This is a genomic window from Sphingopyxis soli (genome assembly GCF_018682675.1).
Taxonomy (GTDB): domain Bacteria; phylum Pseudomonadota; class Alphaproteobacteria; order Sphingomonadales; family Sphingomonadaceae; genus Sphingopyxis; species Sphingopyxis soli.
In genome coordinates this window covers 1-51,841 of the sequence record NZ_JAFMTR010000016.1, presented here as the reverse complement: position 1 = coordinate 51,841, position 51,841 = coordinate 1, and the positions used below count along the sequence as shown (strand labels likewise).

Here is a 51,841-nt window from a genome sequence, read left to right as displayed (position 1 = left end):
TTGCCCCTCCGTCAGCGCTTCGCGCTGCCACCTCCCCATGGCTACGCCACAGGGAGGAATTCCATGTCCGCAACCGGTCGCTCCCGGTCGCTCGCAACCCTTGCGCGCGGACGCACCCGAGTTTGGAAGATCGCGGGGTTACAATCGACGCCGGTGACGCTAGGGGATTGGGAAACGGGCGCGTGTCTGAATCGAACCAAGGGGATTATTATGGACAGCGGCAGCAAGGTGCAGTTTTCGGATCGCGAGGCCCTGCTCTACCACTCATATGGCCGGCCCGGTAAGATCGAGATCGTCGCCTCGAAGCCGATGGCGACGCAGCGCGACCTTTCGCTCGCCTATTCGCCCGGCGTCGCGGTGCCCGTGCTCGCAATCGCCGAGGATCCGGCGAGCGCCTATGATTATACGGTCAAGGGGAACCTCGTCGCCGTCATCTCGAACGGCACCGCGATCCTCGGCCTCGGCAATCTGGGCGCGCTCGCCTCGAAGCCGGTGATGGAGGGCAAGGCCGTCCTGTTCAAGCGTTTCGCCGACGTCGATTCGATCGACCTCGAAGTCGCCACCGAAGATCCGCAGCGCTTCATCGAGGCGGTCGAACTGCTCGAGCCGAGCTTCGGCGGCATCAACCTCGAGGATATCGCGGCGCCGAACTGCTTCATCATCGAAGCGGCGCTGAAGGAGAAGATGAACATCCCGGTGTTCCATGACGACCAGCATGGCACCGCGATCATCACCGCCGCCGGCCTGATCAACGCCTGCCACCTGACCGGGCGCGACCTGTCGACGGTGAAGGTCGTCGTCAACGGCGCCGGCGCGGCGGCGATCGCCTGCACCGCGCTGATCAAGGCGCTGGGCGTGCGGCACGAAAATGTGATCATGTGCGACCGCAAGGGCACCATCTATCAGGGCCGCACCGAAGGCATGGACCAGTGGAAGTCGGCGCACGCAGTGCCGACCGAAGCGCGCGACCTGACCGAGGCGCTGAAGGGCGCCGACGTCTTCCTCGGCCTGTCGGCCGCCGGGGCGCTGAAGCCCGAGATGGTCAAGGATATGGCGCCCGCGCCGATCATCTTCGCGATGGCGAATCCCGACCCCGAAATCTCGCCGCCCGATGCGCGCGCGGCGCGCCCCGACGCGATCATCGCGACGGGCCGTTCGGATTTCCCGAACCAGGTCAACAACGTCCTCTGCTTCCCCTTCATCTTCCGCGGCGCACTCGACGTGCGGGCAACCGCGATCAACGAGGAGATGAAGATCGCCGCCGCCTATGCCATCGCCGACCTTGCGCGCCAGCAGGTGCCGGAAGAAGTGGCCGCCGCCTATGGCGGGCGGGCATCGAGCTTCGGCCCCGAATATATCATCCCCTCGCCCTTCGACCCGCGCCTGATGGAAATCGTCCCCGCCGCGGTCGCCAAGGCGGCGATGGACACCGGCGTCGCGCAGCGGCCGATCGCCGACATGGACGAATATCGCACCGAACTGCGCGCGCGGCTCAACCCGACGACCTCGGTGCTGACGCTCGCCTATGAGGCGGCGCGCGCCAATCCGAAGCGCATCGTTTTTGCCGAGGGCGAAGAGGAAGTGGTGCTGCGCGCGGCGATCCAGTTCCGCGATGGCGGCTATGGCATTCCGGTGCTCGTCGGGCGCGAAGGGCTGCACGACAAGCTGCGCGCGATGGGTGTCCCCGACGCCGAGAGTTTCGAGGTCCACAACAGCGTCAATTCGCCGCACGTCCCGCAGATGGTCGACATGCTCTACGAACGGTTGCAGCGCCGCGGATACCTCCGCCGCGACGTGGAGCGCATGGTCAACCGCGACCGCAACATCTTCGGCTCGCTTCTGCTCCAGCTCGGGCTCGCCGATGCGATGATCACCGGCACGACGCGCACCTACTCGCAGTCGATGCGCGAGGTGCGGCGCGTGATCGACCATGCCGAGGGCAAGACGCCGTTCGGCATCCATGTCCTCGTCGACCAGCATCACACCATCTTCATGGCCGACACGACGGTCAACGAGCGCCCCAGCGCCGAGATGCTGGCCGACATCGCCGAGCGCACCGCGCAGGTCGCGCGGCGGATGGGACATGAGCCGCGCGTCGCCTTTCTCTCCTATTCGACCTTCGGCAACCCCCCCGGGTCGTGGCTCGACAATATCCGCGAGGCCGTGTGCATCCTCGACGAACGCAATCCGGGCTTCGAATATGAAGGCGAAATGGCGCCCGACGTCGCGCTCAACCTGCGCGCGATGAAGAACTATCCTTTCTGCCGCCTGTCGGGGCCGGCGAACGTTCTCGTCATGCCGGGGCTGCAGTCGGCAAACCTGTCGGCGAAGCTGCTGCGCGAGCTGGGCGGCGGCGCGGTGATCGGCCCGATGCTGATCGGCATGGAAAAGCCGGTGCAGGTCGCGACGATGTCGTCGACCGCGTCGGACCTCGTCACCCTCGCCGTCCTGGCGGCGGGCGGTATCGCGCAATAAAAGAAAGGCGGCGGTCGTCGGGAAGACGCCGCCGCTGTTGCAACCCGCCCGGCAAAGGCCGCCGGCTTACTGCCCCGGCGAACCTCCGCCGGTCGTTCCCGGCGCGCCGACCGCACCGATATTGCCGAAGATATCCTCGAAGAAGCTGCGCTGGCGGCCGAGCGTCGGCGTCTTGTCGCCTTCGGGGCTGATCTTGCTCACCAGATCAAGCCCGGTCTTGTCGACCGCGACGACATTGCCCGCCGGATCGAAACGCACGCGCAGCACCTGCTGCGCGACGGGGCGCGGCCTGGCGAACGCCAGCTGGCGCGTCTCGCGCGAGACATAATAATATTCATTGTCGCTGAACTGACCGACGAAGGTCGGACGGCCGAGCGTCTTTTCGACCGATTCGCGGTTGTCGACGCCGGGGGCGATCGCATCGGTCAGCACCGGATCGACGAAATAGCCCTGCCGGCCCTTGACCTGCGCGCAGCCGCTGGCGGTCAATGCGAGCGCCACGCCCGCAACGATCAGGCGGGCGGGACGGGCGAAAGACTTGGGGTCGGCAATCGGCATCAACTCGTCTCCTTGCGCCGCTTTTCCCCGCATCGGGCGCCGGCGCTGGCAATCGCGCCTCTTAACCGCAAGCGGACGGCGCGCACAAGCGGCTTATGCCGCCCCAATGCTTGCGCCAAGCTGACCGACAGGCCTTTTCCGTTCAGTGGATTCGGCCTAAGCATTTGCGATGTTTTCAACGCTCCGCAAACTCTTCAGGTCCGATCCCGATCCCCGCGAAGCGCGGCGTCCACTGTGGAACGCCGTCGTCGCCACCGCGCGGCAACCGCACTGGTATAGCGAGGGCGGCGTCCCCGACACGCTCGACGGGCGCTTCGACATGGTCAGCCTGATCCTCGCGCTTGTCCTGCACCGGATCGACCAGGATCCCGAACAGGCGCGCGCGGGCGTCGAACTCACCGAATTGTTCGTCGACGACATGGACGGGCAGATGCGCCAGATCGGGTTCGGCGACATGGTCGTCGGCAAGCAGATCGGGCGGATGGTCGGCGCGCTCGGCGGCCGCCTCGGCGCATATCGGGCTGCCGACGGATCGGACGAACTCAGGGCGGCGCTGGTGCGCAACCTGTGGCGCGGCAAGGAGCCGCCCGCCGCGGGGCTGGCGCATGTCATGGCGCGGGTGGCGGCGCAGCGCGCGGCGCTGGCGGCGACTCCGGTCGATACGCTCGTCGTCGCGGAGCGGCTGCCCGAATGAGCGCGCCCGAATTTTCGCACATCGTCACGCTTGCCGACGCGGCGCAGGGTCGCACGGTGCGCATCGAAGCCGGCGACGCCGTCCGCGCGGCGATCGCGAAGCGGCTCGACCTCGCCGCGCTCGACCGGTTCGTCGTCACCGCCGAGGTGCGCGCGGTGGCGGGCGGAATCGCCGCGAGAGGTGCGATCGAAGCCGCGGTCGTACAGAGCTGCGCCGCGACCGCCCTGCCCGTGCCCGCAAAGCTCGCCGAGCCTTTCGATCTTCGCTTCCTGAAGGGCGCCGAGCCCGTCGTCGATCCCGACGAGGAGATCGAGATCAGCGACGGTGACTGCGATATCCTGCCGCTCGAGGACGACCGCATCGATATAGGCGAGGCGGCGGTGCAGACATTGTCGCTCGCGCTCGATCCCTTTCCGCGTCATCCGGACGCCGACCGCATCCTTGCCGAGAAGGGCGTGCTCAGCGAGGACCAGGCGGGGCCCTTCGCGGCGCTCGCGAAGCTGCGCGGCAAGCCGGGCGCCTAATCGCTCTCGGGCGCCTCTTTCGGCGCGTCCTTGACGAGGTCCGCGACCGCGGCGTCGAGATCCTGTTCGTCCTTCGCGGGCGCCTCCTTGCCCGCGCCCTCCGTCCCGTCCTTCGCGACCGGCAGCGAACCGCCAAGCGCCCTGGCGAGCCCGACGAGTTGTTCGCCGAGGACGCGATCGACCCCCGGCGCGACGTCGGCGACCTTGAAGCGCATATAGCCGCCGACCGTATAGTCGAAGCGGATCGCGCTGCCGGTCGGCGTCGGCTTGATCTGGATCGTCAGCGTGCCGGCCACCGCCTCGCCCTGTAGCGGGCCGAAAGCGCCCGACAGGCGCATCAGTTCGTCGGGTTTGGCGAACAGGATGCGCGCGTGCTGGACGCTGCCCGGCGCGCCGCCCGGCTTGGCGGGAGGCAGTTTCTCGCAAAAGCAGCCGCCGGCCTGCGAATCGAGCCAGAAGTTCGCGGCGTCGCCCGACCAGCTATGATCCTTCGACCACCATTTGTCGGGGGTGCGAAGCATCTTCCAGACATCTTCGGGCGAGGCGGCGACCTGCGCGCTGTGGGCAATGGTGAAGCCGATGTCGCTCTGGTCGATGACCTTCGCCTGCGCGGGCATGGCCAGCACGGCAGCCGAGAGTATCCCAGCAGCAAGACAGGATTTAGATTTCATACAATCCCCCTCCTCCCCGAGCTCCGTCATGGCGAGCGAAGCGAAGCAATCCAGGGCAGCCTTACGCCGCTCTGGATTGCCACGGGTCCGCGACCAAGTCACGGCTTATCCTGAGCGTCCGGCCCGTCGGCAGGCCGAAGGGACCCTCGCAATGACGTTTACGACAGGTGCGGCTCAGCTGCCGAGAATGGCCTCGATGGCGTCGTTGACATGATCGATGTCGGCCATGCCGTCGACCTTGCTGACGATCCCGCGCGCCTCGTAGATCGGCAGGATCGGCGCTGTCTTGGCACGATATTCGGCCATGCGCGTGCGCACCGTTTCCTCATTGTCGTCGGGGCGGCGCTTGAATTCGTGGCTACCGCAGACATCGCAGGTGCCTTCGACTTTGGGCAGCTTGTAGCGGTCGTGATAGCCAGCGCCGCATTTGGCGCACGAAAAGCGGCCGGTGATGCGGTCGACCAGTGCGTCCTCTTCGACCACCAGCTCGATCACATGGTCGAGCTTGCGGCCGCGATCCGCGAGGATGGTGTCGAGGGCATCGGCCTGCGCAGCGGTGCGCGGATAGCCGTCGAAGATCACCGAGGTGTCGCCGCCGAGCGCGTCGAGCCGCTCGCCGATCAGGCCGGAGACGATCTCGTCCGAAACCAGCTCGCCTGCGTCCATGACCGCTTTCGCCTGGAGGCCGATCGGGGTGCCCGCCTTGACCGCGGCACGAAGCATGTCGCCGGTCGAGAGCTGAACCATGCCATGCTCGCTTTCGAGCCGCGATGCCTGCGTTCCCTTGCCCGCGCCCGGCGGTCCAAGCAAAATGATGTTCAGCGTCATGGAAGCCCCTGTTACCTCTACCCTGTCGGGATTCGCGTAGCGGCGGCGTCAGCGACGCGCAATGCCGCCTTTCAATTTGGCCTTCTTGATGAGGTCGCCATATTGATGCGCGAGCATGTGGCTCTGAATCTGGCTGATCGTGTCGATCGTGACGTTCACGATGATCAACAGGCTGGTGCCGCCGAGCTGGAACGGCAGGCCCGACCCCGCGATGAAATATTCGGGGACGAGGCAGATGATCGCCAGATAGGCCGCGCCGATCACGGTGATGCGCGTCAGCACGAAGTCGAGATAGGCGGCGGTGTTCTTGCCCGGACGGATGCCGGGAATGAAGCCGTTCTGGCGCTTCAGATTGTCGGCGGTTTCCTCGGGATTGAAGACCACGGCGACGTAGAAGAAGCAAAAGAAGATGATCCCCGCGGCATAGAGCGCCATGTAGAGCGGCTGGCCGTGCGCGAGATACTGGTTGAGCGAGACGAGGAATTCGCCCCACGCCGTATCCTGCTGGACATTGTTGCCGAGCATCTGGGTCACCGTCAGCGGCATCAGCAGCAGCGACGAGGCGAAGATCGGCGGAATCACGCCCGCGGTGTTGACCTTGAGCGGCAGGTGGCTGCGGTCGGCCTGCATCACGCCGCGCTGCGTCGCGCGCTTCGGATACTGGACGAGGACGCGGCGCTGCGCACGCTCCATGAAGCTGATGAAGGCGATCACGACGACCGCCCCGACGACAACGGCGACGATCGTGCCGCCACCCATCGAGCCTTCGCGAACCTGCGTGAACATCTGCGCGAAGCTGCGCGGCAGCTGGGCAAGAATGCCCGCCATGATGATCAGCGAGACGCCGTTGCCGATGCCGCGGCTGGTGATCTGCTCGCCGAGCCACATCAGGAACAACGTACCGCCGACGATCGAGATGACGGCGCCGATGCGGAACATCATGCCGGGGTCGACGACCGCGGCGATGCCCTGACTCTGGCCGAGCGTTTCGAGGCCGACGGCGATGAAATACCCCTGGATCGCGGTCAGGAAGACCGTGCCGTAGCGCGTGTACTGGTTGAGCTTCTTGCGCCCGCTCTCGCCCTCCTTCTTGAGCGCGGCGAGGCTCGGCGCGAGCGCCGAGGCGAGCTGCACGACGATCGACGCCGTAATATAGGGCATGACGCCGAGCGCGATGATGCTCATGCGCTCGAGGCTGCCGCCCGAGAAGGTGTTGAAGATGTCGAGGACGCCGCCCGACGCGGTTTGGCTGTAGAGGCGCGACAGCGCGACGGGATCGACCCCCGGCAGCGGCACGAACGACAGGAAGCGGAAGACGATCAGCGCGCCGATCGTGAACCAGATGCGGTTCTTGAGCTCGGTCGCCTGGCCGAACTTCGAAAAATTGAGGTTGGATGCAAGCTGGTCGGCGCGAGAGGCCATGGGTGTCTTCCTCAGGAATATCCGGACCGCGCCCCCCGCGACCCGGCGCCTATGTGCGTTCGGAGGTCACGAAGCGCAAGGGGAAAGGCCCATTTTGCGATGCAGCTCGTCGATACCGGCTGCATCATCCGTTCGCATGGAACGGACAATCAATCTCGTGATGTGACGAGGGGCGGTCCTTCCGAACCGCCCCTTCGCAAATTCTTACTCGGCCTTGGCCTTGGCGCGGCGCTGGGCCTTCTTGCCTTCGGCTGCCGCTTCCTTGACTTCGGGAAGCTCGACCTTGCCGCCGGCCTTTTCGACCGCCTCGATCGCGCCCTTCGACGCACCGGCGACCGCGAAGGTCAGCTTGGCAGTAAGTTCGCCCTTGGCGAGGAGACGAACGCCGTCCTTGCCGCCGCGCGCAACGCCAGCCGCCTTCAGCGCGGCGTGATCGATCACAGCCTTCGCATCGAGCTTCTTGGCGTCGACCAGCTTCTGCACCAGGCCAAGGTTCACGATCGCGAAATCCTTGCCGAAGATGTTGTTGAAGCCGCGCTTCGGGATGCGCATGTGGAGCGGCATCTGGCCGCCCTCGAAGCCGTTGATCGCGACGCCGCTGCGGCTCTTCTGGCCCTTCTGGCCGCGGCCCGCGGTCTTGCCCTTGCCCGAACCGATGCCGCGTCCGACGCGCATCCGGCCCTTGCGGGCGCCTTTGTTGTCGCTGAGTTCGTTAAGCTTGATCGTCATGTCTGTGCACTCGCTTTCGCTGTGGTCGCGCTGTGGACCGAAAGATTTCAGTCCGGTTCGATTTCACTCGACGGCTGAAAACCGGGATAAGGCCCGGCTTTCTCCATCACGATGGCCTGGGCGACATAGCCGCGGCCACCGACTTCGGTAATCGAGGGGCTGCCGTGAAGCTGCCATCCCCGGTTGAGCAGTCCCTCGACCCGCGCGCAAAAGGCGCTGTCGTCGGGACCGGTCAACAGGCGGTAGAGCTTCACCTGCGGTTAGCCCTCGACGATTTCCACCATGTGCGGAAGCTTGCGGATCATGCCGCGCACTTCCGGGGTGTCGACCAGTTCGACCTCGCGGTGCATCTTGCCCAGGCCAAGGCCGGTCAGGATCTTGCGCTGGTCCTTCGGACGACGGATCGGCGAGCCGATCTGGCGGATCTTGATTTTCTTGTCGGCCATCGTCTTACTCCGTCACCGCCGCGGCTTCGGCCTCGGCTGCGCGGTCGGACGAGCCGCCACGCTTGATCAGGTCCGAGACCTTCTTGCCGCGACGCTGTGCGACCGACTTGGGGCTCGTCTGTTCGCCGAGCGCCTCGAAGGTCGCGCGGATCATGTTGTAGGGGTTCGAGGTACCGACCGACTTGGTCACCACATCGGCGACGCCCAGCGATTCGAACACGGCGCGCATCGGACCGCCGGCGATGATGCCGGTGCCCGCGGGCGCCGAGCGCAGCGTGACGTTGCCCGCGCCGAAATGGCCGCGGCCATCATGGTGCAGCGTGCGGCCGTCGCGCAGCGGAACGCGAATCATCGCCTTCTTCGCGGCAGCGGTCGCCTTCGAAATGGCTTCGGGCACTTCGCGCGCCTTGCCATGACCGAAACCGGCGCGCCCCTTGCCGTCGCCGACAACGACGAGCGCGGCGAAACCGAAGCGCTTGCCGCCCTTCACGGTCTTCGAAACGCGGTTGATGTGGACGAGCTTTTCGATCAGCTCCTCGCCGCCCTCTTCGTCGCGCGGGCGGCGGTCGTCGCGGCGGCCGCGGCCACCGTCACGCCCACCACGGCCACCATCGCGGCCACCCCGGCCACGGCGCGGAGCGCCGGTGTTTTCGGTCGCTTCGGGCGCCGCTTCGGCGTTCTGAATTTCGTCAGCCATATTAGAACTCCAATCCGCCTTCGCGAGCCGCGTCGGCCAGCGCCTTGATGCGCCCGTGGAACAGGAAGCCGCCGCGATCGAACACGACCTGCGTCACGCCCGCCTTCTTGGCGGCAGCCGCGAGGCGGGTGCCGACATCGGCCGCAGCCGAAGCGGTCGCGCCGGTCTTGCCACGGACATCCTTGTCGAGCGTCGAGGCAGCGGCCAGCGTCTTGCCGGCGGCGTCATCGATGAGCTGCGCATAGATGTGACGGCCCGAGCGATGCACCGACAGGCGCGGGCGTCCACCGGCGCGCTGGCGGAGGGCGGTACGCACGCGTTGGCGGCGTTTTTCGAAAGTGGTAAGATGTGCCATGGCTTACTTCTTCTTGCCTTCTTTGCGGAAGATGTACTCGCCGCGATACTTGATGCCCTTGCCCTTATAGGGCTCCGGCTTGCGCCAGCGGCGGATTTCCGCTGCAACCTGACCGACCTTCTGCTTGTCGATACCGCTGATCTCGATCGTCGTGTTGTCCGGCGTCTTGATCTCGATGCCTTCGGGCACCGCGAAATCGACATCGTGGCTGTAGCCGAGCTGCAGCTTCAAGGTCTTGCCCTGCGAGTTGGCGCGATAGCCGACACCGGTGATTTCGAGCACCTTGGTGAAGCCCTCGGTCACGCCCGTGATCAGGTTCTGCACCAGCGTGCGCTGCATACCCCAGAAGGCGCGCGCCTCGCGCGTGTCGTTCGCGGGCTGCACCGAGATGCTGCCTTCACCGACCTCATATTTGATGTTGTCGGAGAGCGTCATCGCGAGGGTGCCCTTCGGGCCCTTCACCGACAGCTGGCCGCCGTCGATCGCCGCGGTCACGCCGCTGGGGATCGCCACTGCCTTTTTACCAATGCGAGACATCAGAACACCTCCGCCAGCACTTCGCCGCCGACATTATGTTCGCGAGCCTCGGCGTCCGAAAGAACGCCGCGCGGGGTCGACACGATGGTGATGCCCAGGCCGTTGCGCACGATCGGAAGGTCCTTCGACCCCGAATAGACGCGGCGGCCCGGCTTCGAGACGCGGGCCACGTGGCGGATCGCCGGCTGGCCTTCGAAATATTTAAGCTCGATGCGAATGCCCTTGTGCTGACCCTTCGCGCCCAGCGATTCTTCGCTGTAACCGCGGATATAGCCTTCGCGCTGGAGAACATCGAGAACGCGGACGCGCAGGGTCGAGGCGGGCGTCAGGACGCTGTCCTTCTTCGCCTGCTGGCCGTTGCGGATGCGGGTGAGCATATCACCCAGGGGATCGGTCATTGCCATCTTCTAGTCCCTTACCAGCTCGACTTCACAACACCGGGAATCAGGCCCTTGTTGGCCAGATCGCGGAGCTGCACGCGGCACAGCCGGAATTTACGGTAATAGGCACGCGGACGGCCCGTCAGCTCGCACCGGTTGCGGATGCGGGTCGGGTTGCCGTTGCGCGGAATTTCCGCCATCTTGAGGCGCGCGATCAAACGCTCGCCATCGTCGAGCGAGGTGTCGGCCGCAATCGCCTTCAGCTTCGCATAACGGCCGGCGTATTTCTTCACCAGCTTCTTGCGACGCTCATTCTTGTTCACCGAACTCAGTTTCGCCATGACTTAAGTTCTCTTTCCTTCTTGAAAGAGCCTGCCTGGTCCCTTGCGGGACTCAGGCGGCTTCCTTTTCCTGCGCTTCGATCGGGAAGGGGAAGCCGAACAGCCTGAGCAGTTCGCGGGCCTCTTCGTCGGTGCGAGCGGTGGTGGTGACGATCACGTCCATGCCGCGCACCGTGTCGATGCGGTCATAGTTGATCTCGGGGAAGATGATCTGCTCTTTCAGGCCCATGGCATAGTTGCCACGACCGTCGAAGCTCTTGGCCGACACGCCGCGGAAGTCGCGGATGCGCGGCATGGCGATCGTGATCAGGCGATCGAGGAATTCGTACATGCGTTCGCGGCGCAGGGTGACCTTGCAACCGATCGGCATGCCTTCGCGCAGCTTGAACTGGGCGATCGACTTCTTCGCGCGGGTCACGACGGGCTTCTGGCCGGCGATGAGTTCCATCTCGGCAGCGGCCGCTTCGACCTTCTTCTTGTCCTGCGTGGCTTCGCCGACGCCCATGTTGAGCGTGATCTTCTCGATCTTCGGCACTTCCATCGCATTCTTGTAACCGAACTTCTCGGTCATCGCCTTGACGATCTTGTCGTCATAGAGCTTGCGCATACGCGGGGTGTAAGCATCAGCCATTGATCGTCTCCCCGGACTTCACGGCCACGCGGACCTTCTTGCCGTCCTTGGTTTCAAAGCGGACGCGCGTCGGCTTGCCGGTCTTCGGATCGGCCAGCGCGACCTTGCTCGCGAAGAGCGGCGCTTCCTTGCGCTCGAGACCGCCCTGCGGGTTCTGCTGGGTCGGCTTGCGGTGGCGGGTGATGACGTTCACGCCCGCGACGACGACCTTGCCATCCTTCGGCAGCGCCTGCGTCACTTCGCCGGTCTTGCCCTTGTCCTTGCCGGACAGGACGACGACGGTGTCACCCTTCTTGATCTTGTTCGCCATGGTCTAGAGCACCTCCGGCGCCAGGCTGATGATCTTCATATAGCCACGGCCGCGCAGTTCGCGGACGACGGGGCCGAAGATGCGCGTGCCGATGGGCTCCTCGTTCTTGTTGACGAGCACGGCGGCGTTGCTGTCGAAACGGATCACCGACCCATCGGCGCGGCGAACGTCCTTCGCGGTGCGGACGATGACGGCGCGATGGACGTCACCCTTCTTCACCTTGCCGCGCGGCTGCGCTTCCTTGATCGAGACGACGATCACGTCGCCCACGCCGGCCGTGCGACGCTTCGAGCCGCCCAGCACCTTGATGCACTGGACGCGCTTCGCACCGCTGTTGTCGGCGACTTCCAATTGTGACTGCATCTGGATCATCGATGCATTTCCTTCTTCTCTGGCCTACCGGGCCATCCCGGCGGTTCCGTGAAACCCTTCGCGCTTATGCGTCGATCTCGTCGGCTTTCTTCGCCTTGGTAGACACCTCGACCTTGTCGAGGACCTTCCAGGTCTTCAGCTTCGAGATCGGACGCGTTTCCTCGATGCGGACGGTTTCGCCAGCCTTGAAGCTGTTGTCCTCATCGTGGGCGTGATACTTCTTCGAACGGCGGATGATCTTGCCGTAGAGCGGGTGCTTGACCTTCCGCTCCACCTTCACCACGACGGTCTTGTCGCCCTTGTCGGACACCACCGTGCCGGTCAGAATGCGCTTCGGCATGGGTTGGTCTCCTTATTTCGCAGCCGAGCGCGCGCGCCCGGTCTGCTCGGTCTTGATGCGCGCGATCGTGCGGCGCACTTCCTTGACCCGCGACGCCTTTTCCAGCTGGCCGGTGGCGGCCTGGAAACGGAGGTTGAACGCCTCGCGCTTCAGTTCGCCAAGCTGTTCGGCGAGCTGGTCGTCGGTCTTCTTGGTCAGATCTTCGGTCTTGGCCATGGCCCTCAACCCTCCAGATGCGAGGTGTCGCCGAGGCGGGCAACGACCTTCGTCTTGATCGGCAGCTTCATCGCCGCGCGTTCGAACGCCAGCGCGGCCACGGGGCCGGGAACGCCGTCGAGTTCGAACAGGATGCGGCCGGGCTTGACGCGGGCGGCCCAATATTCGGGCGAACCCTTGCCCTTACCCATACGGACTTCGGCGGGCTTCGACGACACCGGGACGTCGGGGAACACGCGGATCCAGAGGCGACCCTGACGCTTGATCGCACGGCTGATCGCGCGGCGGGCCGCTTCGATCTGGCGCGCGGTGATGCGCTCGGGTTCCATCGCCTTCAGGCCATAGGAGCCGAAGTTGAGGTCGGTACCGCCCTTGGCGAGGCCGTGGATGCGGCCCTTGAACGCCTTGCGGAACTTGGTTTTTTTCGGTTGCAGCATGTCAGCGTTCCTTAGCGGCGATCATCGCGGGCCGGACGGACACCGGTCGTCTGCGCGTCGAGCATCAGACGGTCGGTCGCCATCGGGTCGTGGCCCAGGATCTCGCCCTTGAAGATCCACACCTTGATGCCGCAGACGCCATAAGCGGTGTGCGCTTCGGCCTCGGCATAGTCGACGTTCGCGCGCAGCGTGTGCAACGGCACGCGGCCCTCGCGATACCATTCGGTGCGCGCGATTTCCGCGCCGCCCAGACGGCCGGCGCAGTTGATGCGGATGCCTTCGGCGCCCAGACGCATCGCCGACTGCACCGCGCGCTTCATGGCACGGCGGAAGGCGACACGGCGTTCGAGCTGGTCGGCAATGCCCTGTGCGACGAGCTTGGCGTCGACTTCGGGCTTGCGGATCTCGACGATGTTCAGCGACACGTCGCTGCCCGTCATCTCGCCGAGCTGCTTGCGCAGCTTTTCGATGTCGGCGCCCTTCTTGCCGATGATGACGCCCGGACGGGCGGCATAGATCGACACGCGGCACAGCTTCGCCGGACGCTCGATCACGACCTTCGAGATCGCGGCCTGCGGCAGGTGCTTGAACACGAACTTGCGGATCTTCAGATCCTCGACAAGCATGCGGCCATAGTCCTGGCCTTCGGCGAACCAGCGGCTGTCCCAGGTGCGGTTGACCTGCAGGCGCAGGCCGATCGGATTGCTCTTCTGGCCCATCTTACGCCTCTTCTTCCTGTTCGCGGACGACGATGCGGATGCGGCTGAAGGGCTTCACGATCCGGGTCGACTTGCCGCGGCCGCGAGCGTGCCAGCGCTTCATCGAGATCGACTTGCCCACGCTCGCTTCCTTGACGACCAGCGCGTCAACGTCGAGGTTGTGGTTGTTTTCCGCGTTGGCGACGGCGCTGGCGAGAACCTTGCGCACGTCGACGGCCATCGCCTTCTTGGAGAAAGCGAGGACGTTCATCGCGTCTTCGACCTTGCGACCGCGGATCAGCGCGGCAACGAGGTTCAGCTTCTGCGCCGAGCCGCGAATCTGCGTGCCGACCGAGAGAGCCTCATTGTCCGCAACGCGGCGGGGGGACTTTTCCTTGCCCATTAGCGTTTGCCCTTCTTGTCGGCCGCGTGGCCGGGGAAGAAGCGCGTCGGCGCAAATTCACCCAGCTTCATGCCGACCATGTCTTCGTTCACCGACACCGGCACGAACTTGCGGCCGTTGTAGACGTTGAAGGTCAGCCCGACGAACTGCGGCAGGATGGTGGAGCGACGCGACCAGGTCTTGATCGGGGCAGAGCTGCCGCCGTCCTGAGCCGCTTCGGCTTTCTTGAGGAGATGAAGGTCGACGAACGGACCCTTCCAGACCGAGCGAGCCATGGCTTACCTCTTCTTCTTCGCGTGACGCGACCGGATGATCATCTTGTCGGTCGACTTGTTGTGACGGGTACGAGCGCCCTTGGTCGGCTTGCCCCACGGGGTCACCGGATGACGGCCACCCGAGGTGCGGCCTTCACCACCGCCGTGCGGGTGGTCGACCGGGTTCTTCGCGACACCGCGAGTCAGCGGACGCTTGCCGAGCCAGCGGCCACGGCCGGCCTTGCCCAGGTTGGTGTTCTGGTTGTCGGGGTTCGACACCGCGCCGACCGTGCCCATGCACTCGCCGCGGATGTAGCGCTGTTCGCCCGAGCCGAGACGCACGATGACGAGACCGCGGTCACGGCCGACGACCTGGGCATAGGTGCCGGCCGAACGGGCGATCTGGCCGCCCTTGCCCGGCTTCATCTCGATATTGTGGACGATCGTGCCGACCGGCATCTGCGACAATTCCATCGCATTGCCCGGCTTCACGTCGGTCTTCTTGCCCGCGACGATCGTGTCGCCGACAGCCAGACGCTGCGGCGCGAGGATGTAGGCGAGTTCGCCGTCCTCATATTTCACGAGCGCGATGAACGCCGTGCGGTTGGGGTCATATTCCAGACGCTCGACGGTGGCCGGCATGTCCCACTTGCGACGCTTGAAGTCGATGAAGCGGTACTTCTGCTTGTGGCCGCCGGCGATGCCGCGCGAGGTCACATGGCCCTTGTTGTTGCGGCCACCGGTCTTGCGCTTGCCTTCGGTCAGCGCCTTGACGGGCTTGCCCTTCCACAGCGACGACTTGTCGACGAGGATCAGGCCGCGCTGCGCGGGGCTGGTCGGATTATAATGTTTGAGTGCCATTTTCTCTGCCTTCCCGAGCCGCTCAGACGCCCGTGGTGACGTCGATCGACTGGCCTTCGGCCAGGCGAACGATCGCCTTCTTCACGTCGCTGCGGGTGTAGGGCTTGCCCTTCCAGCGCTTGGTCTTGCCCTTGGTGACGAGCGTGTTGACGCTCAGCACCTTGACATCGAACAGCGCCTCGACGGCGGCCTTGATCGCGGGCTTGGTCGCGTCGTCCGCGACCTTGAACACCACGGCGTTGTTTTCGCCGAGCAGCGTCGACTTCTCGGTGATCACCGGAGCGAGGATCACGTCGTAGTGACGCGCGTCGATGGTCTTTGCCTTAGCCATTGCAGCGGGCCTCCAGCTTTTCGACCGCCGCGCGGGTCAGGACCAGCGTGTCGGCACGGATGATGTCATAGACGTTGGCGCCGATGGCCGGCAGCGAATCGATGCCGATCAGGTTGGCCGATGCCATTGCGAAGCTTTCGTGCACCGCATCGCCGTCGATGAAGAGCGCGCGGTTGCCGAGGTCCATCTTGCCGAGCTTGCCGGCGAGCGCCTTGGTCTTCGCGTCCTTGAGCTCGAGCGTGTCGATGACGACGAGCTTGCCGCCCTTCGCCTTGTCGCTCAAAGCCATCTTCAGGCCGAGGGTGCGGATCTTCTTGTTCAGCGAGTGGCCGAAGGTGCGGGCACGCGGGCCATGCGCCTTGCCGCCGCCGATGAAGATCGGCGCCTTGCGGTCGCCGTGACGAGCCGTACCGCCGCCCTTCTGGCGACCGAACTTCTTGCCGGTGCGGGCGACGTCGCTGCGCTCGCGGGCGGCGCGGGCGGGGCCGCGGCGCTTTTCGAGCTGCCAGGCAACGACGCGGTGCAGGATGTCTGCGCGCGCGTCGACGCCGAAGACGTCGTCGTTAAGGTCGATGTCGGCGCCAGCCTTGCCATCGAGGGTCTGAACCTTGACCTTCATGATCAGGACTCCTGTGCGCCGTCGGTGGCCGCGGTGTCGACGACGGTTTCTTCGACCGGCGTTTCGACCGGCGCGTCAGCCGGGGCTTCGTTGGTGTTGGCCGCGCTCTTGATGCCCGCCGGATAGGGGGCCTCGGGGTGACGCGGCAGCTTCACCGCATCGCGGACGAGCAGCCAGCCGCCCTTCGAGCCAGGGACCGAGCCCTTGACGAAGAGAAGGCCGCGCTCGGCGTCGGTGCGGACGATTTCGAGATTCTGCTGGGTGCGGTTGCGGGCGCCCATGTGGCCGGCCATCTTCTTGTTCTTGAAGACGCGGCCCGGATCCTGGCGGTTACCGGTCGAACCATGCGCACGGTGGCTGATCGAGACGCCGTGGGTCGCGCGCATACCGCCGAAACCCCAGCGCTTCATCGCACCCGCAAAGCCCTTGCCCTGGGTCACGCCCTGGATGTCGACGATCTGGCCGGCGACGAAATGGTCGGCCGACAGTTCGGCGCCGACGTCGAGCGTCGCGTCGTCGGCGACGCGGAATTCGACGAGCTTCGCCTTGGGCTCGACCTCGGCCTTGCCATAGGCGCCACGCTGCGGCTTGGCGACGTTCTTCGCCTTGGCCGAGCCGGCACCCAGTTGAACGGCCACATAGCCGTCGCGTTCCTTATCGCGCACGGAGACGACCTGACAGCCTTCGAGGCTCAGGACGGTGACGGGCACGTGGCGGCCGTCGTCCTGAAACAGGCGGGTCATCCCCATTTTCTTCGCGATCACGCCAGTACGCATGATCCATACTCCTAAACAGAGGCCGGGCGGACCATTCCGCACGGCTTGCGGGACCCACCGGGGCAAGCCCCGGCCGAACCCTCCCAGCCCGAAATTTCGATGCATCGCCCCGTCCGGGCTGAGGCGCCACCGCCCCGGAGGACCAGTGGCGAGACGGGGGACGCAGCCCGGATAAATCCGGCGGTATCCTCCGAAACCTTTACTGTGTTCCTGCGAAAGCAGGAACCCAGGGCGGCTTCAGCGCGGCCTGTCGGCCGCTTCTACCCTGGGCTCCGGATCAAGTCCGGAGCACGCTGGTTTTCAGGCCAGCTTGATCTCGACATTCACGCCGGCAGCCAGATCGAGCTTCATCAGCGCGTCAACCGTCTGCGGGGTGGGCTGCACGATGTCGAGCAGCCGCTTGTGGGTACGCACCTCGAACTGCTCGCGCGACTTCTTGTCGACATGCGGACCGCGGTTCACGGTGAATTTCTCGATGCGCGTCGGCAGCGGGATCGGACCGCGAATGAGAGCGCCCGTGCGACGTGCCGTGTCGGCAATGTCGGTCGTGGCCTGATCGAGCACGCGGTGATCAAAGGCCTTCAGGCGAATGCGAATATTCTGCGTTTCCATGACTGTTCCAGTCGAATCCCGTCTGACGATGCGAAAGAGCGAAATGGCCTGTTCCGACCCCCAAAGGAGGCCGGAGAGGCCATCGAAAATCTTTTAGCTACGAGCCGCGCGAATCAGTCCGAATCGCGCGGCTCGCGGCCCTATATTACTTTGTGATGGTCGCGACAACCCCTGCGCCGACCGTGCGGCCGCCTTCGCGAATCGCGAAGCGCAGACCCTGGTCCATGGCGATCGGGGCGATCAGCTTGACCGACAGCTGAACGTTGTCGCCCGGCATGACCATCTCGGTGCCCTCGGGGAGGATGACCTCGCCGGTGACGTCCGTGGTGCGGAAGTAGAACTGCGGACGATAGTTCGCGAAGAACGGCGTGTGACGGCCGCCCTCGTCCTTCGACAGGACGTACACTTCCGAGGTGAATTCGGTGTGCGGCGTGATCGAGCCGGGCTTCGCCAGAACCTGGCCACGCTCGACTTCTTCACGGCCGACGCCGCGGATCAGCGCACCGATGTTGTCGCCCGCTTCGCCCTGGTCGAGCAGCTTGCGGAACATTTCGACGCCGGTGACGGTCGTCTTCTTGGTGTCCTTGATGCCGACGATCTCGACTTCTTCACCAACCTTGACGACGCCGGTTTCGACACGGCCGGTGACGACGGTGCCGCGGCCCGAGATCGAGAAGACGTCCTCGATCGGCATCAGGAAGGGCTTGTCGAGCGGACGTTCCGGCTGCGGGATCCATTCGTCGACGGCAGCCATCAGCTTCATGATGGCGTCCTTGCCGATGTTGTCGTCGCGGCCTTCAAGCGCGGCGAGGGCCGAACCCGCGATGATCGGAATATTGTCGCCGTCGAAGTCGCGCTTCGAAAGCTCTTCGCGGATTTCGAGTTCGACGAGCTCGAGCAGCTCGGGATCGTCGAGCTGGTCGACCTTGTTCAGGAACACGACCATGGTCGGAACGCCAACCTGCTTCGCAAGCAGGATGTGCTCCTTGGTCTGCGGCATCGGGCCGTCAGCGGCCGAGACGACGAGGATCGCACCGTCCATCTGTGCGGCGCCGGTGATCATGTTCTTCACATAGTCGGCGTGGCCCGGGCAGTCGACGTGCGCATAGTGGCGGTTGTCGGTTTCATATTCGACGTGCGCGGTCGAAATGGTGATGCCGCGCTCGCGCTCTTCGGGAGCCTTGTCGATGTTCGCGAAGTCGACGGCGGCGTTGCCCGCGACGTTTTCGGCGAGCACCTTGGTGATCGCGGCGGTCAGCGAGGTCTTGCCGTGGTCGACGTGACCGATGGTGCCGATGTTGCAGTGCGGCTTCGTCCGCTCAAATTTAGCCTTAGCCATGATTTAAGAACCTTCTTCTTAGGTGTTTCCGTTGATCAGTCGTGGACGAGCCTGCTGAATCAGGCGCCGCCCTTAGAGGGTCTTGCCGCGCGGCGCAAGTCCGCGCGGCCCAGGACCCTTACTGGGACCCGTCAGGCCATTCTGGCCTTCACTTCTTCAGCCACGTTCGTCGGCACTTCCTCATAATGCGAGAATTGCATCGAGTATTGTGCGCGACCCTGGGTGAACGAGCGCAGCTGGTTCACGTAGCCGAACATATTGGCAAGCGGCACGATGGCTTCAACCACCTGCGCGTTGCCGCGGCTGTCGGTGCCCTGGATCTGGCCACGACGGCTGTTGAGGTCGCCGATGACGTCGCCCATGAACTCCTCGGGAGTCACGACCTCGACCTTCATCACCGGCTCGAGCAGCTTGATGCCGGCCTTCGCCGCCACTTCGCGCATCGCCGCACGGCCCGCGATTTCAAACGCCAGCGCCGACGAGTCGACGTCATGGTACGCACCGTCGGTCAGACGGATTTCGAAGTCGATGATCGGGAAGCCGATCATGTGGCCGTTTTCGGCGCTCTCGCGCATACCCTTCTCGACCGACGGGATATATTCGCGCGGAATGTTGCCGCCCTTGATCTCGTCGATGAAGGTGATGCCCGAGCCGCGCTCGCCGGGAGCGACGCTGACCTTGACGCGGCCGAACTGGCCCGAGCCGCCCGACTGCTTCTTGTGGGTGTAGTCGACGTCGACCGGCTTCGCGAGCGATTCGCGGTACGCCACCTGCGGCGCGCCGACGTTCGCCTCGACCTTGAACTCGCGCTTCATGCGATCGACGAGAATGTCGAGGTGAAGCTCGCCCATGCCCTTGATGATCGTCTGACCCGATTCATGGTCGGTCGACACGCGGAACGACGGATCCTCGGCAGCCAGGCGGTTGAGCGCGATGCCCATCTTTTCCTGGTCGGCCTTGGTCTTCGGTTCCACCGACAGCTCGATGACCGGCTCGGGGAATTCCATCCGCTCGAGGATGATCGGCGCGTTGTTGGCGCAGAGCGTGTCCCCGGTCGTGGTTTCCTTGAGGCCGGCGAGCGCGACGATGTCGCCCGCATAGGCTTCCTCGATGTCCTCGCGCGAGTTGGCGTGCATCAGGAGCATACGACCGATCTTTTCCTTCTTGTCCTTGACCGAGTTCAGATAGCTGCCCTTGGTCAGGGTGCCCGAATAGATACGGGCGAAGGTGAGCGAGCCCACGAACGGGTCGTTCATGATCTTGAACGCAAGCATCGACAGCGGCGCCGTGTCCGACGTCGCGCGCGAGTCGGGTTCGTTCGTGTCGGGGTTGATGCCCTGAACGTCGGGGATGTCGAGTGGCGACGGCAGATAGTCGACGACCGCGTCGAGCAGCGTCTGGACGCCCTTGTTCTTGAACGCCGAACCGCACAGGACCGGAACGAACGCCTGGTTCAGCGTGCCCTTGCGGATCAGCGCCTTCAGCGTCGCGACGTCGGGCAGCGTGCCTTCCAGATACGCCTCCATCGCATCGTCGTCCTGCTCGACGGCGAGTTCGACGAGCTTTTCGCGATATTCGGCGGCCTTGTCCTTCAGGTCGGCCGGAATTTCTTCATAGAAGAATTCGGCGCCGAGGCTCTCGTCCTTCCAGATGATCGCGCGCTCGTTGACGAGGTCGACGAGTCCCTTGAAGTCGCCTTCTGCGCCGATGGGCAGATAGAGGACCGCCGGAACCGCACCCAGACGGTCGATGATCGTCTGGACGCAATAATAGAAGTTCGCGCCGGTGCGGTCGAGCTTATTGATGAAGCACATCCGCGGAACCTTGTACTTGTCCGCCTGGCGCCACACGGTTTCCGACTGCGGCTCGACGCCGGCAACGCCGTCGAACGCGGCGACCGCGCCGTCGAGGACGCGCAAGCTGCGCTCGACCTCGATGGTGAAGTCGACGTGGCCGGGGGTGTCGATGATGTTCAGGCGATGTTCGGGGCCCTTGCCCTCATCGGCCTTCCACAGGCAGGTGGTGGCCGCCGACGTGATCGTGATGCCGCGTTCCTGTTCCTGCTCCATCCAGTCCATGGTGGCGGCGCCGTCATGGACTTCGCCGATCTTGTAGGACTTGCCGGTGTAATAGAGAATGCGCTCGGTCGTCGTGGTCTTGCCGGCGTCGATGTGCGCCATGATACCGAAATTGCGATAGCGTTCGAGCGGATGGCTGCGTGCCATGATCTTTTCCTTGGGTTTTGGGGGAGGCCTTTGGAGCCGCCCCCGATATAGGAAGTTTTGTTGCGATTGCGAGACGCCGGAGCGTCGGCGCAATTACCAGCGGAGTCTGAATCTTCCGCCGTTACCAGCGGTAGTGGCTGAACGCGCGGTTCGCTTCGGCCATGCGGTGCGTGTCTTCGCGCTTCTTGACCGCGTTGCCGCGATTGTTCGACGCGTCGAGCAGCTCGCCCGACAGGCGCGCGGCCATCGTGGTCTCGCTGCGGTTGCGCGCCGCGGTGATCAGCCAACGGATCGCGAGCGCCTGCGCACGGTCGGGGCGGACTTCGACGGGAACCTGATAGGTCGCACCGCCGACGCGGCGGCTGCGGACTTCGATGTTCGGGCGGATGTTGGCGAGCGCTTCGTGGAACACGCCGAGCGGTTCCTTCTTGGCGCGGGCTTCGACCGCTTCGAGCGCACCGTAAACGATGCTTTCGGCAACCGACTTCTTTCCGTCCAGCATGACGCTGTTCATGAATTTCGACAGCACGACATCCCCGAACCGGGGATCGGGCAGGATTTCGCGGCGTTCGGGACGACGACGACGAGCCATAGGTAATTCCTTTTACAACAGCATCCCGGCGCGGTGCGCTCGCGGGATGATCAAATAGCCGAAGGAGTGAATGGATCCCGGATGAAATCGCCTGAAGCGATCTTCCCGGATGACGTTCACCCCGTGAACGTCACTTCGGACGCTTCGCACCGTACTTCGAACGGCTCTGCTTGCGGTCCTTGACACCCTGGGTGTCCAGAACGCCGCGCAGGACGTGGTAACGGACACCGGGAAGGTCGCGTACACGGCCGCCGCGGATCAGCACGACGCTGTGTTCCTGGAGGTTGTGGCCTTCGCCGGGGATGTACGAAATGACTTCGCGGCTGTTGGTCAGACGGACCTTCGCCACCTTGCGGAGCGCCGAGTTCGGCTTCTTCGGAGTCGTCGTATAGACACGGGTGCAAACGCCGCGCTTTTGCGGGTTCGCGTCCATCGCCGGGACCTTGGACTTCGCCTTCTGCGGCGTCCGGCCCTTGCGGACGAGCTGGTTGATCGTGGGCATGAATGCTTCACCTTTATGTGTCCGCATCGCCCCATATCATTGGGGGAGCGAACGGTTACTGTACCGCGGTGGATGAAGCTCTGGCCGACGCCTGCCGAAACCGGCAAAAAACGGCCAACCTGATAACAGCAAAAGACCCCGGCGGACTCGCTCGTCCTCCGGAGGCTCCATCCGCGCCAGCAATGTTCAAGCGCTGTTGCGATCGAGTTTGGCAGAAGTCCGCCGCTTTCGACCGTGCGCGCCCCTAGCGGTGATTCCTTCCGCGGTCAAGGGGAAGGCAATATTGTTGCGCCGTGCCTGCGCCGCTATCGATCGTATATGGCCGCGCTTCGACACGCCAGCTTCGCCCCGCATGTCGCGCCCGATACGCGCCTGCTGATCCTCGGCAGCTTGCCCGGCGCCCGGTCGCTGGCCGAACGCCGCTATTACGCCCACCCGACGAACCAGTTCTGGCGCCTGCTTGGCGCGGTGATCGATCAACCGCTGGCGGAGTTGGCTTATGGCGAGCGGCTCGCCGCGCTGCGCCAAGCCAGGATCGGATTGTGGGACGTGATTCGCAGCGCCGAGCGGCGGACAAGCAACGACGCGCATATCCGCATGGCCGACCCGCACGACCTTGCCGCGCTGGTCTCGACCCTGCCCGATCTTCGCATGATCGCCTTCAACGGCGGCAAGGCGGCGGCGATCGGACGACGCCAGATCGCCCCGCCGGGGGCGATCGCCATCGTCGACTTGCCGTCGAGCAGCGCCGCGAACACCGCAAGCTTTGCAGCGAAGCGCGAAGCCTGGCTGGGCTTGCGCGACGCGCTCGACTGACGATCAGAAGCCCATCGTAAAGCGGAGCGCCGCGCCCTTGTCGTCGGGCAGCGCCGCAATATGGCCGGGGTCGCGCCGCCACCATGTGTTGGCGACCAGATCGCCGCCGAACAGCGCCAGCGCATAGCTCGCCTCGGCCACCAGTTCGCGGCCCGTCGGCGCCAGATTGTAGGTGCGGCGCTCGAATCCAGCACTCTGTGTGGCATAGTCGTACGACACGGGGAGCGTCAGATCGATGCCGCCGTGCGCGACGCGAAGCGGCTGTGCGAAGCGGAGCGCCGCATGGTCGCCGGCGCGCAGCAGGCCCGCCTTCGCGATGTCGAACGAAAAGGCGTTCGAGCGGAGCGCGCCCCCGGCGATCAGGCCGCCGCGATCGGGCCGCGTCCACATCTGGCGCCACGCGCCGGCGATGCTCCAACCGTCCCCCATATCGATACCGAGCCGCGCATCGCCGACGAGGCTGGTCGCACCGCCCGCGCCGAAGACCGGCCCGAGCCGGGCGCCGAGCAGACTGTCCGTTTCGCGGAGCCAGCTTCCGCCGAGCGCGGCCTGGAGCCGCCCGAAACCGCCGTCCCACGAGGCGCCGAAGCGTTGGTAGCGACTGTCGCGGATGCTGCGATAGCGGAGCAGCGGATCGTCCCGCCAGCGCGATCCCGACACCGTGCCATTCTCGGCGCTGAGGCTGATCGCCTGACGGGGGGCGATCCTGTGCCGGATCAAGGCGCCGAACCCCGGACTTGCCGCGAAGCCAAGGCCTTCCTGCGCGGCGTCGCCGACGAGCATCGCATGGCTCGCCTCGCCGCGCTCGCCCGCGAGCAGCCCGCCGATGCCGCGCCCCGCCGAAAGGCCGAGCCGGGTGCCGGCGTCGAGACGCGTGACCATCGACGCGGCGATCGTCCGCGCGCGCTGCGCATCATGGAAGGAAAGGCCCGCCAGCGCGTCGGTCCCGCCGACGCCCGGCGCGGTGACGAGCGAGAGTGCGGTCGAGCCCGCAGCGGCGCTCTGCTGGCGGATGAGCCCGCCGATCGCGCCCGACAGCTTGAAGTCGGGGCGGCGCGGACGGAGCGAGCCCGCAAAGTCGACGTTGAAGGCGCGGCCGAAACCGTCGGTGACAAGCCCGACGGCGCCGCCCTGTCCCCGCGCACCCGCATCGCCCATCGGTCCACCGAGTTCGCCGAGCGCGCTGCCAAGCGGCACCGCGGTCGACGTCCCCGCCAGCGTCGTCGCGCCGATCGGCTGGAAGGCGCGCGCGATGTCGAGAATCCCCTGGCCATAGACCGCATCGTCGCCCGCCGCGCCAGCGTCGCGCGCCGACTGGTAGAGCAGGTCGACGATCTGCTGCCCCGTCAGGTTCGGAAAGGCTTGCGCGAGGAGTGCAACCGCACCCGCAACCTGCGGGGCCGAAAAGCTGGTGCCGTTGAGGACGAAGACGAAATTGCCCTCGGTCTTGATCGCGCCATTCTCATAGGCGCAGCACACGCCCTCCCCGAGCGCCGTCAGATAGGAACCCGCGTAGGCGCCCGCTCGATTGCTGAAGCCCGCGATGCGCCCGTTTTCATCGACGGCGCCGGCGATGATGACGAGACTTCCGCCCGCATCGCGCAGCCCCTGCGCGAACAGTTCGGGGTTGTTCGGATCGTTACCGTTTGCCGTGGTATCGCCTTCGTTGCCCGCCGACAGGATGACGACGATCCCTGCCGCAGTCGCGCGCGCCACCGCCGCGCGCAATGACGCGCCGGGCGGGTCGCCGCCACCCAGCGAGATATTGACGACGCGCGCACCGGCGGTGACCGCGCGATCGAGCCCGGCCGCGATCGCGCTCTCGGGAAAGCGGCAGCCGCTTTCGTCGTTCGACGGATCCTCGGTCGCGCAACTTCCCGGCCGGTCGGCGCGAAGGACGAGCAGCGACGCGTTATAGGCGATGCCGAAGGTCCCGGCGTCATTCTTCGCACCGAGCAGGATCTGCGCGACATTGGTTCCGTGCGTCCCCTCGCCATTGATTCCGCGCGCGCCGGCGACATCGGCCGAGAGCGTCGAGATGCGTCCCGCGAACTCCGGGCTATCCTCGTCGATCCCGTCGTCGATCACCCCGGCCAGCACGCCGAGCCCGGTCGCGCCAGCCTGATAGGCGGTGATCGCGCCATGGAAATTGACCCCGTCGGAACGCCGCGTTTCGGCCGTGTTGAAATTGCCGCCGGGCGGAGGGGTTGGCGTGGGGGTTGGCGCCGGCGTCGGCGCCGGCGTCGGCGCCGGAGCCGCGGGCGGGGCGGGGGTTGGCGAAGGACGCGCCCCGCCGCCTCCGCCGCAGCCGCCAAGCGACAGGGCGGCGATACAGAGCATGGCTGGCAAGGGGCGCCCGGTAATCCGGCGCATGAAGCCATGTCGTTTCGCCCCGGCCATCGGTCTTCCCCCTGTCGCTGCCCGCCATCTCCTAGCGCGTCGGACGGCCCCGATGCTAGACCCGACAGCCTTGCCGGAAGGTAAAGCGACACGCCTTGCGGCCGGATCGTTGGCGCTTTATGCGCCCGGGCGTCATGACCGTGCCGATCGACCATATCGAAAGCTGGATCTTCGATCTCGACAACACGCTCTATCCGCCGTCTGCGAAGCTGTTCGACCTGATCGACGAACGCATGGGCGCCTTCATCATGCGGCTGCTGGACGTCGATGCGGTCGAAGCGCGGCGGGTGCAAAAGCAATATTTCCACGATCATGGCACGACGATGGCCGGGCTGATGCGTCACCATGGCGTCGACCCGGAGGATTTTCTGGTCGACGTCCATGACATTGCGCTGGACCGGCTGACTGTCGACGATCGGCTGCGTGCGGGGCTCGCGCGGCTGCCCGGACGCAGGCTGGTCTTCACCAACGCCGACGCCGACTATGCCGCGCGCGTTCTTGAGGCGCGCGGGATCGCCGATCTGTTCGACGGCATCTGCGATATCCGCATTACGGCCTATACCCCGAAGCCCGATCCTGCGGCTTATACCGCGATGGTCGCGCACCTGGCGGTCGATCCAGCCAGGAGCCTGTTCGTCGAGGATATGGCGCGCAACCTGACGCCCGCCAAAGCGCTGGGCATGACGACCGTCTGGCTGGACAATGGCAGCGAAAGCGGCCATCGCGACCACCTGCCGGGCCATGTCGATTTTCATGCGACCGACATCGCCGACTGGCTCGACACGTTACCGCAACCTTGGGGAATTTCATGAGCACCGACCTGCAAGCCACGATCGAAGCCGCCTGGGATGCTCGCGAGACGCTGGGGCTGACCACCACCGGCGCGGTACGCGACGCGGTCGAAACGGCGCTCGCCGGGCTTGACGACGGCAGCTATCGCGTTGCCGAACGTGATGCGTCGGGCATTTGGCAGGTCAATCAGTGGCTGAAGAAAGCCGTGCTGCTCTCCTTCCGCCTCAACGACATGGAGATCATCGAGGGCGGCGCCGGCGGCGCAACCTGGTGGGACAAGGTGCCGTCGAAATTCGCGGGATGGGGCGAGAACCGCTTTCGCGACGCGGGCTTCCGCGCCGTCCCCGGCTCGATCGTCCGCCGCGGCGCCTTCATCAGCAAGGGCGCGGTGCTGATGCCGAGCTTCGTCAATATCGGCGCCTATGTCGGCGAGGGGTCGATGGTCGACGCCTGGGCCACGGTCGGCAGCTGCGCGCAGATCGGCGCGAACGTCCACCTGTCGGGCGGCGCGGGAATCGGCGGTGTGCTCGAACCGCTGCAGGCGGGCCCGGTGGTGATCGAGGATGGCGCCTTCATCGGCGCGCGCGCCGAGGTTGCGGAGGGCGTGATCGTGCGCGAAGGCGCGGTGCTGTCGATGGGCGTCTATCTGGGCGCATCGACCAAGATCATCGACCGCGCGACGGGGGAGGTCTTCATCGGCGAAGTCCCTGCCTACTCGGTCGTGGTGCCGGGATCGCTGCCGGGCAAGCCGCTGCCCGACGGCACGCCGGGACCGTCGCTCTATTGCGCGGTAATCGTCAAGCGCGTCGATGCCCAGACGCGCGCCAAGACCGGGATCAACGAACTGCTCCGCGACTGACGCGACGCCACGCGCCTTGCCATTGCGAGAAGCGCGGCGACGAAGCGACGCTCCGCTCCGGATTTCTTTGCCGCGCCCGCAACGACGGGACGGATGGAATTACCGCTCGTCCAGATAATAGCGCTCGCGCGCCGTCAGGTCGTCGTTGAGCTCATAGACGATCGGCTGTCCGGTCGGAATTTCCAGCCCGGTGATGTCGGCGTCCGAAATACCCGAGAGATGCTTGACCAGCGCGCGCAGGCTGTTGCCGTGCGCCGAGATCAACACCGTCTTGCCCGCCGCGAGCTGCGGCGCGATCGCGCTTTCATAATAGGGCAGGACGCGCGCGATCGTATCCTTCAGGCTTTCGGTGTTGGGAATCGCGATGCCCGCGTAACGCGGATCGCCCGACAGGTCATAGGGCGATCCGGCGTCGAGCGGTGGCGGCGGGATGTCGAAGCTGCGGCGCCAGATCTTCACCTGTTCGTCGCCATGCTTCGCCGCGGTTTCGGCCTTGTCGAGCCCGGTGAGCCCGCCGTAATGGCGCTCGTTGAGGCGCCAGTCCTTCGTTACCGGCAGCCAGAGCCGGCCCATCGCCTCGAGCGCGAGATTGAGGGTCTTGATCGCGCGCGTCTGGACCGAGGTGAAGCAGCTGTCGGGCGCAATGCCCTTTTCCTTCATCAGCTCGCCCGCCGCCCACGCCTCGGCCGCGCCCTTTTCGGTGACGTCGACATCCCACCAGCCGGTGAAGCGGTTTTCGAGATTCCACTGCGACTGGCCGTGACGGATGAGGATGAGCTGCGGCATGTTCGGTCCTTCGGATGGAGGAAATTCGCCGCCCCATAGCGCGGGTTTTTGCCGAATGCCAACGCCCCCTTGAAATGGTTTCGGCGGTTACCAGATTGGCGTCATCCGGCCGCCTGAACGGGGTCGGGTGGCGATCGCGGCCAACGACCGCGGTCCCGTGACTTCGCTTTGAAAGGAAGGAATGACCAATGCGCAACAGCTTTGACTGGACCCCTTATCGCCGTTCGACCGTCGGTTTCGACCGTCTGTTCGATTTCCTCGAAACCGGTGGTTCGGGTGCCGAAAATTATCCGCCGTTCGACATCGAAAAGCTGGGCGACGACCATTTTCGCATCACCATCGCGGTGGCCGGCTTCAAGTCGAGCGAAATCGACATCACCGCGCAGCAGAACATGCTGACGGTCAGTGGCCGCAAGGCGCAGGTCGCCGAGGGTGAAGAGCGTCAGCTGCTCTATAGCGGTATCGCAACGCGCGCCTTCGAGCGCCGCTTCCAGCTCGCCGACTTCGTGCGCGTCGACACCGCCGACCTCGCCGACGGGCTGCTGACGATCGATCTGGTGCGCGAAGTGCCCGAGGCGATGAAGCCGCACAAGATCGCGATCGGCGGTACGCCGGTGATCGAGGACAAGAAGGCCGCGTAACCGCGCGTCCGCTTTGGCCGAAAATATGCGGGGTCCGGAGTCCCTTCCGGGCCCCGCTTTTGTAGTCAGAGCGTGTAGGTCATGAAGCGGCTGAACGGATCGGATTTGTAGTCGGCGAACGGCTCGCAGTCGATGAAGCCATGCGCCCGGTAAAGCGCCAGGGCAGGCTCGAACGCCGCGCCGGAGCCGGTTTCGAGGCTGAGACGTTCGAAGCTGCGGGCGCGGGCCTTGTCGATGATGTGACCCAGCATCCGCGCGGCTACCCCCTGCCGCAGGAACGCCTCTGCGGTACGCATCGACTTGATCTCGCCATGCGTGGTATCGAGCCGCTTGAGCGCGCCGCATCCGGCGAGCTCATCGCCCTTGTGGATCGACCAGAAGGTGACGTCGCCCGCGCGCAGCCCGTCGAAATCGAGGAAATGGCAGCTGCCGGCCGGCGAGTTCGCGAGCATCCCCGCAAAATGCACCTCCAGCAATGCGCGGATGGAAGCACCCGACAGATCGTCCTCGACGATCCGCCAGGCGCCATCCGCGTCCGACCTCACAGTAGCTGGTCCAGCGTCTGCAGGCAGGCATGCGCGAGCAGCTTCGACCGCTCGGGCGACCAGCCCTGGACCGGGTCGGGCAGGTCGCGATTATCCTTGAACGGCATTTCCAGCGTCATCGACACCGCGCCGAACCGTTCGGCGAGCTGGGTTGTCGACATCGACATATTCGCCTGTCCCGGCGCCGATTCGGCATAGCCGAGGTCCGTCTGGAAATCGGGGGTGTTCGCAGCAAGCGCCTTTTCAAACGCCTTATATTTCTCCATCTGGCCGGGCTTCAGCGATTTGATCCCCTCGAACCCCGCAAGGAACACCGCGGGAATCGCCTCGTCGCCATGGACGTCCATCGCCCAGTCGACCCCGCTTTCATCCATGGCGTTACGAACCGCCAGCACTTCGGGGCTGCGCTCGGCGGTCGGATTATCCCATTCGCGGTTGAGGTTCACGCCCGCATAGTTGGTGCGGAGGTGGCCGCGACGCGAGCCGTCGGGATTCATGTTCGGCACGATATGGAAGCGGCACTTCTGCCGCAGCGATCGCGCATAGGGATCGGCGGGATCGACGAGCTTTTCGAGTGCGCCTTCCATCCACCATTCCGCCATCGATTCGCCGGGGTGCTGGCGCGCATAGAGCCACACCTGCGTCCTGCCGGTGCCGAGTTCGATGCAGTCGATCGGCTGGCCCTCGAGGCTGGTGCCGAGGCAGCGATAGGTCACCGCCTCGCACTCGGCAACCGAGGCTATCAGGTCGTGGTGCCGTTCCATCGAATAGGGCGCGAAATAGGCAAGCCACAGGATCGGGCTTTCGGCGGTATGCCGGATCGCGAGCTCGCCGGCAGCCGCATCATAGCTGGTCTCGAGACGGAACCAATGTTCGCGATCGCTGCTCGCGCAGACGGCATAGCCCGGCCAGCCGTCGGGATAGGCCGACCCGGCGAGACCGCCGATGGCGAGGTCAAGTTCGTCGCCGACGTTGCACGCAACGCGGAAGTGGAACCATTGATAGAAATCGGATTCGCGATCCTTGCGGATCGACAGACGCGCCGACGTACCGTCGACCGAATCCACGACGATGTTGCCGCTGTCGAAAGCGGCGTTGATGCTGATGGTCATGGGACGCTGATAGTGCGTCCCGATTCGCCGGGGAAGTCCTTGAATAGCGCCTCCGCCAATTTCGCCGCCGCGAGACTCGGCTGCGCCGCCGGAGCCTTCACCGGCACCGCGGTGAGCGCACGACCCTCCCACAGCGCCTGCCCGGTCGCGGCATCGTCGATGCGCACCGAAAGCTGGAGGTCGGCCATCCGCTTGGGCCCGCCGCCGAGATTGAAGCCGATGCCGAGCCCGACGCCCGAACCATAGCTGCCGGTCGAACCGCCGACCCCGACGGAGACGGGCGAGCGCCGCGCGCCATCGAGTTGCAACGAGCGATCGAAGCCGACGCGGACGCGAAGCGGCGCGGTTTCATTGGCGCCCGCGGCGACGAGACCCTGTCGCTGCAACTGCTGTTCGACCGCAGCGCGATAGCTGTTCCATTCGATCGACGGCATCGCGGCCGGATCGTCGAGCGGGGCGGTCTGGATCGCGTAGCGCGTGCCAGGCGCCCAGCCGGGGATGGCATTGTGAAACCGGGTGACTTCGACCGGCGGCACGGCCGTCGCACAGCCGCCGAGCGCGAGCGCCGCTGCAGAGAGCAGGGCGACGGAAAGATGATGCATCATCGGGCGATCATGCGCCACGAATAATGGCTTGGCAATGAACGGGATGCGTAAAGCTTGACAAGGAGGCGCGGGCCGTCCCGAAAGGGCAAGGGCGGGATCGGATCCCGCCCTGGACCATCAACGATAGAAGATATGATTGTCGATCGCAGCGACGCGCGTCTTGCGCCAGCCGGGCGAGACATAGCGGGCATGGAAGAACAGCGCACCCGGCGCCTGGTTCTTCCAGCTGCCGTCGCGCGCGATCTGGGCGATTGCAACGGCGTTGTTCCACTGCGCGCCATTGCGCACCGCGGGCATCCGGCCGCCGCGCACGAAGCTGAACTGGCTCGGTTGGTGGACGACGCCACACAGGCTCTTGGGGAAACGGCCCGACTTGGCGCGATTGATCACGACATGGGCAACCGCGAGTTGGCCGGCGAGCGATTCGCCACGCGATTCGAAATAGACCGCACCGGCAAGGCAGCGCAGTTCATCGTCCAGATCGGCTGGCCGCGGGGTCGCGGCGACGAGTTCGGCAAGCGTGTCGACGTCCAGCGGAGCCGCCTTGGGCTCGACGGTGGATTCGTCCTTGATTTCGGGGGTTGGCTCGACCGGCGTCTGGGCTTCGGTCGACAGGTCCGCCGTCGGCCCGGTCGCCGTCGTTTCGGCAAGCGGCTGCGTGATGGCGGGGGGATTTGCGCTTTCAGCAAGATCGCTGGCGAAACCCGGTTCGGCCAGTGAAAGCGCGGCCACGGCAGTCATGCCGACGGCAGCCAAACCGGCCACGTTCAGAATGCGACTCATATATTCCGTCAAAAGGGCAGATGACGGACCGAAACCAAAGAACAGGCGGGCGAGCTAATCTGGCTCAGTGCCGCCTGCGGCCGTCACCCGACTGCGTGTCCGAACCGTTTTGCCGGGTGCTTCGCCGAAGCGTCGCAACCCTCGGAACGACCTACGCGTTATGGGGTGCGCGGCACCTATTGTGCGACGCAACAGAGTCAAGTTAACGCGGCCCACTCCGCGACGAGTCGTGGCGCATCTGCGATATCCAGTTCGATGATCCACAGATCGGGATCGGCCTTTCGTCGCCGCTCGCGATAGTTTTCGCGCGATTCACCATCCTTTGGGTCATCGGGGCCCACGGACTCCCAGATATAGGTGCCATCGATTGAAAAGCGCCGTTCCAGCAGCGGTCCGGGTTCACCGCGATCGCTGCACTGGACAAGAATCACGCCCGACGTGTCGTCGCCCTTGGCGAGCACGGCTGCAAAGCCGCCGGCCGCCTCGGTGCGGCGCATCAGCAGATCGACGAGAAACCGGCTCTTGAGCCGCGTCACGGGAAAATCCGGCGCGCGACGTTATGCCGCGTCACGCGTTTCGGCGTCGGCGAGCAAAGCATAAAGCGCTTCGTCGCTCTTCGCGCCGCGCAGCCGCTCGGCGAAATTGTCGTTGCGGAGCATCCGCGACACGCCCGCCAGCGCTTTCAGATGGTCGGCGCCGGCGTCGAGCGGCGAGAGCAGCACGAAGAGCAGATCGACCGGGAGCCCGTCGACCGCCTGGAAGTCGATGGGCCGCGCGAGTTGCAGGAAGAGGCCGCGGACTCCCGTCAGATCCGCCATCTTGGCGTGCGGGAGCGCAATCCCGCGCCCGAAACCCGTCGAGCCCAGCCGCTCGCGCTCGAGCAGCGCCTCGCTGACTTCGCCGGCGTCGAGGCCGAGCGAACGGCTCGCAAGGTCGCCGACGAAAGGGAAGAGCGCCTTTTTCGAGTCGAGCTGCACATGCGCACGCACGGTCGCCGGGTAGAGAAGGGAAGAAAGGTTCATCACTTTGGTCAAATCTGTAAAACGCCGGTTCGTTGCCGATCAGGACATCCTGCGGGCAAACGATCACGGATCCGTCGTGGCAGGCCCCCGCCATCCCAGCATCGGGCATCGTTGGGCGCGGCCCTTAGGCCGGATGGTGGAGAAAATCCAGTCCTTTGTCCTGCTGCGATCGTCCTAGCGGGGTTCGACCCAACCGATCGTGCCATCCTCGCGCCGGTAGACCATGTTATGCGAACCGGTCTTGCTGTTCACGAAGAGCAAGGCGTTGGTGTTGCGAAGGTCGAGCATCATGACCGCGTCGGACACGCTGCTGGTCGGAATGTCGACGCGCGTTTCGGCGATGATCGCGGGCGCGTCGCCCGCATCCTCTTCCTCGGTCCCGCCGTCGAAAACGGTGTAGCTGGCGTTGTCCTCGATCTCGTCGAGCGAGGCAGCCAAGGCGGCGCCGGCGGTGCTGTTGCGGTCCTTCAGTCGGCGCATATAGCGTCTAAGCTGCTTTTCGATGCGCTCGGCCGCACCCTCGAACGCGACATGGGCGTCCTGCGCCTGGCCGTGCCCCTTGAGCACCAGCCCCTGCATCACATGCGCGACGATGTCGCACTGAAAACTGTCGTGCGGCCCTTTTCCGAAGGTCGCGTGCGCCCCGATCGCCCGCGAGAAATATTTGTCGGCAATCGCGTTCATCCGGTCCGACACGTGCGCCTGCAGCGCTTCGCCGGTTTCGATCTGGTGGCCAGAGACGCGGATTTCCATTTTTCTTCTCCTTCCAGGGTCGCGCGAGCGGCGGGGAGGCCGCTACGGGCTATCGTGCCACAAAGGTTGGTTCAGTGCGGCGACGAACTCGGTGTGGCGCGCCAGCTCGGCGGCTGTGGCACCATGCGGCCGGGGCTCGCGGAACGCGCGGGCGGGAGCCGCCGCACGCACGGGATCGGCCGCGAGCGAACGCCCTGCGTCTGCCGATTGCGCCGCGAGGCCCAGCCCGATCTGCCGGCCGCCGGTCATTTCGATATAGAGGTGCGCGAGAAGCTCGGCGTCGAGCAGCGCGCCATGCTTGATGCGGTGGCTGCGGTCGATGCCGTAGCGCGTGCAGAGCGCGTCGAGGCTGTGCTTCGCGCCCGGATGCAGCTTGCGCGCCATCTGGACCGTGCACCGCATCCGGTTCATGTCGAGCGGGGGACGCCCCGCGAGCATCAACTCGGCGTTGATGAAGCCGAAGTCGAAGGCGGCATTGTGCGCCACCATCGGCGCATCGCCCAGAAACTCCATCAGCTCGTCGACACGAGCCGCGAACAGCGGCTTGTCCGACAGGAACTGGATCGACAGGCCGTGCACGGCTTCGGCGGCGGCGGGCATGTCGCGTTCGGGATTGAAATAGGCGTGAAAGGTGACGCCCGTTTCGCGTCGGTCGATCAATTCAACGCACCCGATTTCGACCAGCCTGTCCCCGGTTTTGGGATCGAGCCCCGTAGTTTCGGTATCGAATATTATCTCACGCATCGAAGGATCAATCTGGACCCTATCGCGCTCGGAAACAAGAGGCGATGGCGCGAATCTGGCGGTGGGTATAGCTTTTCGGACGCCCCGTTTCGATGACGAAATCGGCGCGCGCGCGCTTGACGCGGTCGGGCACCTGCAGGTGGCGAATCGCCTTCAGCTTGGCGCGCGTCATCCCGGGCCGGCGCATCACCCGTCTCGTCTGCATCCACACCGGCGCCGAGACGACGGCGATCGCCCCGACTCGGCGCCAGCCGCCCTTTTCGAAGAGCAGCGGGATGTCGAGGATGACGACATCGCGCGCGCGGTGGCGCATCAGGAATCGATGTTGCGCCTTCGCCACCGCGGGGTGGACGATCGCTTCGAGCGCGGCGAGTTCGTGGGTGTTGCCAAGGACGTGCGCACCGAGTTTTTGCCGGTCGACGCCTTGGGGGCCGGTGGTGCCGGGAAAGCGCGCCTCGATCGCGGCGACCAGAGCGCCGCCCGGACCTTGTAGGCGGTGCACCTCGGCATCCGCGTCGAACACCGGCACGCCCTCGCGCTCGAACATACTGGCAGCGGTCGACTTGCCCATCCCGATCGACCCGGTAAGCCCGAGAATAAACGGACGGCGAAGCCGCGCGCCGAGATGCTTGTGGAACCTCATGCCGTGAGCAAGGCACGCAATTCATCGTCGCGGCCTTCGGGCGGCGAGCGGCCGAAGAATAGTTCGAAGGCCAGCGCGGCCTGGCCGATCAGCATGTCGAGCCCGTCGACGGTATCGAGCCCGCGCGCCTCGGCGGCCTTGAGGAGGCTGGTCTGAAGCGGGGCATAAACGAGATCATAGACGATCGCGCCTTCGGGAAGGGGTGACAGGTCGAGATCGAGCGGCGGCTGGCCGGTCATGCCAAGGCTGCTGCCGTTCACGAGCAGCGACACCGGCGGCAGCGCGGCGTCGAGCCCGACGACCTCGCCCTTGAGCCCGAAGGTCGCGAGCAGGCCCATTGCTTTCAGCGGCGAGCGGTTGAGGATGGTCACATGGCCGGCGCCCGCCCGTGCGAGGGCAAAGAGCACCGCGCGCGCCGCACCGCCAGCACCAACGACCGCAACCGGCGCGCCTTCGAGGTCGAGTTCGGCGAGCGGAGCATAAAAGCCCGCTGCGTCGGTGTTGGTGCCGATCAGCGACCCGTCGGGCTGGCGCACGATCGTATTCATCGCGCCGATCGTGCCGCGGATATCACCGGGGTCGTCCACCATGTCCATCACCGCCACCTTGTGCGGAAGGGTCACGTTGCAGCCGCGCCAGTCGGGATCGGCTCTGCGTTCAGCGATATAGGAAACGAGATCGTCAGGCGTCACATGTGCGCGGCGATAATCACCGTCGAGGCCGAGTGCTTCGATCCAGAAGCCGTGGATCAACGGCGATTTCGAATGGGCGATCGGATCGCCGATCACCTCCGCGTAAGGCTTGATCATGACGCTGCCAGTCCGGTTGCACGGAGCCACGCCATCAGCGGCAGCATCGGCATCCCGATGATCGTCCAGGGGTCGCCCTCGACGCGGTCGAAAAGTTGCACACCGGCCCCCTCAATCTCATAGCATCCGACTGTCCAGCGAATGCTGTCCCAGTTTCGCGCGACATAGTCGGTGATGAAGGCATCGGACAAGGACCGCATCCACAGCTTCGCCTCGCCGATCGCGCGCCACACCGGTGCTCCGTCGCGCGCGGCGACCGCGGCGCTGAACAGCCGGTGGCGCGTTCCCGCCATGCGGCGCAGATGGTCGGCAGCCTCGGCGGGGCTTTCCGGCTTCGACAGCATCGACCCATCGTCGAGCGCGAGCGTCGAATCGGCGCCGATCACGGTGACGCCAGGAAGCCGCGAGGAAATCTTGACCGCCTTCGCCTCGGCAAGCGCGTCGGCGATGTTGCGCGGCGTCTGGCCGGCGCCGAGCAGCGATGCGGTGAGCGCGTCCTCGTCGACATGCGCAGCGCTGGTTTCGAATGTCAGCCCGGCGGCGCGGAACATCGCGGCGCGGCCGCTGCTTTGCGAAGCGAGAAGGAGCGTCATATGGCGCTGCGATCCTCGACGAGCTTGATCACCGCCGCCGCGGTTTCCTCGATCGAACGACGCGTCACGTCGATCACCGGCCAGCCGTTATCGGCGAACATGCGGCGCGCGTAAGCAAGCTCGGCCTTCACCCGCTCGTCATCGACATAGGAGGTTTCGGGCGCCTGATTGAGCGAAAGCAGCCGGTTGCGGCGCACCTGCACAAGGCGGTCGAGACCGGTGGTGAGTCCGACAACGAGCGGCTTCCTGAGATTGTAAAGCGCATCGGGCGGCGGCGATTCGGGAACGATCGGAATGTTCGCGGTCTTGAAACCGCGGTTCGCAAGATAGATGCTCGTCGGTGTCTTCGAAGTGCGCGACACGCCGGCGAGGACGATATCGGCCTGCTCCCAATTCTCCCATCCGATCCCGTCGTCGTGCGCCACGGTGAACTGGATGGCTTCGACCCGCGCGAAATAGGCCGCATCGAGCTGGTGCTGCCGACCCGGCCGCGCCTTGGCCTGTTGCCCCAGCATCCGCGACAGCGCATCGGTCACCGCATCGAGCGCCGGAACTGTCGGCAGGTTGAGCGCTGCCGCGCGCCGTTCGAGGCTCGCGCGCAGCTCGCCGTTCACGAGCGTGAAAAGGATCATGCCGGGACTCGCCTGCACTTCGCCGATGATCCGGTCGAGATGCGATTCCGAACGCACCATAGGCCAGAAATGGCGCACGACCTCGACGTCGTCGAACTGCGCGATCGCCGCCTTGGCGATATTTTCGAGCGTTTCGCCCGTGGAATCCGATATGAGGTGCAGATGGAGCCGTCCCATGCGGCATCCTTTCGCGGCGACGGCGCAAAAGGCAAGCAAAGCCTTTGCGCGCCAGATGGCCCGGATCTACCCCGAAAGGCTGAAACTACCCCTTGTGGATAGTTTTGGGCACAAGTGCCGGGACAAGATCGGCACGGCGGATTCGTCCCCGGCCCTGTCGATTCCGCTCCACCGCTTGTGCACAAGGGATGAATCTTATCCACAGGCTGTGAATTAGGAGGAGAGAGCCGAACGACTCCGTGACGTAACGCGCAACATGGGGAGTCAATATGTTGGCAAAAGGGGCGCTGCGGCCTAAAGCCGCGCTGTTCGCGGACCAACAAACCACCACAATCATTTTATATATTTATTGAGACGAGAAAGAGGGGCCGTGTGAAGGCGTCGTCGAAGAGCTTGCTGGCAACGCTGCGCGGGGTGCGGCAGGAAAAGCCGCCACTATGGCTGATGCGCCAGGCGGGGCGCTATCTTCCCGAATATCGCGCGCTCAGGGAAACCAAAGGCGGGTTCCTCGAGCTTTGCTATGACAGCGAGGCAGCGGCCGAAGTCACTCTGCAACCGGTCCGGCGATTCGGATTTGACGGCGCCATCCTCTTCTCCGACATTCTTGTTGTCCCGCACGCGCTGGGGCAGCATCTGTGGTTCGAGGCGGGCGAGGGGCCGCGGCTCGCGCCCCCGCTCGTCGATAGCGCGCTTGCGTCGATCGAGGCCATGCCGACGCGTCTCGAGCCTGTCTATGGCACCGTCGCGCGCGTCGCGGCGTCGTTGCCGGCCGAGACGACCTTCCTCGGCTTCGCCGGGAGTCCCTGGACCGTCGCTACCTATATGGTGGCCGGGCAGGGGTCGAAGGACCAGGCGCAGGCACGCCGCTTGGCTTTCGGCGATCCGGGCGCGTTTCAGGCGATCATCGATGCGATCGTCGATCTCTCGGTCATCTATCTTTCGGGCCAGATCGAGAATGGCGTTGAAGCCGTCCAGCTCTTCGACAGTTGGGCGGGCAGCCTCAGCCCCGCGCAATTCGAACGCTGGGTGATCGCCCCCAACGCCGAGATCGTCTGCCGATTGAAGGCGCTGCATCCCGACACGCCGGTGATCGGCTTTCCCAAAGGGGCGGGGGGCAAGCTTGCCGACTATGCGAACGAGGTCGGCGCCGATGCCATCGGTCTCGACGAGACGGTCGATCCGGTGTGGGCCGACAAGGCGCTGCCGGGGCATCTGCCGGTGCAGGGCAATCTCGACCCGCTGGCGCTCGTCGCGGGTGGTGAGGCGCTCGATACGGCGATCGACCGCATCCTTGCGGCCTTCCCCGATCGTCCCCATATCTTCAATCTCGGTCATGGCATCGTCCCCGACACGCCGATCGCTCATGTCGAGCATCTGATCCGGCGCGTCCGTGGATAGGCGGGACTTATGGAACTGGCAGGATTCTTGGGGGTGACGATGCTGTGGGTCAAAGCCGCGCACGTCATCTTCGTGATCTTTTTCATGGCCGGCCTGTTCATGATGCCGCGCTTCTTCGTCTATCACCAACAGTGCCCCGTGGGGTCGGAGGAAGACAGGAAGTGGGTCGAGCGCGAGGATCGCCTGCGCAAGATTATCCTGAATCCGTCGATCCTGCTCGTCTGGATCTTTGGGCTGATGCTCGCGTTCAACGGCGATTATTGGCATGAGGGCTGGTTCATTGCCAAATTCCTGACCGTTGTCGCGTTGTCCGGCTACCATGGCTGGATGATCGGCTATTTCAAGAAGCTGGCGAAGGGCGAGCGCCCGCTGACCGAAAAGCAATTGCGGATGCTCAACGAAGTTCCCGGCATCGCCGCGGCGCTCGTCGTCATCCTGGTGATCGTCCGTCCCTTCTAAGGCTTCGGCCCATTTGAGGTTTCGGATCGGCGCAGCCGCGTTCGGATCGGCGCAGCCGCGATTGACTTGGCTGGCGGCCGGTTATAGGGGCCGATCAACCCCGTTTTTCAGCGGGCGGCGCCTCGATACGCCGATCTATCGATAACGGTCGTCCCACGGCCGGATAGGCACCAGCCGGTGCGACGAATTTTTTGTCCAAATTTCTTACTGAATTTCTACCCGGAATCTATCCCATGCACCTCAAAGAACTCAAAACAAAAGCGCCCGCCCAACTCGTCGAAATGGCCGAGGAACTGGGCGTCGAGGGCGCATCGACCTTGCGCAAGCAGGACCTGATGTTCTCGATCCTGAAGGAACTCGCCGAAGAGGGCGAGGAAATCATCGGGTCGGGGACGATCGAGGTTCTCCCGGACTCGTTCGGTTTCCTGCGCTCGTCGGAGGCCAATTATCTGGCCGGCCCCGACGATATCTATGTCTCGCCCAACCAGGTCCGCAAATATGGCCTGCGCACCGGCGACACCGTCGAGGGCGAGATCCGCGCGCCGCGCGACGGCGAGCGCTATTTTGCGCTGACCAAGCTGATCAAGGTCAATTTCGACGATCCCGAAGCGGTGCGCCACCGCGTCAATTTCGACAATCTCACGCCGCTTTATCCGAACCAGAAGCTGTCGCTCGACACGGTCGATCCGACGGTGAAGGACAAGTCGGCGCGCGTGATCGACCTCGTCAGCCCGCAGGGCAAGGGCCAGCGCGCGCTGATCGTCGCGCCGCCGCGCACGGGCAAGACGGTGCTGCTGCAAAATATCGCCAAGGCGATCACCGACAATCATCCCGAGGTTTACCTCATCGTCCTTCTCGTCGACGAACGTCCCGAGGAGGTCACCGACATGCAGCGCAGCGTGAAGGGCGAGGTTGTATCCTCGACCTTCGACGAACCCGCGACGCGCCACGTCCAGGTTGCCGAAATGGTGATCGAAAAGGCGAAGCGCCTGGTCGAGCACAAGAAGGACGTCGTGATCCTGCTCGACTCGATCACACGTCTTGGCCGCGCCTACAACACCGTGGTGCCCTCGTCCGGCAAGGTGCTGACCGGCGGTGTCGACGCCAACGCGCTCCAGCGTCCGAAGCGCTTCTTCGGCGCCGCGCGCAACATCGAGGAAGGCGGTTCGCTGTCGATTATCGCGACCGCGCTGATCGATACCGGCAGCCGCATGGACGAGGTTATCTTCGAGGAATTCAAGGGCACGGGTAACAGCGAAATCGTTCTCGACCGCAAGGTCGCCGACAAGCGCATCTTCCCCTCGCTCGACGTCGGCAAGTCGGGCACCCGCAAGGAAGAACTGCTCGTCGAGAAGGACAAGCTCAGCAAGATGTGGGTGCTGCGCCGCATCCTGATGCAGATGGGCACGGTCGATGCGATGGAATTCCTGCTCGACAAGATCAAGGATTCCAAGACCAACGAAGATTTCTTCGACAGCATGAACCAGTAAGCCCGCAAAATGGCCGTCATCGAACACGCCTTGCTTCCCGTTCGTGCGGGAAGCGAAGCCGGGTTCGAGGCGGCCTTTGCCTAGGCGCGGCCACTGATCGAGGCTTCGCCCGGATTAATCTCGATCGAAATTCGCCGCCCGACAGGAACCGGACAGCCTTATCTGCTTTTGGCAGAATGGAGCTCGATCGCGGATCATCGGGACGGCTTCCGGCAATCGGACCGCTACCAGCAATGGCGGACGTTGCTGCATCGCTTTTATGACCCTATGCCAGAGGTCAGCTATTTCGGAGAGCCACTGTGATCCTGGAAATCTTGACCCATGCCGGCGCTGCGGCGGCGAGCGGCCTTGGCGGCGCTGGCGACATCTGGGCCGCGATCGTCAAGGATTTCTCCAACATCACATCGCCAGCGGCTTTCTCGGCGTTTCTCCAGGTGCTGATGATCGACATCGTACTCGCGGGCGACAATGCGATCGTTGTCGGGGCGCTCGCCGCGGGGCTTCCCGCCGACCAGCGCAAGAAGGTGATCCTGATCGGCGTGCTCGCGGCGCTGGTGCTTCGTATCGCCTTCGCGCTCGTCGTGACGCAGCTCATGCAGATCGTTGGCCTGATCTTCGTCGGCGGGCTGCTGTTGATCTGGGTTGCGTGGAAGATGTGGCGCGAGCTGCGGGAGGGTGCGCATTCGGCAGGCTCGCCCGAGATCGAGGGCGACGAGCATTCGGGGCTCAAGCCTGCCAAGAGCTTTGCTGCCGCCGCGTGGGCCGTTGCGGTTGCCGACGTATCGATGAGCCTCGACAATGTCCTGGCGGTTGCGGGCGCCGCGCGCGAGCATCCGGGTATCCTGATCGTCGGGCTGATCTTTGCAGTCGCGCTGATGGGCCTCGCAGCGAATGTCATCGCCAAATATATCGAGCGCTATCGCTGGATCGCCTACATCGGCCTCGCCGTGATCCTCTATGTCGCGGTGAAGATGATCTACGAAGGCTGGATCGATCCCGGCGTCGGGATTGGAACGCTGTTCGGTTAGAAAAGGAAAGGCCAGTCCTTCGCAGGGCTGGCTTTTTCCTATCGGCTCCCCATTTGCAGCTCATGCCCCCGCTTCACATGACCCGTGTCGCCGTCGGCTGCGCCGACTATCCGGCGCTTCAGGCGCGGATCGCCAACTATGCGCAAGGCAGCGAAGTCCGCTTTACGACGCGGTTCAAACCCAAGCGTGCCGACGAACTGATCGGCGGCAAGTTGCACTTCATCGTGAAACACACGCTCGTCGGTCGGGTTGAGATATTGCGTTTCGACGATCGCGATGACGGGCGCATCGATATCGTCTGCGCCGCCGAACTGGAGCGCGTGCATCCGCAACCGAAGCGTGCGCATCAGGGCTGGCGCTATCTGACTGATGCAGACGCGCCGAAGGCCGTCGATGACGCGAGCGGGCTTGGTGACCTGCCGCCTGAATTGTATCGCGAACTCGCCGAACTCAGCCTTATCTAGAGTGCGGCGCGAAAGCTGTTGGGGCGCGCCATCGCCCAGTAACGCGCACCCGATACCGAGTCCGGATCGTCGAGCAGCACACGGCGATCGTAGAATTTATAGATGCGATCGATCGAATCCGATCGCGCCGAGTTAAGCCGCTCGTGCAGGTGATGCGGCTGGATCTGCCACGGGCTGTCGAGCCCCATCGCACAGCTGATGTCCCAGAGGGCGTTGACCGTCGCCGCCTGGAATCGGCGAACCCGTTCGGCCTTGTCCTCGACCACGAGCCCGCGTTGGCGGCCGGGATCCTGTGTCGCGACGCCCGTCGGACATTTGTCGGTGTGGCACTTGAGCGACTGGACGCAGCCCAATGTGAACATGAAGGCGCGCGCGGCATTCGACCAGTCGGCGCCAAGCGCGCAGTTCATCGCAAGCCCTGCGCCCGAGTGGACCTTCCCCGACGCCGCCAGCTTCACCTCCTCCTTGAGTCCGCAGCCGACGAGTGCATTGCGCACGAATATGAGGCCTTCGCGCAGCGGCATGCCAAGGCTGTTCGAAAATTCGACCGGGGCGGCGCCCGTGCCGCCTTCGGCCCCGTCGACAACGATATAATCGAGGCGGATTCCGGTCTCGATCATTGCCTTCATGACGGCATAAACTTCATGCGGCTGGCCGACGCAGAGTTTGATCCCGACGGGTTTCCCGCCCGACAAGTCGCGAAGTTTTGCCGCCCATTCGACCAGTTCGATCGGGGTCGCGAAGGCCGAATGGGCGGCGGGCGAAACACAATCATGGCCTTCGGGGACGCCGCGGGTCGCAGCAATCTCGGCACTGACCTTCGCGCCGGGAAGAACGCCGCCGTGCCCCGGCTTCGCGCCCTGGCTCAGCTTGATTTCGATCATCTTTATCTGATTATCGGTTGCGCGATCGCGAAAGCGATCGGGATCGAAGCGACCGGCATCGTCGCGGCAGCCGAAGTAGCCGCTGCCGAGCTCCCAGACGATGTCGCCGCCGTGGATGCGATGGTAGGGGCTGAAGCCGCCTTCGCCGGTATCGTGATAAAATCCGCCGAGCTTCGCACCCCGATTGAGCGCTTCGATCGCGTTCGCGCCGAGCGATCCGAAGCTCATCGCCGAAATGTTGAGCAAGGCGGCCTCATAAGGCTGCGAACATTGCGTGCTGCCTACCTTCACCCGCTGCGCCCGATCGGCATGCGGCGTCGGCGCCATGCTGTGGCTCATCCATTCATATTCGTCCGAATAGACGTCGAGCTCGGTGCCGAACGGATGACTGTCGAGCTCACCCTTGGCGCGCGCGTAGACGATGTCGCGTTCGGTACGTGCGAAGGGGCGGCCGTCGAGCGGCCCTTCGACAACATACGAATAGAGAAACGGGCGGAGCTGCTCGAACAGCCAGCGGATACGCGCGATCAACGGGAAGTTGCGGCGGAGGCTGTGGTGACGCTGGGTGCTGTCGTTAATGGCGACCAGCAGCAGCGGGATCCACAACGATAGCGTCCAGCGCGCTGGCGCCCACCAGCCCGCCAGTGCGATCGCGACGATCAGGATCGGATAGGCGATCAGCCGGAGCATCGCTTGCGAGCCGGACTAGCTTGCCTGCGCCGCGAGCATGGCGGCCATCTTCTCCCACACCTTGTTGATTGCCTTGAGCGGACGAACCATCACCTTGAAATCTTCTATTTTTCCTTCGCCGTTCCAGCGGATGATGTCGACGCCGTTGATCTGGATGCCGTCCAGTTCGCTCTGGAATTCCAGCACCGCCTGATCGCCGTCGACGATCTCGCGCAGGTAGCGGAAATCATCGCCGCCAAGGACGTGGCTTGCAGCGTGGAGATAGGCGAAGACCTTGTCGCGGCCCTCCTGCGGCGTGTGGACGACGGGCGAGTGGAACACTGCATATTCCGCAAGCAGATCGCGCAGCGCCTGCGGGTCGCCGCCGCCCTCCATATAGGCATGCCAAGCGGCGAGCCCCGGATGCGCGCTCATGCGAGATGCTCGGCGAAGAAGGCGCGGGTGCGGCTGTCCGCGAGCTGCGCACCCGCCTCGTCGCGGCGGTTGCCGCTCGTTGCGGCGAACCCATGGTCGAGGCCTTCGTAATCGTGGAGCGTGACCTTGGGGTTCGGATCGAGGCCGTCGTGCATCTTCGCCTGCGCTTCGGGCCCGACGAGATGGTCGGCGGTGGGTATATGGAGCATCAGCGGGTGCGCGATCGCGTGACTTTCGCCGAGCATCTGGTCGATCATGACGCCATAATAGCCGACCGAGGCGTTGATGTCGGTGCGTGCGGCGGTCATGTAGGCGAGGCGGCCGCCGAGGCAGAAGCCCACACACCCCACTTTGTTCGCACCTTGTGCGTGGAGCCAGCGGATCGCGGCTTCGATGTCCTTCACGCCGAGGTCGGCATCATATTGGCCGAAATAGCCGAACGCTTCCTGAAGCTCGGCCTCGACATCGGGATCGAGTTCGACGCCGGGGGCGAAGCGCCAGAAAAGGTCGGGCGCAATCGCGAGATACCCCTCAGCCGCCCAATCGTCGCACTTCTCTCGGATGCCGGCATTCACCCCGAAGATTTCGGGAATGACGATGATCGCCCGCGACGAATCGGCGTCGGGGCGCGCGACATAGGCCGGGATATTGCCTTCGCCGTCGAGCGCGGGGATGGTGATGTTCGTCGCGGACATGGGGAAGCTCCTGACTCTTGCCAATTGGGAGGGAAAGCGCGAAGCTAGCGGCCGTTACGGCGCGGCTCAAGCGCGTAAAGGGGCGAAAGGCACGGCGATGAAATTCAATATCGAGATCGACTGCACGCCGGAGGAAGCGCGGCGGCTTTTCGGGCTTCCCGACCTCGAGCCGCTGCACGATATCTACCTGAGCCGCGTCAAGGAGCTGATGGCCAAGGGAATCACCCCCGACATGGTGCAGCAGATGGTTAAGACCTGGGTCCCGATGGGCGGCAGCGGGCTCGAACTCGTCCAGTCGCTGCTCGGCCAGTTCGGGGGTGGGCTGATGGGCGGATCGTCGAAATCGAGCGACGACGACAAAGGCTCCAAGGGGCGCAAGAGCTGAGCCAGGATGCAGCGAGCGACACGATTTTCGCGCTGTCGAGCGGGACGCCGCCGGCAGCGATCGGTGTCGTGCGGATCAGCGGATCGCGGGCGGGGGAGGCGCTGACCGCGCTCGCCGGGCGGTTGCCCGCGCCGCGGCGGGCTTCGCTGGCGTCGCTGCAAGACGCGGCGGGCGCACCCCTCGATCGCGCGCTGCTCCTGTGGTTCCCGGGACCGACGACGGCGACGGGCGAGGATCTTGCCGAGCTGCATCTTCACGGCGGCCGCGCGGTGGTCGCCGCGGTCGCGGCGGCTTTGGCGGCGTTGCCGGGGCTGCGTCATGCCGAGCCCGGTGAGTTCACCCGCCGGGCTTTCCTGAACGGCCGGATCGATCTCGCGGAGGCCGAGGGACTCGCGGACCTGCTTGCGGCGGAGACCGAGAGCCAGCGGGTGCAGGCGCTCGCGCTGGCGAGCGGCCATGTGTCGCGCGCGGTTGCGGGGTGGCAGGATCGGCTGCTTGCGCTGATGGCGGGGGCGGAGGCCGAACTCAATTTTGCCGATGAGGATGATGTCGAAGTTTACGAAGGTGCCGCGCAGCGTTTGATCGCGGGAATGGCCACGTTGGGGGCCGAGCTTGGCGCATGGCTCGCGCGGCCGGCGGCGGAGGTGATTGCCGAGGGGCTGTCGGTGGTGATCGCGGGACCGCCCAACGCCGGAAAATCGACCCTTATCAATGCCTTGGCGCAGCGCGAGCTGGCGATCGTGTCGCCGGTCGAGGGGACGACGCGCGATGTGATCGAGACGCCGCTCGCGCTCGACGGGATCGCGATGCGCTTTTCGGACACGGCGGGGCTTCGCGCCGAGGGCGCCGACGCGATCGAGGCGATCGGGATCGACCGGGCGAAGGCGGCGGTCGAAGCCGCGGACATATTGCTGTGGCTGGGACCGCCGAAAGACGTCCCTGAGCATCCGCGCGCTATCCTGATCGCGGCGCAGGCCGATCGCTGGCGCGGCGACGCGGCGGCCGAGGCCGACGCCGCGCGATGCGATCTGACGCTGTCGGCAGCGACGGGCGAGGGGATGGACCGGCTCCACGCCTATATCGTCGAGATGGCGCGGACCCTGCTGCCGCGCGAGGGCGAGACGGCGCTGCGCCAGCGGCAGCGCGCGGCGCTTGCCGAGGCAAAACAATGGCTTGCGATCGAGCCGGGCACGCGCGAGGCTGGGGATTTGATCCTGATTGCCGAGCGGCTTCGGCTCGCGGCGGCGGCGCTCGACCGGATCACGGGGCGGGCGGGGGTCGAGGATATGCTCGACGCGCTGTTCGGGCGTTTCTGTATCGGGAAATGATGTTCCACGTGGAACACCGCATCGGTCGCAGCCCGGTAGATTCGCCGCGCGCATTGCGCTAAGGGCGCCGCAATCATGCAGGACTCAGCGAGTTTCGATGTCATCGTCGTCGGCGGTGGGCATGCCGGTACCGAGGCCGCCGCCGCCGCGGCGCGGCTCGGCGCGCGGGTGGCGCTCGTCAGTTTCGATCCGGCGCTGATCGGGACGATGTCGTGCAATCCCGCGATCGGCGGGCTCGGCAAGGGCCATCTGATGCGCGAGGTCGATGCGCTCGACGGCTGGATGGCGCGCGCCGCCGACTGCGCGGCGATCCATTACCGGATGCTCAACGCGTCGAAGGGCGCGGCGGTGCAGGGGCCGCGTATCCAGGCCGACCGCAAACGCTATCGCGATGCGATCCAGGCGCTGCTGGCGGCCGAAGATCGAATCACCGTGATTGCGGGCGAGGCGGCGGCGCTCAAACTGTCGGCGGATGCGACGCGCGTCGAAGGGCTCGAACTGGGCGATGGCTCGGCGCTGCGCGCGCGGGCGGTCGTCCTCGCGACGGGCACCTTCCTGGGCGGCAAGCTGTTCCGCGGCGAGGAGCGGATGGCGGGTGGACGCATCGGCGAGGCGGGGGCGCATCGTCTGGCCGAGCAGCTGCGAGCCGCCGATCTGCCGATGGCGCGGCTCAAGACCGGGACGCCGCCGCGGCTCGACGGGCGGACGATCGATTGGGCGCGGCTCGAGGAGCAGCCGTCGGACAGCGTCGAGGGCGCCGACTGGACCTGTTCCACGTGGAACAGTGCGCGGACGGTGCCGCAGATTTTCTGTGCGATCACGCGCACGAACGCCGAGACCCATGCGGTCATTGCGGCGAATCTCGACCGATCGCCGCTGTTCACGGGCGCGATCGGCGCGGCGGGGCCGCGCTATTGTCCGTCGATCGAGGACAAGATCCATCGCTTCGCCGACCGCGACGGGCATCAGGTGTTTCTCGAACCCGAGGGGCTCGATTCGCCCCTCGTCTATCCGAACGGCATTTCGACCTCGCTGCCCGCCGACGTCCAGCTCGCAATGCTGCGGACGATGGAAGGGCTCGAAGCGGTCGAAATGACGGTGCCGGGCTATGCCGTCGAATATGATCATATCGACCCGCGCACGCTCGACCGCACCTTGCAGGTGCGCGCCCTCGCCGGGCTGTGGTGCGCGGGGCAGATCAACGGCACGACCGGCTATGAGGAGGCCGCGGCGCAGGGGCTGGTCGCGGGGGCGAATGCGGCGCTGGCGGTGCAAGGGCGCGCGCCGATGATCCTCGACCGGAGCGAATCCTATATCGGGGTGATGGTCGATGATCTGGTGCTCCAGGGGGTGACCGAACCCTATCGCATGCTCACCGCGCGCGCCGAATATCGATTGCGGCTGCGCGCCGACAATGCCGCGACGCGGCTGACCCCGAAGGGAATCGCGATCGGGCTCGTCCAGCCCGCGACCGCCGCGCTGTTCGCGGCGCGGCAGGCGGAACGGAAGCGGGCGGAAGCGCTGCTCGCGGCGCCCGTTGCAAGTGCCGACTATGCGATGATCGGAATGGCGATCCCCGGCGACGGGGCGCAGCGCACGCGGGTCGAACTGCTTCGCTTTCCCGAGGTGAACATCGCCACGCTCAGGATGCTCGCGCCGGAGCTGGAAGGCATCGACGACAATATCCTGTCGGAACTCGCCGAGGATGCGCATTACGCGCCCTATATCGCGCGGCAGGAGGCCGAGTTCCGCTCGCTCGCGGCGAATGAGGCGATCATCCTCGACCGCGCGCTCGACTATGGCGCGATCGGCGGGCTGTCGCGCGAAATGGTCGAGCGGCTGAGCAAGGCGCGGCCCGAAACGCTGGGGCAGGCGGCGCGGATCGACGGGGTGACGCCGGCGGCGCTGACCGCGATTCTGGTACATAGCCGGCGGCGGGCGGCTTGAGGGAGCGGTTTACAAGATTGCCATGTCGGTGTGGGTTGGGAAGCGGACCCTCGTTACCCCGGACCCGTCGACGGGTGCAGGACAGGCTTGTCCTGGGCGCATGACGTCGACGCGGCGATCGATCCCGGATCAAGTCCGGGATGACGAAGAAGGAATGTCTGAAATGGGGTGGGGAGCGGACGTTGGATTTGCACGCGGTTATCCCCTCCCGCAAGCGGGAGGGGCAGCGAGGCTTGCGAGCTTGCTCGCTAGCCGCAGCGGGGTGGGCATCTGCAAGGTTGCTGGCCCACCCCCAACCCCTCCCGCCTGCGGGAGGGGAGACCAACGCCCGCAACCGGTCGCTAGCTGACGCTTCGGTGGAGCCGATCGGGGGGACTATCTTCACCACGGAGACATGACGATGTGGCGGCGGCAAAACTGCCCCTTGTGTCTTTGTTGGAGCTTTCAAAATCGCCCGCAAAGGCGCAAAGGCGCGAAGAAGAATGGCCCCGCTTGGCGGGATCAGTGAGAGAGCAACGTGGCGGACGCCGAAATACTGGACGATGAAGGCGGCGCGCGCGACTGGCTGGCGGGGGCGTTTGCGCCAACGGATGAGCAATGGGCGCGGCTCGAGCGCTTCGCCGCGATGCTGGTCATCGAGAATGAGCAGCAGAATCTGATCGCGGCGTCGACGATCCCGATCCTGTGGGTGCGGCATATCGCCGACAGCGCGCAACTGCTGGCGCTCGATGCGGGGGGCGAAGGACTGTGGATCGACCTGGGCAGCGGGCCCGGATTGCCGGGGCTGGTCGTCGCGATCCTGAGCGAACGGCCGATGCTGCTCGTCGAATCGCGCAAGCGGCGGTGCGATTTTCTGCGTGCGGTGGTGGCGGAGCTTGGTCTGGCGCATGTCGAGATTGCCGAGGCGCCACTCGAGCGCGTCGAGACGCGCCGTGCGGGCACGATCAGCGCGCGGGCGTTCGCGCCGCTCGACAGGCTGATCGACTTATCCGCGCGTTTTTCCACCGAATCGACGCGTTGGCTGCTGCCAAAGGGACGAAATGCGGTAAAGGAACTGGCGTCGCTGCCCCAGACATGGCAGAATCTGTTTCACGTGGAACATAGCCGCACCGACACCGACAGCCGCATCCTGGTGGGCCAGGGGCGCATCGTGCCGAAAAAGCGAGGAAAAGCATGATTCGTATCGCTGTGGCGAACCAGAAGGGCGGGGTCGGCAAGACGACGACGGCGATCAATCTGGCGACCGCGCTCGCGGCGACGGGATGGCGCACGCTGATCATCGACCTCGATCCGCAGGGCAATGCGTCGACCGGGCTGGGAATCACGCAGGCGCAGCGCGAGCTGTCGAGTTATGACCTGCTCCGCGCCGAGGCGACGGTTGCCGAATGCGCGGTGCATACCGCGGTACCGCGGCTCGACATCGTGCCGGCGACGGTCGACCTGTCGGGCGCCGAGATCGAGCTGATCGAATTCGCCGACCGGCTCCACCGGCTCGAACAGGCGCTGACCGGCGCCGAGGCGGGGCAGTGGGATATCTGCCTGATCGACTGCCCACCCTCGCTCGGCATGCTGACGCTCAATGCGCTGATCGCCGCCGAATCGCTGATCGTGCCGCTGCAGTGCGAGTTCTTCGCGCTCGAGGGCCTCAGCCAGCTGCTCACCACGGTCGAGCGCGTGCGCGGGCGTTTCAACCAGAAATTGTCGATCCTCGGCGTCGCGCTGACGATGTTCGACCGCCGCAACCGGCTGACCGACCAGGTCTCCGACGACGTGCGCGAGGTGCTGGGCCCGGTGGTGTTCCAGACCGTCATCCCGCGCAACGTCCGCCTGTCCGAAGCGCCGAGCCACGGCCTTCCGGCGCTGATCTATGACCATCGCTGTGCGGGGTCGGCGGCCTATATCGCGCTCGCCCGCGAGCTGATCGATCGCTTGCCCAACGTTCGCAAGGCAGCATAAATGTCTGAAAACGAAAAAGAAACTGGCGCGTCGGCGCCGCGCAAGCGCCCGTCGGGGCTGGGGCGCGGGCTGAACGCGCTGTTCGGCGATGCGGCGGTCGAGGCGCCGGTGCTGGCGACCCCGGGCGCCGCCGCGAAGGCCGCGCCGGTCGCCGCGGGCGATTCGGTTCAGCATGTATCGGTCGGCTCGATCCGTCCGCTGCCGAACCAGCCGCGGCGCCATTTCGACGAGGCGGCGATCGTCGAACTCGCCGATTCGATCAGCGCGCGCGGACTGCTGCAGCCGATCATCGTGCGTCAGGCGCCCGATGGGCAGGGATATCAGCTCGTGGCGGGCGAGCGGCGCTGGCGCGCGGCGCAGCGCGCGGGGTTGCACCAGATCCCGGCGCTCGTCCGCGATCTCGACGATGCCGCGACCTACGAGATCGCGCTGGTCGAGAATATCCAGCGGCAGGACCTGAACGCGATCGAAGAGGCGGGCGCCTATCGCCGGTTGATCGACGATTTCGGGCACAGCCAGGAAGCGCTCGCGAAACTGGTCGGCAAGTCGCGGAGCCATGTCGCGAACCTGATGCGCCTGCTCGACCTGCCGCAGGGCGTGCAGGCGCTGGTGAGCGACGGATCGCTGTCGATGGGGCATGCGCGCGCGCTGATCGGCGCCGATGACGCCGAGGCGATCGCGCGCAAGGTGGTGAAGGAAGGCCTGTCGGTGCGCGCGGTCGAGGCGCTGATCCGCGCCGACAGGGGCGGCGGGCGCAAGGCGGCGGTCGAGCCCGCGGCCGGGTCGGGGCGCGACCCCGATATCATGGCGGTCGAACGCCATCTGTCCGAGCTGCTGGGGATCGGCGTCGCGATCCAATATGCCGGCGGGGGGAAGGGCGCGCTGACGCTGAAATTCGCGTCGCTCGACCAGCTCGACATGATCTGCCAGCGGCTGAGCGGCGAATCGATCTGATTCGCGCGCAGACGGTCGAGCTGGACTCGGCCGGTTTTTGTTCGCCGCTTCCCTTAATTTGTCCCGGCGCGGGCCGTTAATAGCGCACAGGCGGTCCCCACGACTTGCCGATCTGTGGCCCAAGGCCTTGTTTTTGCTCGCTTGCATCCTGCAACGCGGGCCAAATCTCTATGTGCTGTTAACCATGGTTGTTGGGCAAAGCCTGAACGGGTGGCGCGTTAGACGGACCCTCGAATGGGGTGGGATTTCCATTCGAGTTTTCGACTGCACGTCATAGTTCAAGGGACCAAATCATATGCGCACCACTGAAATGAAGCGCGCCCTCGTCGGCGCCGCGATTGCTGCCCTCGCTTTCAACGCTTCGGCGGCGCAGGCGGCGACCACCACGGCGACGGCGAAGGCGCGTATCCTCGCGCCGCTCACCATCGCCAACACCAGCGACCTCGATTTCGGGACGATCGTCAGCGGCACCGGCGCGTCGACCGTCGCGGTGTCGTCGGCGGGCGCGGTCAGCTGCGGCACCGGCCTGACCTGCCTCGGCACGACCTCGGCGGCGAATTTCAACCTCGGCGGCACGAGCGGCGCCAATGTGACGATCAGCGTGCCGGGTTCGGTGAACCTGACCTCGGGCGCGAACAGCATGACCGCGACGCTCGCTTCGTCGGCGAGCAGCCTGGCGCTCGGCGCGAGCGGCGGCAGCTTCCAGGTCGGCGGCACGCTGAGCGTTGGCGCCAACCAGGCGGCGGGCAGCTATACGGGCACGTTCACCGTCACCGCCAACTATCAGTAAGATAACCGAACGGTGGGGGGACGGCGGGCTTCGGCTCGCCGGCCGAGATCGGCCGCCGGGGTACCAGCCCCC

The 51,841-nt window shown here is 65.3% G+C and carries 67 protein-coding genes; 20 read left to right on the top strand and 47 right to left on the bottom strand.

From position 1 onward, the window contains the following. Positions 1-210: 210 nt before the first annotated feature. On the top strand, positions 211-2,475 hold the full coding sequence (locus tag J1N50_RS02435; RefSeq protein WP_215350016.1) for an NADP-dependent malic enzyme: 2,265 nt from the start codon (positions 211-213) through the stop codon (positions 2,473-2,475). Between the two features lie 66 nt (positions 2,476-2,541). Here J1N50_RS02435 and J1N50_RS02430 read toward each other — a convergent pair whose 3' ends face one another. After that, the gene (locus J1N50_RS02430) at positions 2,542-3,033 is read right to left on the bottom strand and encodes an outer membrane protein assembly factor BamE (RefSeq protein ID WP_215350014.1); all 492 of its coding nucleotides are present in this window, start codon (positions 3,031-3,033) and stop codon (positions 2,542-2,544) included. A gap of 169 nt (positions 3,034-3,202) precedes the next feature. Between J1N50_RS02430 and J1N50_RS02425 the strand changes: the two genes are divergently transcribed. Next, the gene (locus tag J1N50_RS02425) at positions 3,203-3,727 is read left to right on the top strand and encodes a ubiquinol-cytochrome C chaperone family protein (protein ID WP_215350012.1); all 525 of its coding nucleotides are present in this window, start codon (positions 3,203-3,205) and stop codon (positions 3,725-3,727) included. Beyond that, complete coding sequence (locus tag J1N50_RS02420; protein WP_215350010.1) at positions 3,724-4,251, top strand: YceD family protein; 528 nt, start codon at positions 3,724-3,726, stop codon at positions 4,249-4,251. Before J1N50_RS02425 ends, J1N50_RS02420 begins: the two co-directional genes overlap by 4 nt. Here the strand turns inward: J1N50_RS02420 and J1N50_RS02415 are convergent. The 29 genes from J1N50_RS02415 to rpsL form a co-directional block, all read right to left on the bottom strand. Continuing rightward, complete coding sequence (locus J1N50_RS02415) at positions 4,248-4,922, bottom strand: SRPBCC family protein (protein ID WP_215350008.1); 675 nt, start codon at positions 4,920-4,922, stop codon at positions 4,248-4,250. The genes J1N50_RS02420 and J1N50_RS02415 overlap by 4 nt on opposite strands. A 174-nt stretch (positions 4,923-5,096) precedes the next feature. After that, positions 5,097-5,750, bottom strand: a complete 654-nt coding sequence (locus tag J1N50_RS02410) for an adenylate kinase (protein ID WP_215350006.1) — start codon at positions 5,748-5,750, stop codon at positions 5,097-5,099. Positions 5,751-5,798: 48 nt separating this feature from the next. Beyond that, positions 5,799-7,172, bottom strand: coding sequence for a preprotein translocase subunit SecY (secY, locus tag J1N50_RS02405; RefSeq protein WP_215350004.1), 1,374 nt, complete (start codon positions 7,170-7,172; stop codon positions 5,799-5,801). 204 nt (positions 7,173-7,376) lie between these two features. Then, entirely contained in the window at positions 7,377-7,901 is a 525-nt protein-coding gene (rplO, locus tag J1N50_RS02400) for a 50S ribosomal protein L15 (RefSeq protein WP_215350002.1), read from the bottom strand. Between the two features lie 47 nt (positions 7,902-7,948). Continuing rightward, positions 7,949-8,155, bottom strand: coding sequence for a DUF1737 domain-containing protein (locus tag J1N50_RS02395; protein WP_215349999.1), 207 nt, complete (start codon positions 8,153-8,155; stop codon positions 7,949-7,951). A 6-nt stretch (positions 8,156-8,161) separates the two neighbouring features. Continuing rightward, positions 8,162-8,347 (bottom strand): 50S ribosomal protein L30, encoded by a 186-nt coding sequence (gene rpmD / locus J1N50_RS02390; RefSeq protein WP_058454361.1) that lies wholly within the window; start codon positions 8,345-8,347, stop codon positions 8,162-8,164. Positions 8,348-8,351: 4 nt separating this feature from the next. Next, positions 8,352-9,044, bottom strand: a complete 693-nt coding sequence (gene rpsE / locus J1N50_RS02385) for a 30S ribosomal protein S5 (RefSeq protein WP_246552961.1) — start codon at positions 9,042-9,044, stop codon at positions 8,352-8,354. Between the two features lies 1 nt (position 9,045). Further along, positions 9,046-9,399: a 50S ribosomal protein L18 gene (rplR, locus tag J1N50_RS02380; protein ID WP_215349997.1), complete on the bottom strand. Its 354-nt coding sequence runs from the start codon at positions 9,397-9,399 to the stop codon at positions 9,046-9,048. A 3-nt stretch (positions 9,400-9,402) separates the two neighbouring features. Beyond that, positions 9,403-9,936, bottom strand: a complete 534-nt coding sequence (rplF, locus tag J1N50_RS02375) for a 50S ribosomal protein L6 (protein ID WP_058454358.1) — start codon at positions 9,934-9,936, stop codon at positions 9,403-9,405. Continuing rightward, positions 9,936-10,340, bottom strand: coding sequence for a 30S ribosomal protein S8 (rpsH, locus tag J1N50_RS02370; protein ID WP_137866188.1), 405 nt, complete (start codon positions 10,338-10,340; stop codon positions 9,936-9,938). Before rpsH ends, rplF begins: the two co-directional genes overlap by 1 nt. Positions 10,341-10,351: 11 nt before the next feature. Then, positions 10,352-10,657, bottom strand: coding sequence for a 30S ribosomal protein S14 (gene rpsN / locus J1N50_RS02365; RefSeq protein WP_058454356.1), 306 nt, complete (start codon positions 10,655-10,657; stop codon positions 10,352-10,354). Positions 10,658-10,709: 52 nt separating this feature from the next. Continuing rightward, positions 10,710-11,288 carry a 50S ribosomal protein L5 gene (gene rplE / locus J1N50_RS02360; protein ID WP_215349995.1) on the bottom strand — a complete coding sequence of 193 codons (579 nt, stop codon included), beginning with the start codon at positions 11,286-11,288 and terminating at the stop codon, positions 10,710-10,712. After that, on the bottom strand, positions 11,281-11,598 hold the full coding sequence (gene rplX, locus J1N50_RS02355; RefSeq protein ID WP_058454354.1) for a 50S ribosomal protein L24: 318 nt from the start codon (positions 11,596-11,598) through the stop codon (positions 11,281-11,283). Before rplX ends, rplE begins: the two co-directional genes overlap by 8 nt. A 3-nt stretch (positions 11,599-11,601) precedes the next feature. Continuing rightward, positions 11,602-11,970 (bottom strand): 50S ribosomal protein L14, encoded by a 369-nt coding sequence (rplN, locus tag J1N50_RS02350; RefSeq protein WP_011543078.1) that lies wholly within the window; start codon positions 11,968-11,970, stop codon positions 11,602-11,604. 64 nt (positions 11,971-12,034) lie between these two features. Next, a complete protein-coding gene (rpsQ, locus tag J1N50_RS02345; RefSeq protein WP_058454353.1) occupies positions 12,035-12,310 on the bottom strand; it encodes a 30S ribosomal protein S17 in 276 nt (91 codons plus the stop codon). A 12-nt stretch (positions 12,311-12,322) separates the two neighbouring features. Further along, a complete protein-coding gene (gene rpmC, locus J1N50_RS02340; protein WP_215349993.1) occupies positions 12,323-12,526 on the bottom strand; it encodes a 50S ribosomal protein L29 in 204 nt (67 codons plus the stop codon). A 5-nt stretch (positions 12,527-12,531) separates the two neighbouring features. Then, complete coding sequence (rplP, locus tag J1N50_RS02335) at positions 12,532-12,963, bottom strand: 50S ribosomal protein L16 (protein ID WP_058454351.1); 432 nt, start codon at positions 12,961-12,963, stop codon at positions 12,532-12,534. Between the two features lie 11 nt (positions 12,964-12,974). Next, positions 12,975-13,682 (bottom strand): 30S ribosomal protein S3, encoded by a 708-nt coding sequence (rpsC, locus tag J1N50_RS02330; protein ID WP_058454350.1) that lies wholly within the window; start codon positions 13,680-13,682, stop codon positions 12,975-12,977. A gap of 1 nt (position 13,683) precedes the next feature. Continuing rightward, positions 13,684-14,064: a 50S ribosomal protein L22 gene (gene rplV / locus J1N50_RS02325; RefSeq protein ID WP_054589690.1), complete on the bottom strand. Its 381-nt coding sequence runs from the start codon at positions 14,062-14,064 to the stop codon at positions 13,684-13,686. Beyond that, positions 14,064-14,339, bottom strand: a complete 276-nt coding sequence (rpsS, locus tag J1N50_RS02320; protein WP_003042215.1) for a 30S ribosomal protein S19 — start codon at positions 14,337-14,339, stop codon at positions 14,064-14,066. The genes rplV and rpsS overlap by 1 nt, the downstream gene beginning before the upstream one ends. Positions 14,340-14,342: 3 nt before the next feature. Then, positions 14,343-15,179, bottom strand: coding sequence for a 50S ribosomal protein L2 (rplB, locus tag J1N50_RS02315; protein ID WP_215349991.1), 837 nt, complete (start codon positions 15,177-15,179; stop codon positions 14,343-14,345). A 22-nt stretch (positions 15,180-15,201) separates the two neighbouring features. After that, positions 15,202-15,510 (bottom strand): 50S ribosomal protein L23, encoded by a 309-nt coding sequence (locus J1N50_RS02310; protein WP_058454348.1) that lies wholly within the window; start codon positions 15,508-15,510, stop codon positions 15,202-15,204. Beyond that, on the bottom strand, positions 15,503-16,129 hold the full coding sequence (gene rplD / locus J1N50_RS02305) for a 50S ribosomal protein L4 (protein ID WP_215349988.1): 627 nt from the start codon (positions 16,127-16,129) through the stop codon (positions 15,503-15,505). The genes J1N50_RS02310 and rplD overlap by 8 nt, the downstream gene beginning before the upstream one ends. Positions 16,130-16,131: 2 nt before the next feature. Then, positions 16,132-16,905 (bottom strand): 50S ribosomal protein L3, encoded by a 774-nt coding sequence (gene rplC, locus J1N50_RS02300; protein WP_215349985.1) that lies wholly within the window; start codon positions 16,903-16,905, stop codon positions 16,132-16,134. Between the two features lie 300 nt (positions 16,906-17,205). Beyond that, positions 17,206-17,517: a 30S ribosomal protein S10 gene (rpsJ, locus tag J1N50_RS02295; protein WP_003042199.1), complete on the bottom strand. Its 312-nt coding sequence runs from the start codon at positions 17,515-17,517 to the stop codon at positions 17,206-17,208. A 145-nt stretch (positions 17,518-17,662) separates the two neighbouring features. Continuing rightward, entirely contained in the window at positions 17,663-18,856 is a 1,194-nt protein-coding gene (gene tuf / locus J1N50_RS02290; protein ID WP_215349983.1) for an elongation factor Tu, read from the bottom strand. A 131-nt stretch (positions 18,857-18,987) separates the two neighbouring features. Continuing rightward, positions 18,988-21,081 (bottom strand): elongation factor G, encoded by a 2,094-nt coding sequence (gene fusA / locus J1N50_RS02285; RefSeq protein ID WP_215349980.1) that lies wholly within the window; start codon positions 21,079-21,081, stop codon positions 18,988-18,990. A 121-nt stretch (positions 21,082-21,202) separates the two neighbouring features. Then, on the bottom strand, positions 21,203-21,673 hold the full coding sequence (gene rpsG, locus J1N50_RS02280; RefSeq protein ID WP_003042192.1) for a 30S ribosomal protein S7: 471 nt from the start codon (positions 21,671-21,673) through the stop codon (positions 21,203-21,205). Positions 21,674-21,803: 130 nt separating this feature from the next. Then, a complete protein-coding gene (gene rpsL / locus J1N50_RS02275) occupies positions 21,804-22,175 on the bottom strand; it encodes a 30S ribosomal protein S12 (protein WP_058454342.1) in 372 nt (123 codons plus the stop codon). A gap of 318 nt (positions 22,176-22,493) precedes the next feature. Here rpsL and J1N50_RS02270 point away from each other — a divergent pair, with 318 nt between their 5' ends. Then, entirely contained in the window at positions 22,494-22,991 is a 498-nt protein-coding gene (locus tag J1N50_RS02270; protein ID WP_215349977.1) for a DNA-deoxyinosine glycosylase, read from the top strand. Between the two features lie 3 nt (positions 22,992-22,994). On the opposite strand, the gene J1N50_RS02265 is transcribed toward J1N50_RS02270, so the two are convergent. After that, entirely contained in the window at positions 22,995-25,364 is a 2,370-nt protein-coding gene (locus J1N50_RS02265; RefSeq protein WP_215349974.1) for a S8 family peptidase, read from the bottom strand. Positions 25,365-25,525: 161 nt separating this feature from the next. Here J1N50_RS02265 and J1N50_RS02260 point away from each other — a divergent pair, with 161 nt between their 5' ends. After that, the gene (locus J1N50_RS02260; RefSeq protein WP_215349971.1) at positions 25,526-26,203 is read left to right on the top strand and encodes a pyrimidine 5'-nucleotidase; all 678 of its coding nucleotides are present in this window, start codon (positions 25,526-25,528) and stop codon (positions 26,201-26,203) included. Beyond that, positions 26,200-27,042: a 2,3,4,5-tetrahydropyridine-2,6-dicarboxylate N-succinyltransferase gene (gene dapD, locus J1N50_RS02255; protein WP_215349968.1), complete on the top strand. Its 843-nt coding sequence runs from the start codon at positions 26,200-26,202 to the stop codon at positions 27,040-27,042. The genes J1N50_RS02260 and dapD overlap by 4 nt, the downstream gene beginning before the upstream one ends. A 99-nt stretch (positions 27,043-27,141) precedes the next feature. On the opposite strand, the gene gpmA is transcribed toward dapD, so the two are convergent. Continuing rightward, complete coding sequence (gene gpmA / locus J1N50_RS02250; RefSeq protein WP_215349966.1) at positions 27,142-27,828, bottom strand: 2,3-diphosphoglycerate-dependent phosphoglycerate mutase; 687 nt, start codon at positions 27,826-27,828, stop codon at positions 27,142-27,144. A gap of 188 nt (positions 27,829-28,016) precedes the next feature. On the opposite strand from gpmA, the gene J1N50_RS02245 reads away from it, so the two are divergent. After that, on the top strand, positions 28,017-28,469 hold the full coding sequence (locus J1N50_RS02245; RefSeq protein WP_215349964.1) for an Hsp20 family protein: 453 nt from the start codon (positions 28,017-28,019) through the stop codon (positions 28,467-28,469). Positions 28,470-28,534: 65 nt separating this feature from the next. Here the strand turns inward: J1N50_RS02245 and J1N50_RS02240 are convergent, their stop codons facing one another. The 12 genes from J1N50_RS02240 to J1N50_RS02185 all read right to left on the bottom strand — a co-directional run bounded on the left by J1N50_RS02240 (position 28,535) and on the right by J1N50_RS02185 (position 36,887). Then, positions 28,535-29,014, bottom strand: a complete 480-nt coding sequence (locus J1N50_RS02240) for a GNAT family N-acetyltransferase (RefSeq protein WP_215349961.1) — start codon at positions 29,012-29,014, stop codon at positions 28,535-28,537. Next, positions 29,011-30,126, bottom strand: a complete 1,116-nt coding sequence (locus J1N50_RS02235) for a M14 family metallopeptidase (protein ID WP_215349958.1) — start codon at positions 30,124-30,126, stop codon at positions 29,011-29,013. The genes J1N50_RS02240 and J1N50_RS02235 overlap by 4 nt, the downstream gene beginning before the upstream one ends. Beyond that, positions 30,123-30,749, bottom strand: a complete 627-nt coding sequence (locus J1N50_RS02230) for a DUF4136 domain-containing protein (protein ID WP_343227828.1) — start codon at positions 30,747-30,749, stop codon at positions 30,123-30,125. The genes J1N50_RS02235 and J1N50_RS02230 overlap by 4 nt, the downstream gene beginning before the upstream one ends. Before the next feature lie 99 nt (positions 30,750-30,848). Next, positions 30,849-31,514: a cell wall hydrolase gene (locus J1N50_RS02225; protein WP_215349955.1), complete on the bottom strand. Its 666-nt coding sequence runs from the start codon at positions 31,512-31,514 to the stop codon at positions 30,849-30,851. Positions 31,515-31,711: 197 nt separating this feature from the next. Beyond that, positions 31,712-32,011: a DUF1491 family protein gene (locus J1N50_RS02220; protein ID WP_246552982.1), complete on the bottom strand. Its 300-nt coding sequence runs from the start codon at positions 32,009-32,011 to the stop codon at positions 31,712-31,714. Between the two features lie 60 nt (positions 32,012-32,071). Continuing rightward, complete coding sequence (locus J1N50_RS02215) at positions 32,072-32,536, bottom strand: PTS sugar transporter subunit IIA (protein WP_215349950.1); 465 nt, start codon at positions 32,534-32,536, stop codon at positions 32,072-32,074. A gap of 174 nt (positions 32,537-32,710) precedes the next feature. Further along, entirely contained in the window at positions 32,711-33,289 is a 579-nt protein-coding gene (hpf, locus tag J1N50_RS02210) for a ribosome hibernation-promoting factor, HPF/YfiA family (protein ID WP_215349947.1), read from the bottom strand. A 42-nt stretch (positions 33,290-33,331) separates the two neighbouring features. Next, positions 33,332-34,033 carry a DNA polymerase III subunit epsilon gene (gene dnaQ / locus J1N50_RS02205; protein ID WP_215349944.1) on the bottom strand — a complete coding sequence of 234 codons (702 nt, stop codon included), beginning with the start codon at positions 34,031-34,033 and terminating at the stop codon, positions 33,332-33,334. 19 nt (positions 34,034-34,052) lie between these two features. Beyond that, the gene (gene coaE / locus J1N50_RS02200) at positions 34,053-34,676 is read right to left on the bottom strand and encodes a dephospho-CoA kinase (RefSeq protein WP_215349941.1); all 624 of its coding nucleotides are present in this window, start codon (positions 34,674-34,676) and stop codon (positions 34,053-34,055) included. Continuing rightward, entirely contained in the window at positions 34,673-35,485 is an 813-nt protein-coding gene (gene aroE, locus J1N50_RS02195; protein ID WP_215349938.1) for a shikimate dehydrogenase, read from the bottom strand. Before aroE ends, coaE begins: the two co-directional genes overlap by 4 nt. Next, positions 35,482-36,078, bottom strand: coding sequence for a Maf family protein (locus J1N50_RS02190; protein ID WP_215349935.1), 597 nt, complete (start codon positions 36,076-36,078; stop codon positions 35,482-35,484). The genes aroE and J1N50_RS02190 overlap by 4 nt, the downstream gene beginning before the upstream one ends. Beyond that, positions 36,075-36,887, bottom strand: coding sequence for a pyruvate, water dikinase regulatory protein (locus J1N50_RS02185; protein ID WP_215349932.1), 813 nt, complete (start codon positions 36,885-36,887; stop codon positions 36,075-36,077). Before J1N50_RS02185 ends, J1N50_RS02190 begins: the two co-directional genes overlap by 4 nt. Before the next feature lie 372 nt (positions 36,888-37,259). On the opposite strand from J1N50_RS02185, the gene hemE reads away from it, so the two are divergent. The 6 genes from hemE (at position 37,260) to J1N50_RS02155 (ending at position 41,726) form a co-directional block, all read left to right on the top strand. Next, positions 37,260-38,285, top strand: coding sequence for a uroporphyrinogen decarboxylase (hemE, locus tag J1N50_RS02180; protein ID WP_215349929.1), 1,026 nt, complete (start codon positions 37,260-37,262; stop codon positions 38,283-38,285). Positions 38,286-38,324: 39 nt separating this feature from the next. After that, positions 38,325-38,744, top strand: a complete 420-nt coding sequence (locus J1N50_RS02175; RefSeq protein WP_246552977.1) for a CopD family protein — start codon at positions 38,325-38,327, stop codon at positions 38,742-38,744. Positions 38,745-38,977: 233 nt separating this feature from the next. Continuing rightward, positions 38,978-40,234 carry a transcription termination factor Rho gene (gene rho, locus J1N50_RS02170; protein ID WP_058454326.1) on the top strand — a complete coding sequence of 419 codons (1,257 nt, stop codon included), beginning with the start codon at positions 38,978-38,980 and terminating at the stop codon, positions 40,232-40,234. A gap of 93 nt (positions 40,235-40,327) precedes the next feature. Next, complete coding sequence (locus J1N50_RS18060; RefSeq protein ID WP_246552973.1) at positions 40,328-40,537, top strand: antibiotic biosynthesis monooxygenase family protein; 210 nt, start codon at positions 40,328-40,330, stop codon at positions 40,535-40,537. Beyond that, complete coding sequence (locus tag J1N50_RS02160) at positions 40,537-41,262, top strand: TerC family protein (RefSeq protein WP_215350022.1); 726 nt, start codon at positions 40,537-40,539, stop codon at positions 41,260-41,262. The genes J1N50_RS18060 and J1N50_RS02160 overlap by 1 nt, the downstream gene beginning before the upstream one ends. Before the next feature lie 77 nt (positions 41,263-41,339). Next, positions 41,340-41,726: a DUF1489 family protein gene (locus J1N50_RS02155; protein WP_246552959.1), complete on the top strand. Its 387-nt coding sequence runs from the start codon at positions 41,340-41,342 to the stop codon at positions 41,724-41,726. Here the strand turns inward: J1N50_RS02155 and J1N50_RS02150 are convergent. Genes J1N50_RS02150 through J1N50_RS02140 form a run of 3 tightly spaced genes read right to left on the bottom strand, consistent with a single transcriptional unit; the run spans position 41,723 to position 44,409 of the window. Continuing rightward, complete coding sequence (locus J1N50_RS02150) at positions 41,723-43,300, bottom strand: FMN-binding glutamate synthase family protein (RefSeq protein WP_215349921.1); 1,578 nt, start codon at positions 43,298-43,300, stop codon at positions 41,723-41,725. The two genes, J1N50_RS02155 and J1N50_RS02150, sit on opposite strands and share 4 nt — an antisense overlap. A 15-nt stretch (positions 43,301-43,315) precedes the next feature. Then, a complete protein-coding gene (locus J1N50_RS02145) occupies positions 43,316-43,714 on the bottom strand; it encodes a nuclear transport factor 2 family protein (RefSeq protein WP_215349918.1) in 399 nt (132 codons plus the stop codon). Continuing rightward, the gene (locus tag J1N50_RS02140; protein WP_215349916.1) at positions 43,711-44,409 is read right to left on the bottom strand and encodes a dienelactone hydrolase family protein; all 699 of its coding nucleotides are present in this window, start codon (positions 44,407-44,409) and stop codon (positions 43,711-43,713) included. Before J1N50_RS02140 ends, J1N50_RS02145 begins: the two co-directional genes overlap by 4 nt. Before the next feature lie 97 nt (positions 44,410-44,506). Between J1N50_RS02140 and J1N50_RS02135 the strand changes: the two genes are divergently transcribed. The 7 genes from J1N50_RS02135 (at position 44,507) to J1N50_RS02105 (ending at position 51,769) form a co-directional block, all read left to right on the top strand. Beyond that, a complete protein-coding gene (locus J1N50_RS02135) occupies positions 44,507-44,794 on the top strand; it encodes a DUF6489 family protein (protein WP_215349913.1) in 288 nt (95 codons plus the stop codon). Between the two features lie 23 nt (positions 44,795-44,817). Further along, positions 44,818-46,122: a tRNA uridine-5-carboxymethylaminomethyl(34) synthesis GTPase MnmE gene (gene mnmE / locus J1N50_RS02130; protein WP_343227829.1), complete on the top strand. Its 1,305-nt coding sequence runs from the start codon at positions 44,818-44,820 to the stop codon at positions 46,120-46,122. A 75-nt stretch (positions 46,123-46,197) separates the two neighbouring features. Further along, a complete protein-coding gene (gene mnmG, locus J1N50_RS02125; RefSeq protein WP_215349909.1) occupies positions 46,198-48,069 on the top strand; it encodes a tRNA uridine-5-carboxymethylaminomethyl(34) synthesis enzyme MnmG in 1,872 nt (623 codons plus the stop codon). 517 nt (positions 48,070-48,586) lie between these two features. After that, the gene (rsmG, locus tag J1N50_RS02120; RefSeq protein ID WP_343227827.1) at positions 48,587-49,246 is read left to right on the top strand and encodes a 16S rRNA (guanine(527)-N(7))-methyltransferase RsmG; all 660 of its coding nucleotides are present in this window, start codon (positions 48,587-48,589) and stop codon (positions 49,244-49,246) included. Further along, positions 49,243-50,025 carry a ParA family protein gene (locus tag J1N50_RS02115; protein WP_058454320.1) on the top strand — a complete coding sequence of 261 codons (783 nt, stop codon included), beginning with the start codon at positions 49,243-49,245 and terminating at the stop codon, positions 50,023-50,025. Before rsmG ends, J1N50_RS02115 begins: the two co-directional genes overlap by 4 nt. Then, entirely contained in the window at positions 50,026-50,979 is a 954-nt protein-coding gene (locus J1N50_RS02110; RefSeq protein WP_204993540.1) for a ParB/RepB/Spo0J family partition protein, read from the top strand. 295 nt (positions 50,980-51,274) lie between these two features. Further along, positions 51,275-51,769, top strand: a complete 495-nt coding sequence (locus tag J1N50_RS02105) for a DUF4402 domain-containing protein (protein ID WP_215349905.1) — start codon at positions 51,275-51,277, stop codon at positions 51,767-51,769. Positions 51,770-51,841 lie beyond the last annotated feature (72 nt).

Excerpts from the sequence above, each read along its gene's own strand:
- J1N50_RS02435 (WP_215350016.1), top strand. The coding sequence starts at position 211 with ATGGACAGCGGCAGCAAGGTGCAGTTTTCGGATCGCGAGGCCCTGCTC.
- J1N50_RS02430 (WP_215350014.1), bottom strand. The coding sequence starts at position 3,033 with ATGCCGATTGCCGACCCCAAGTCTTTCGCCCGTCCCGCCCGCCTGATC.
- J1N50_RS02425 (WP_215350012.1), top strand. The coding sequence starts at position 3,203 with ATGTTTTCAACGCTCCGCAAACTCTTCAGGTCCGATCCCGATCCCCGC.
- J1N50_RS02420 (WP_215350010.1), top strand. The coding sequence starts at position 3,724 with ATGAGCGCGCCCGAATTTTCGCACATCGTCACGCTTGCCGACGCGGCG.
- J1N50_RS02415 (WP_215350008.1), bottom strand. The coding sequence starts at position 4,922 with ATGAAATCTAAATCCTGTCTTGCTGCTGGGATACTCTCGGCTGCCGTG.
- J1N50_RS02410 (WP_215350006.1), bottom strand. The coding sequence starts at position 5,750 with ATGACGCTGAACATCATTTTGCTTGGACCGCCGGGCGCGGGCAAGGGA.
- secY (WP_215350004.1), bottom strand. The coding sequence starts at position 7,172 with ATGGCCTCTCGCGCCGACCAGCTTGCATCCAACCTCAATTTTTCGAAG.
- rplO (WP_215350002.1), bottom strand. The coding sequence starts at position 7,901 with ATGACGATCAAGCTTAACGAACTCAGCGACAACAAAGGCGCCCGCAAG.
- rpmD (WP_058454361.1), bottom strand. The coding sequence starts at position 8,347 with ATGGCCGACAAGAAAATCAAGATCCGCCAGATCGGCTCGCCGATCCGT.
- rpsE (WP_246552961.1), bottom strand. The coding sequence starts at position 9,044 with ATGGCTGACGAAATTCAGAACGCCGAAGCGGCGCCCGAAGCGACCGAA.
- rplR (WP_215349997.1), bottom strand. The coding sequence starts at position 9,399 with ATGGCACATCTTACCACTTTCGAAAAACGCCGCCAACGCGTGCGTACC.
- rplF (WP_058454358.1), bottom strand. The coding sequence starts at position 9,936 with ATGTCTCGCATTGGTAAAAAGGCAGTGGCGATCCCCAGCGGCGTGACC.
- rpsH (WP_137866188.1), bottom strand. The coding sequence starts at position 10,340 with ATGGCAATGACCGATCCCCTGGGTGATATGCTCACCCGCATCCGCAAC.
- rpsN (WP_058454356.1), bottom strand. The coding sequence starts at position 10,657 with ATGGCGAAACTGAGTTCGGTGAACAAGAATGAGCGTCGCAAGAAGCTG.
- rplE (WP_215349995.1), bottom strand. The coding sequence starts at position 11,288 with ATGGCTGATGCTTACACCCCGCGTATGCGCAAGCTCTATGACGACAAG.
- rplX (WP_058454354.1), bottom strand. The coding sequence starts at position 11,598 with ATGGCGAACAAGATCAAGAAGGGTGACACCGTCGTCGTCCTGTCCGGC.
- rplN (WP_011543078.1), bottom strand. The coding sequence starts at position 11,970 with ATGATCCAGATGCAGTCACAATTGGAAGTCGCCGACAACAGCGGTGCG.
- rpsQ (WP_058454353.1), bottom strand. The coding sequence starts at position 12,310 with ATGCCGAAGCGCATTCTGACCGGCACGGTGGTGTCCGACAAGGGCGAC.
- rpmC (WP_215349993.1), bottom strand. The coding sequence starts at position 12,526 with ATGGCCAAGACCGAAGATCTGACCAAGAAGACCGACGACCAGCTCGCC.
- rplP (WP_058454351.1), bottom strand. The coding sequence starts at position 12,963 with ATGCTGCAACCGAAAAAAACCAAGTTCCGCAAGGCGTTCAAGGGCCGC.
- rpsC (WP_058454350.1), bottom strand. The coding sequence starts at position 13,682 with ATGGGCCAGAAGAGCAATCCGATCGGCCTGCGCCTGCAGGTCAACCGC.
- rplV (WP_054589690.1), bottom strand. The coding sequence starts at position 14,064 with ATGGGCAAGGAAAAGTCCCCCCGCCGCGTTGCGGACAATGAGGCTCTC.
- rpsS (WP_003042215.1), bottom strand. The coding sequence starts at position 14,339 with ATGGCTCGCTCGGTCTGGAAGGGTCCGTTCGTCGACCTTCATCTCCTC.
- rplB (WP_215349991.1), bottom strand. The coding sequence starts at position 15,179 with ATGGCACTCAAACATTATAATCCGACCAGCCCCGCGCAGCGCGGCCTG.
- J1N50_RS02310 (WP_058454348.1), bottom strand. The coding sequence starts at position 15,510 with ATGGCTAAGGCAAAGACCATCGACGCGCGTCACTACGACGTGATCCTC.
- rplD (WP_215349988.1), bottom strand. The coding sequence starts at position 16,129 with ATGAAGGTCAAGGTTCAGACCCTCGATGGCAAGGCTGGCGCCGACATC.
- rplC (WP_215349985.1), bottom strand. The coding sequence starts at position 16,905 with ATGCGTACTGGCGTGATCGCGAAGAAAATGGGGATGACCCGCCTGTTT.
- rpsJ (WP_003042199.1), bottom strand. The coding sequence starts at position 17,517 with ATGGAAACGCAGAATATTCGCATTCGCCTGAAGGCCTTTGATCACCGC.
- tuf (WP_215349983.1), bottom strand. The coding sequence starts at position 18,856 with ATGGCTAAGGCTAAATTTGAGCGGACGAAGCCGCACTGCAACATCGGC.
- fusA (WP_215349980.1), bottom strand. The coding sequence starts at position 21,081 with ATGGCACGCAGCCATCCGCTCGAACGCTATCGCAATTTCGGTATCATG.
- rpsG (WP_003042192.1), bottom strand. The coding sequence starts at position 21,673 with ATGGCTCGTCGTCGTCGTCCCGAACGCCGCGAAATCCTGCCCGATCCC.
- rpsL (WP_058454342.1), bottom strand. The coding sequence starts at position 22,175 with ATGCCCACGATCAACCAGCTCGTCCGCAAGGGCCGGACGCCGCAGAAG.
- J1N50_RS02270 (WP_215349977.1), top strand. The coding sequence starts at position 22,494 with ATGGCCGCGCTTCGACACGCCAGCTTCGCCCCGCATGTCGCGCCCGAT.
- J1N50_RS02265 (WP_215349974.1), bottom strand. The coding sequence starts at position 25,364 with ATGCGCCGGATTACCGGGCGCCCCTTGCCAGCCATGCTCTGTATCGCC.
- J1N50_RS02260 (WP_215349971.1), top strand. The coding sequence starts at position 25,526 with ATGACCGTGCCGATCGACCATATCGAAAGCTGGATCTTCGATCTCGAC.
- dapD (WP_215349968.1), top strand. The coding sequence starts at position 26,200 with ATGAGCACCGACCTGCAAGCCACGATCGAAGCCGCCTGGGATGCTCGC.
- gpmA (WP_215349966.1), bottom strand. The coding sequence starts at position 27,828 with ATGCCGCAGCTCATCCTCATCCGTCACGGCCAGTCGCAGTGGAATCTC.
- J1N50_RS02245 (WP_215349964.1), top strand. The coding sequence starts at position 28,017 with ATGCGCAACAGCTTTGACTGGACCCCTTATCGCCGTTCGACCGTCGGT.
- J1N50_RS02235 (WP_215349958.1), bottom strand. The coding sequence starts at position 30,126 with ATGACCATCAGCATCAACGCCGCTTTCGACAGCGGCAACATCGTCGTG.
- J1N50_RS02225 (WP_215349955.1), bottom strand. The coding sequence starts at position 31,514 with ATGAGTCGCATTCTGAACGTGGCCGGTTTGGCTGCCGTCGGCATGACT.
- J1N50_RS02220 (WP_246552982.1), bottom strand. The coding sequence starts at position 32,011 with ATGCGCCGCACCGAGGCGGCCGGCGGCTTTGCAGCCGTGCTCGCCAAG.
- J1N50_RS02215 (WP_215349950.1), bottom strand. The coding sequence starts at position 32,536 with ATGAACCTTTCTTCCCTTCTCTACCCGGCGACCGTGCGTGCGCATGTG.
- hpf (WP_215349947.1), bottom strand. The coding sequence starts at position 33,289 with ATGGAAATCCGCGTCTCTGGCCACCAGATCGAAACCGGCGAAGCGCTG.
- dnaQ (WP_215349944.1), bottom strand. The coding sequence starts at position 34,033 with ATGCGTGAGATAATATTCGATACCGAAACTACGGGGCTCGATCCCAAA.
- coaE (WP_215349941.1), bottom strand. The coding sequence starts at position 34,676 with ATGAGGTTCCACAAGCATCTCGGCGCGCGGCTTCGCCGTCCGTTTATT.
- aroE (WP_215349938.1), bottom strand. The coding sequence starts at position 35,485 with ATGATCAAGCCTTACGCGGAGGTGATCGGCGATCCGATCGCCCATTCG.
- J1N50_RS02190 (WP_215349935.1), bottom strand. The coding sequence starts at position 36,078 with ATGACGCTCCTTCTCGCTTCGCAAAGCAGCGGCCGCGCCGCGATGTTC.
- J1N50_RS02185 (WP_215349932.1), bottom strand. The coding sequence starts at position 36,887 with ATGGGACGGCTCCATCTGCACCTCATATCGGATTCCACGGGCGAAACG.
- J1N50_RS02175 (WP_246552977.1), top strand. The coding sequence starts at position 38,325 with ATGCTGTGGGTCAAAGCCGCGCACGTCATCTTCGTGATCTTTTTCATG.
- rho (WP_058454326.1), top strand. The coding sequence starts at position 38,978 with ATGCACCTCAAAGAACTCAAAACAAAAGCGCCCGCCCAACTCGTCGAA.
- J1N50_RS02155 (WP_246552959.1), top strand. The coding sequence starts at position 41,340 with ATGACCCGTGTCGCCGTCGGCTGCGCCGACTATCCGGCGCTTCAGGCG.
- J1N50_RS02150 (WP_215349921.1), bottom strand. The coding sequence starts at position 43,300 with ATGCTCCGGCTGATCGCCTATCCGATCCTGATCGTCGCGATCGCACTG.
- J1N50_RS02145 (WP_215349918.1), bottom strand. The coding sequence starts at position 43,714 with ATGAGCGCGCATCCGGGGCTCGCCGCTTGGCATGCCTATATGGAGGGC.
- J1N50_RS02140 (WP_215349916.1), bottom strand. The coding sequence starts at position 44,409 with ATGTCCGCGACGAACATCACCATCCCCGCGCTCGACGGCGAAGGCAAT.
- J1N50_RS02135 (WP_215349913.1), top strand. The coding sequence starts at position 44,507 with ATGAAATTCAATATCGAGATCGACTGCACGCCGGAGGAAGCGCGGCGG.
- mnmG (WP_215349909.1), top strand. The coding sequence starts at position 46,198 with ATGCAGGACTCAGCGAGTTTCGATGTCATCGTCGTCGGCGGTGGGCAT.
- J1N50_RS02115 (WP_058454320.1), top strand. The coding sequence starts at position 49,243 with ATGATTCGTATCGCTGTGGCGAACCAGAAGGGCGGGGTCGGCAAGACG.
- J1N50_RS02110 (WP_204993540.1), top strand. The coding sequence starts at position 50,026 with ATGTCTGAAAACGAAAAAGAAACTGGCGCGTCGGCGCCGCGCAAGCGC.
- J1N50_RS02105 (WP_215349905.1), top strand. The coding sequence starts at position 51,275 with ATGCGCACCACTGAAATGAAGCGCGCCCTCGTCGGCGCCGCGATTGCT.